General features: G+C 39.9%; 49 protein-coding genes (2 of these 49 only partly in view). 21 read left to right on the top strand and 28 right to left on the bottom strand.

Annotated elements, in window-relative coordinates; genetic code table 11:
* Window positions 1-649, bottom strand: partial view of a catalase HPII gene (katE, locus tag ACXM0J_RS11805; RefSeq protein ID WP_086266172.1) — the beginning only. 1,496 nt of this gene lie to the left of the window's left edge; the window shows 649 of its 2,145 coding nt (coding positions 1-649); the start codon lies at window positions 647-649; its stop codon lies off the left edge, out of view.
* Between the two features lie 41 nt (window positions 650-690).
* Complete coding sequence (locus tag ACXM0J_RS11810; protein ID WP_086266173.1) at window positions 691-2,109, bottom strand: iron-containing redox enzyme family protein; 1,419 nt, start codon at window positions 2,107-2,109, stop codon at window positions 691-693.
* Between the two features lie 317 nt (window positions 2,110-2,426).
* Between ACXM0J_RS11810 and ACXM0J_RS11815 the strand changes: the two genes are divergently transcribed.
* The 3 genes from ACXM0J_RS11815 (at window position 2,427) to surA1 (ending at window position 3,828) form a co-directional block, all read left to right on the top strand.
* Window positions 2,427-2,903: a CinA family protein gene (locus ACXM0J_RS11815; RefSeq protein ID WP_086266174.1), complete on the top strand. Its 477-nt coding sequence runs from the start codon at window positions 2,427-2,429 to the stop codon at window positions 2,901-2,903.
* A 279-nt stretch (window positions 2,904-3,182) separates the two neighbouring features.
* Entirely contained in the window at window positions 3,183-3,395 is a 213-nt protein-coding gene (locus ACXM0J_RS11820) for a hypothetical protein (protein ID WP_033850235.1), read from the top strand.
* Window positions 3,396-3,510: 115 nt separating this feature from the next.
* Complete coding sequence (gene surA1, locus ACXM0J_RS11825) at window positions 3,511-3,828, top strand: surface antigen protein 1 (protein WP_033850237.1); 318 nt, start codon at window positions 3,511-3,513, stop codon at window positions 3,826-3,828.
* Window positions 3,829-4,021: 193 nt separating this feature from the next.
* Here surA1 and ACXM0J_RS11830 read toward each other — a convergent pair whose 3' ends face one another.
* The gene (locus ACXM0J_RS11830) at window positions 4,022-4,168 is read right to left on the bottom strand and encodes a hypothetical protein (protein WP_171265353.1); all 147 of its coding nucleotides are present in this window, start codon (window positions 4,166-4,168) and stop codon (window positions 4,022-4,024) included.
* Window positions 4,169-5,073: 905 nt separating this feature from the next.
* Here ACXM0J_RS11830 and ACXM0J_RS11835 point away from each other — a divergent pair.
* Window positions 5,074-5,376, top strand: coding sequence for a hypothetical protein (locus ACXM0J_RS11835; RefSeq protein ID WP_068565411.1), 303 nt, complete (start codon window positions 5,074-5,076; stop codon window positions 5,374-5,376).
* On the opposite strand, the gene ACXM0J_RS11840 is transcribed toward ACXM0J_RS11835, so the two are convergent.
* Window positions 5,369-6,274 (bottom strand): LysR family transcriptional regulator, encoded by a 906-nt coding sequence (locus ACXM0J_RS11840; RefSeq protein WP_086266175.1) that lies wholly within the window; start codon window positions 6,272-6,274, stop codon window positions 5,369-5,371. The two genes, ACXM0J_RS11835 and ACXM0J_RS11840, sit on opposite strands and share 8 nt — an antisense overlap.
* A 111-nt stretch (window positions 6,275-6,385) precedes the next feature.
* On the opposite strand from ACXM0J_RS11840, the gene ACXM0J_RS11845 reads away from it, so the two are divergent.
* Window positions 6,386-7,624 (top strand): SGNH/GDSL hydrolase family protein, encoded by a 1,239-nt coding sequence (locus ACXM0J_RS11845; RefSeq protein ID WP_086266177.1) that lies wholly within the window; start codon window positions 6,386-6,388, stop codon window positions 7,622-7,624.
* A 49-nt stretch (window positions 7,625-7,673) separates the two neighbouring features.
* Here the strand turns inward: ACXM0J_RS11845 and ACXM0J_RS11850 are convergent, their stop codons facing one another.
* The 5 genes from ACXM0J_RS11850 to ACXM0J_RS11870 all read right to left on the bottom strand — a co-directional run bounded on the left by ACXM0J_RS11850 (window position 7,674) and on the right by ACXM0J_RS11870 (window position 13,864).
* A complete protein-coding gene (locus ACXM0J_RS11850; protein ID WP_086266178.1) occupies window positions 7,674-9,029 on the bottom strand; it encodes an MFS transporter in 1,356 nt (451 codons plus the stop codon).
* A gap of 100 nt (window positions 9,030-9,129) precedes the next feature.
* On the bottom strand, window positions 9,130-10,419 hold the full coding sequence (locus tag ACXM0J_RS11855) for a DcaP family trimeric outer membrane transporter (RefSeq protein ID WP_086266213.1): 1,290 nt from the start codon (window positions 10,417-10,419) through the stop codon (window positions 9,130-9,132).
* A gap of 279 nt (window positions 10,420-10,698) precedes the next feature.
* Entirely contained in the window at window positions 10,699-11,370 is a 672-nt protein-coding gene (locus tag ACXM0J_RS11860; RefSeq protein ID WP_086266179.1) for a class I SAM-dependent methyltransferase, read from the bottom strand.
* A 71-nt stretch (window positions 11,371-11,441) separates the two neighbouring features.
* Window positions 11,442-13,136, bottom strand: coding sequence for an AMP-binding protein (locus ACXM0J_RS11865; RefSeq protein WP_086266180.1), 1,695 nt, complete (start codon window positions 13,134-13,136; stop codon window positions 11,442-11,444).
* Between the two features lie 110 nt (window positions 13,137-13,246).
* Window positions 13,247-13,864, bottom strand: a complete 618-nt coding sequence (locus tag ACXM0J_RS11870; RefSeq protein ID WP_213034474.1) for a TetR/AcrR family transcriptional regulator — start codon at window positions 13,862-13,864, stop codon at window positions 13,247-13,249.
* A 144-nt stretch (window positions 13,865-14,008) separates the two neighbouring features.
* On the opposite strand from ACXM0J_RS11870, the gene ACXM0J_RS11875 reads away from it, so the two are divergent.
* The 5 genes from ACXM0J_RS11875 to ACXM0J_RS11895 are packed head-to-tail and all read left to right on the top strand — an operon-like array spanning window position 14,009 to window position 20,522.
* Window positions 14,009-15,181, top strand: coding sequence for an isovaleryl-CoA dehydrogenase (locus tag ACXM0J_RS11875; protein WP_002114559.1), 1,173 nt, complete (start codon window positions 14,009-14,011; stop codon window positions 15,179-15,181).
* A gap of 24 nt (window positions 15,182-15,205) precedes the next feature.
* Window positions 15,206-16,807, top strand: coding sequence for a carboxyl transferase domain-containing protein (locus tag ACXM0J_RS11880; RefSeq protein ID WP_086266181.1), 1,602 nt, complete (start codon window positions 15,206-15,208; stop codon window positions 16,805-16,807).
* A gap of 9 nt (window positions 16,808-16,816) precedes the next feature.
* Window positions 16,817-17,620 (top strand): enoyl-CoA hydratase/isomerase family protein, encoded by an 804-nt coding sequence (locus ACXM0J_RS11885; RefSeq protein WP_086266182.1) that lies wholly within the window; start codon window positions 16,817-16,819, stop codon window positions 17,618-17,620.
* Between the two features lie 11 nt (window positions 17,621-17,631).
* Complete coding sequence (locus ACXM0J_RS11890; protein ID WP_086266183.1) at window positions 17,632-19,623, top strand: acetyl/propionyl/methylcrotonyl-CoA carboxylase subunit alpha; 1,992 nt, start codon at window positions 17,632-17,634, stop codon at window positions 19,621-19,623.
* Window positions 19,620-20,522, top strand: a complete 903-nt coding sequence (locus tag ACXM0J_RS11895) for a hydroxymethylglutaryl-CoA lyase (protein WP_086266184.1) — start codon at window positions 19,620-19,622, stop codon at window positions 20,520-20,522. The genes ACXM0J_RS11890 and ACXM0J_RS11895 overlap by 4 nt, the downstream gene beginning before the upstream one ends.
* Window positions 20,523-20,762: 240 nt before the next feature.
* Here ACXM0J_RS11895 and ACXM0J_RS11900 read toward each other — a convergent pair whose 3' ends face one another.
* Window positions 20,763-21,704, bottom strand: coding sequence for a LysR family transcriptional regulator (locus tag ACXM0J_RS11900; RefSeq protein WP_086266185.1), 942 nt, complete (start codon window positions 21,702-21,704; stop codon window positions 20,763-20,765).
* Between the two features lie 204 nt (window positions 21,705-21,908).
* Between ACXM0J_RS11900 and ACXM0J_RS11905 the strand changes: the two genes are divergently transcribed.
* Window positions 21,909-25,391 carry an indolepyruvate ferredoxin oxidoreductase family protein gene (locus ACXM0J_RS11905; RefSeq protein WP_086266186.1) on the top strand — a complete coding sequence of 1,161 codons (3,483 nt, stop codon included), beginning with the start codon at window positions 21,909-21,911 and terminating at the stop codon, window positions 25,389-25,391.
* A gap of 61 nt (window positions 25,392-25,452) precedes the next feature.
* Here the strand turns inward: ACXM0J_RS11905 and ACXM0J_RS11910 are convergent, their stop codons facing one another.
* Both ACXM0J_RS11910 and ACXM0J_RS11915 read right to left on the bottom strand, forming a co-directional pair.
* On the bottom strand, window positions 25,453-26,256 hold the full coding sequence (locus ACXM0J_RS11910) for a thioesterase family protein (RefSeq protein ID WP_086266187.1): 804 nt from the start codon (window positions 26,254-26,256) through the stop codon (window positions 25,453-25,455).
* A 188-nt stretch (window positions 26,257-26,444) separates the two neighbouring features.
* Window positions 26,445-28,247 carry an acyl-CoA dehydrogenase C-terminal domain-containing protein gene (locus ACXM0J_RS11915; RefSeq protein ID WP_086266188.1) on the bottom strand — a complete coding sequence of 601 codons (1,803 nt, stop codon included), beginning with the start codon at window positions 28,245-28,247 and terminating at the stop codon, window positions 26,445-26,447.
* Between the two features lie 303 nt (window positions 28,248-28,550).
* On the opposite strand from ACXM0J_RS11915, the gene ACXM0J_RS11920 reads away from it, so the two are divergent.
* Complete coding sequence (locus ACXM0J_RS11920) at window positions 28,551-29,000, top strand: PaaI family thioesterase (protein WP_079284144.1); 450 nt, start codon at window positions 28,551-28,553, stop codon at window positions 28,998-29,000.
* 20 nt (window positions 29,001-29,020) lie between these two features.
* On the opposite strand, the gene ACXM0J_RS11925 is transcribed toward ACXM0J_RS11920, so the two are convergent.
* Genes ACXM0J_RS11925 through ACXM0J_RS11950 form a run of 6 tightly spaced genes read right to left on the bottom strand, consistent with a single transcriptional unit; the run spans window position 29,021 to window position 35,477 of the window.
* Entirely contained in the window at window positions 29,021-30,238 is a 1,218-nt protein-coding gene (locus ACXM0J_RS11925) for an MFS transporter (RefSeq protein ID WP_086266189.1), read from the bottom strand.
* Window positions 30,239-30,256: 18 nt separating this feature from the next.
* On the bottom strand, window positions 30,257-31,573 hold the full coding sequence (gene dcaP / locus ACXM0J_RS11930) for an outer membrane trimeric porin-like protein DcaP (protein WP_086266190.1): 1,317 nt from the start codon (window positions 31,571-31,573) through the stop codon (window positions 30,257-30,259).
* Window positions 31,574-31,611: 38 nt separating this feature from the next.
* Window positions 31,612-32,265, bottom strand: coding sequence for a 3-oxoacid CoA-transferase subunit B (locus ACXM0J_RS11935; protein ID WP_086266191.1), 654 nt, complete (start codon window positions 32,263-32,265; stop codon window positions 31,612-31,614).
* Window positions 32,265-32,933 (bottom strand): 3-oxoacid CoA-transferase subunit A, encoded by a 669-nt coding sequence (locus ACXM0J_RS11940; protein ID WP_000608704.1) that lies wholly within the window; start codon window positions 32,931-32,933, stop codon window positions 32,265-32,267. Before ACXM0J_RS11940 ends, ACXM0J_RS11935 begins: the two co-directional genes overlap by 1 nt.
* Before the next feature lie 47 nt (window positions 32,934-32,980).
* Window positions 32,981-34,264: an MFS transporter gene (locus ACXM0J_RS11945; protein WP_197970761.1), complete on the bottom strand. Its 1,284-nt coding sequence runs from the start codon at window positions 34,262-34,264 to the stop codon at window positions 32,981-32,983.
* Between the two features lie 58 nt (window positions 34,265-34,322).
* On the bottom strand, window positions 34,323-35,477 hold the full coding sequence (locus ACXM0J_RS11950; protein ID WP_000617391.1) for an acyl-CoA dehydrogenase family protein: 1,155 nt from the start codon (window positions 35,475-35,477) through the stop codon (window positions 34,323-34,325).
* Window positions 35,478-35,788: 311 nt separating this feature from the next.
* On the opposite strand from ACXM0J_RS11950, the gene ACXM0J_RS11955 reads away from it, so the two are divergent.
* The 6 genes from ACXM0J_RS11955 to ACXM0J_RS11980 all read left to right on the top strand — a co-directional run bounded on the left by ACXM0J_RS11955 (window position 35,789) and on the right by ACXM0J_RS11980 (window position 42,361).
* On the top strand, window positions 35,789-36,577 hold the full coding sequence (locus tag ACXM0J_RS11955; RefSeq protein WP_086266192.1) for an enoyl-CoA hydratase: 789 nt from the start codon (window positions 35,789-35,791) through the stop codon (window positions 36,575-36,577).
* Between the two features lie 29 nt (window positions 36,578-36,606).
* Window positions 36,607-37,368, top strand: coding sequence for an SDR family oxidoreductase (locus ACXM0J_RS11960; RefSeq protein ID WP_086266193.1), 762 nt, complete (start codon window positions 36,607-36,609; stop codon window positions 37,366-37,368).
* A 61-nt stretch (window positions 37,369-37,429) separates the two neighbouring features.
* Entirely contained in the window at window positions 37,430-38,953 is a 1,524-nt protein-coding gene (locus ACXM0J_RS11965) for a 3-hydroxyacyl-CoA dehydrogenase (RefSeq protein WP_139841492.1), read from the top strand.
* Between the two features lie 14 nt (window positions 38,954-38,967).
* On the top strand, window positions 38,968-40,173 hold the full coding sequence (locus ACXM0J_RS11970; protein ID WP_479750534.1) for a 3-oxoadipyl-CoA thiolase: 1,206 nt from the start codon (window positions 38,968-38,970) through the stop codon (window positions 40,171-40,173).
* Between the two features lie 109 nt (window positions 40,174-40,282).
* Window positions 40,283-41,125, top strand: a complete 843-nt coding sequence (locus tag ACXM0J_RS11975) for an IclR family transcriptional regulator (protein WP_000081482.1) — start codon at window positions 40,283-40,285, stop codon at window positions 41,123-41,125.
* Between the two features lie 63 nt (window positions 41,126-41,188).
* On the top strand, window positions 41,189-42,361 hold the full coding sequence (locus tag ACXM0J_RS11980) for an MFS transporter (RefSeq protein WP_086266195.1): 1,173 nt from the start codon (window positions 41,189-41,191) through the stop codon (window positions 42,359-42,361).
* A gap of 39 nt (window positions 42,362-42,400) precedes the next feature.
* Here ACXM0J_RS11980 and ACXM0J_RS11985 read toward each other — a convergent pair whose 3' ends face one another.
* Window positions 42,401-43,372, bottom strand: a complete 972-nt coding sequence (locus ACXM0J_RS11985) for an NAD(P)H-dependent flavin oxidoreductase (RefSeq protein ID WP_005304164.1) — start codon at window positions 43,370-43,372, stop codon at window positions 42,401-42,403.
* Window positions 43,373-43,592: 220 nt separating this feature from the next.
* On the opposite strand from ACXM0J_RS11985, the gene ACXM0J_RS11990 reads away from it, so the two are divergent.
* A complete protein-coding gene (locus ACXM0J_RS11990) occupies window positions 43,593-44,402 on the top strand; it encodes an enoyl-CoA hydratase (protein ID WP_086266196.1) in 810 nt (269 codons plus the stop codon).
* A 65-nt stretch (window positions 44,403-44,467) separates the two neighbouring features.
* On the opposite strand, the gene ACXM0J_RS11995 is transcribed toward ACXM0J_RS11990, so the two are convergent.
* Window positions 44,468-45,313: an IclR family transcriptional regulator gene (locus ACXM0J_RS11995; protein WP_479750539.1), complete on the bottom strand. Its 846-nt coding sequence runs from the start codon at window positions 45,311-45,313 to the stop codon at window positions 44,468-44,470.
* Between the two features lie 186 nt (window positions 45,314-45,499).
* Window positions 45,500-46,717 carry a CaiB/BaiF CoA transferase family protein gene (locus ACXM0J_RS12000; protein ID WP_086266198.1) on the bottom strand — a complete coding sequence of 406 codons (1,218 nt, stop codon included), beginning with the start codon at window positions 46,715-46,717 and terminating at the stop codon, window positions 45,500-45,502.
* A gap of 331 nt (window positions 46,718-47,048) precedes the next feature.
* On the opposite strand from ACXM0J_RS12000, the gene ACXM0J_RS12005 reads away from it, so the two are divergent.
* Both ACXM0J_RS12005 and ACXM0J_RS12010 read left to right on the top strand, forming a co-directional pair.
* Window positions 47,049-48,200: an acyl-CoA dehydrogenase family protein gene (locus ACXM0J_RS12005; protein ID WP_086266199.1), complete on the top strand. Its 1,152-nt coding sequence runs from the start codon at window positions 47,049-47,051 to the stop codon at window positions 48,198-48,200.
* Window positions 48,201-48,261: 61 nt separating this feature from the next.
* Entirely contained in the window at window positions 48,262-49,512 is a 1,251-nt protein-coding gene (locus ACXM0J_RS12010; RefSeq protein ID WP_032034574.1) for an MFS transporter, read from the top strand.
* A 214-nt stretch (window positions 49,513-49,726) separates the two neighbouring features.
* Here ACXM0J_RS12010 and phnX read toward each other — a convergent pair whose 3' ends face one another.
* The 7 genes from phnX to ACXM0J_RS12045 all read right to left on the bottom strand — a co-directional run.
* Entirely contained in the window at window positions 49,727-50,542 is an 816-nt protein-coding gene (gene phnX / locus ACXM0J_RS12015; RefSeq protein WP_086266200.1) for a phosphonoacetaldehyde hydrolase, read from the bottom strand.
* Window positions 50,543-50,569: 27 nt separating this feature from the next.
* Window positions 50,570-51,757, bottom strand: a complete 1,188-nt coding sequence (gene phnW, locus ACXM0J_RS12020; RefSeq protein ID WP_086266201.1) for a 2-aminoethylphosphonate--pyruvate transaminase — start codon at window positions 51,755-51,757, stop codon at window positions 50,570-50,572.
* 26 nt (window positions 51,758-51,783) lie between these two features.
* Entirely contained in the window at window positions 51,784-52,938 is a 1,155-nt protein-coding gene (locus ACXM0J_RS12025) for a TIGR03364 family FAD-dependent oxidoreductase (RefSeq protein ID WP_086266202.1), read from the bottom strand.
* Window positions 52,939-53,039: 101 nt separating this feature from the next.
* On the bottom strand, window positions 53,040-54,749 hold the full coding sequence (locus ACXM0J_RS12030) for a putative 2-aminoethylphosphonate ABC transporter permease subunit (protein ID WP_086266203.1): 1,710 nt from the start codon (window positions 54,747-54,749) through the stop codon (window positions 53,040-53,042).
* On the bottom strand, window positions 54,743-55,945 hold the full coding sequence (locus ACXM0J_RS12035) for an ABC transporter ATP-binding protein (RefSeq protein ID WP_086266204.1): 1,203 nt from the start codon (window positions 55,943-55,945) through the stop codon (window positions 54,743-54,745). The genes ACXM0J_RS12030 and ACXM0J_RS12035 overlap by 7 nt, the downstream gene beginning before the upstream one ends.
* 22 nt (window positions 55,946-55,967) lie before the next feature.
* Window positions 55,968-57,005 carry a putative 2-aminoethylphosphonate ABC transporter substrate-binding protein gene (locus tag ACXM0J_RS12040; protein ID WP_068931127.1) on the bottom strand — a complete coding sequence of 346 codons (1,038 nt, stop codon included), beginning with the start codon at window positions 57,003-57,005 and terminating at the stop codon, window positions 55,968-55,970.
* Window positions 57,006-57,096: 91 nt separating this feature from the next.
* Window positions 57,097-57,671, bottom strand: partial view of a UTRA domain-containing protein gene (locus ACXM0J_RS12045; RefSeq protein WP_086266205.1) — the 3' portion only. It continues 148 nt past the right edge of the window; 575 of the gene's 723 nt are visible here — the last part of the coding sequence; its start codon lies off the right edge, out of view — the gene reads right to left on this strand; its stop codon occupies window positions 57,097-57,099.

Raw genomic sequence — 57,671 nt, forward strand, 5'->3', positions numbered from 1 at the left:
GTGCTGACTCAGGTACTAAAGACACAAAATCCCAAAAAGTATCGTGTGCAGATGCTCCTGTTGGCATTTCTGTATCTGGTTCAGGTTTTACAGCATGAACGAAGTCTGGAAACTTAATGCCATCTTGCACAAAAAATACTGGGGCATTGTTGCCGACTAAATCAAAATTACCCTCTTGGGTATAAAATTTAATGGCAAAACCACGAATATCACGAACCGTATCAGCAGAACCACGTGGTCCCTGCACTGTTGAGAAGCGTACAAAAATTGGAGTTTGAATGGTTGGGTCAGTCAAAAAACCGGCTTTTGTTAAGCGTTCATTTCCTTCATAAGCCTGAAAGTAACCATGAGCACCCACGCCACGCGCATGCACAATACGCTCAGGAATACGTTCATGGTCAAAATGAGTAATCTTTTCTCGTAAAATAAAATCTTCTAATAATGTCGAGCCGCGAATACCTGCTCTTAAACTATTCTGGTTATCAGCAATTTTAACCCCTTGATTTGTGGTTAATGCTTCATTGGTTGCATCGTCTCTGACTGAGTCTAATTGTTCAGTTTTTTGGGTAGTATTGGCTTTATTTGCAGCGTCAGCACCAGCCATTTCACTTGTTTTATTTGTTGATTTAACATTATCAGTCATGTTCATTACCTATGTTTTAAAGTTAAACGTGGGGTGAATTAAAAACTTCAAGAGTTAGTTTTGTTAAAGGAACTTAAATATGGAAAAAGGAGCTCGACATATTTACGTGTGCTCCAAAGACCAATGCTTTTATGGTGTGAATCTGGGGCCAAAAACGGAGTCAGCTTGCATATTTTTATGGCAAGATCAGGTGTCTGACGTATACGCTCTTGGAGTGCATCAAGTTCGCCATCAGAAATATAGCTAAACAGATAATCTTGAATACGCTGACTATTCTTAAGTTCCCTACTGTAGGCCAAGAAGTTAGAAGAATGATCACTACCAGCAATCCAGTCATGAATAATTTGACGTTCTACAGGGTTAAATACCCCAAACATTTTTCCATTTTCTTCATTAATCATTCGCCAGAACACGCTCTGCTCAGGGTCGGTGTTCAATTTAATCCACTTATGATCAATGAGATGTGTAACCAAGCCTTTAACGTCTTCTGGGTTTGATAACCATTGGTTAATAGTTTTACATCCAAACTGTCTAGTTTCGTTATGAATAAGCTGCCCCACGAGCGCTTTTCTTTTTAAAATTTTAAGGACTAAATCTTCAAGATTTAAATTTTTAATAATTTTTGAAGAAGAAACGCCATGGTTATTAAGAGCAAAACCACGTTTTAATTTATTAAAGAAAGCTTCTTTATCTCTGTATTTATCGTAAATATTTTCTATAACTTTAATTGCTTTATCTGCGTGTCCGTTATCAATATTGTCGATAGTGATGTGCAAATTAAAATATTTAGAATCAATACCCAATTCTGCAAGCTCATAATTACTAATGAGTAAATGCAGTGGCAGTTGCTCATAACCTAAATTGAAGCCGACAATTTCGGGAATAAACTCAGGTGGAGCATAACCAAGCGCCAGCTGAATCACGGCATTATGATAGTATTCATCCTCTAAAAGTAGATCAAAACTATCAAGCCCCAGACTACGTAACAAATCATCATAGATACAGACATGGTTTGCTTTCGGCTCACCGAGTCCCAGCTCTTCTAGATAAGTAATAATAAGGTCATGAAAAACCGGATCGTTCCAGTAGTGAACTGAGCTATATAGCCATGCACCGTCTACTTTTTTAGTTGGAGAAACTTTAATTAAAAATTCAAATGCCTGACCGACATTCTGGAAATACTCTCTCTCACCCCCACTTTGTCTACGGTTTAGATAAGCCTGAAATAACTCACAATTTTGTTTATTGTCGTTTTCACACCATTCTTTAACTGTATTTATAGTTGCAGGAAAATCAATTTCCTTTTGATCTATTTTATCTATTTCTTCATTAAGAAAATCTCTTGCTTTCTTCTCTTTTTCAAAACTAGAAATATCAGGATCAAGGAAAAAAACAAATAATTCGTAATAGTTCTGTTGATTATCTTGTAATAGGTCTAATAATCTTTTTTTCACTACAACAGGCATTTCTATTCTCCTTTAGTGAGATATAAACCACCATACTTTATGAAAACCATAATCCCAGCCCATCTTTGTTATATTACGTTATCAAGAAATAACATATAATTTTTAAATTATTAAAATTCAACAACATAAAACACAACAAAAACTTACATTCTCAACTTTAGAATAATTTAAATATTTGCTTTTATAAAAAAATATATAAATTATAAATTTTAATTACACTTGAGTTACTTTTAAAATTATAAAGACTAAAAACTTAACAAAAACAAATTAAAAATAATCTTATAACTAAATTAAAAACAATTGTAAGGAGAATACAAATGTTTAACTCATGCTGCAAATTACTAGCACAAGAAAAAGTTAAAATCGCATTTTTTGAAAGTGCTTCGGCAGGTTATTTAGCTTACCGCTTTTCTTTGAGTCCCTATTCAGGTGATATTCTTATTGGGAGCTTAGTCAGTTACGACTTACGTGTTAAAGAAAATACACTTCATATTTTACCTGAACTCATTGAAAAATATACACCTGAGTCGATGCAAGTTACTGTAGAGATGATCAAAAAAGGGAAAGAACTGATAAATGCCGACCTTTATATCGCTTGTACTGGATTATTAAAAAAAGGAGGTTCTGAAAATAAAGAAAAACCTGTAGGCACCTTTTTTTATTGTATTTATTATAAAAATAATTTTTATAATTTTAGACGTATATTTAAAGGATTACCCTATCTTAAACTTAGACAACTGCTCTATTACATTACTCAAGATATAGAATATATAATATTAGATAATAAAAAATAGCTTTCCTTCATAAAAGATAACAAATACATATTTAGAAATGATCATAGCTTTTATTTAACCTCTGTGTACCCAAATGTAATTTTAACTATATTCATATTAATTATGTTTAATCATTAAAATTACATTTTATAGAAATCAAGGTTTTATTTAATTTTTAAATTTACATTTAAATATAGGGTAACACCCCAAAGCTACACATTAAAAAAATTCATGTTTAAATGAACCTATCTGAAGCTCTCAGATAAAACACACATCATAAATGATATGAGGTAATTAAAGATGAGCACTACTAATAATCAAAGCAATCAACGCGATAATCAACAGCAACAACAACAGCAAAACGACAACCGCAACAACCAACAGCAGCAAGGCAATCAACAGCAACAGAACAATCAGCAACAACAGCAAAATGACAACCGCCGCCAACAACAAGGCTCTAATCAAAAAGATTCAGGCCAACAAAACTCAAATAACAATAATCAGCAACGTTAATCCGTTGCCGACTTAAATGTCATTTGATGCGGTCATTCATTTTATTTAGGAAGGTGCTCTCACCTTCCTAAATTTAACATAAGCATAAAATTAAATAAGAGAAGAGGAAAAACTGATGACAGATCAAAATACAGACCATACTCGACTAGTAGCTGGCGACCATAATTATTCTGACTCTCGCTGGCGAGAAAGTTATCTTACTCGACCTTATTATCAAGAAGCTCAATTAACTACGCCAGATCTGGATTATGATCGTGACTTTTCTGCAGCTTATGAACTAGGTCACCGTGCCCGTTCAGAATCTAAAGAAGGAACTCAGTTTGAAGATATGGAAGGTAGCTTGCAACAAAAGTGGGAAGAACTCAAAGCTGAATCCCGATTAAAATGGGAACATGCAAAACAAGCCATTAAAGATGCATGGGATGACATGTGACATCCTTAATTGCTCCAAAGCATATAGCTTATTTCCTATTGGCCCTGGGAAATAAGCTTTTTTTTGTGGATGTGTGTATTAAACAATACTAACCAATTGATTAATTTTATATTTTCATTTTTTATTATGTTACATACTTTATAGAAAAAAGTTAAGGAAACCCACATAACTATGAGTTTCCTTAAATAAAAAATTATGAATTTTTATCTATTTGTTGAGAAGTGGTTGGATCATTAGAGCCATGTGTTCCATCATCATCTGTTGAATTTCGATCTTGGCAAGCGCTCATACCCATGGCGATTGCAACAACCATACTCACTGCACAAAAAATTCTTAACATTGAGGCCACCCTTATAAATCTTAAGATGTAGGCTTATGAATAACATTATCTTATGTTGGCCTACCGCTGTGGTTCTCTTAAGTTTTGTAGATTGTGCAAGCTTTTGTAAAAACTTGAATAAAATAAATGATAAAAAATTACTCTTCTTGCAATTGATATTTTATTTAAAATTTGGCAATAGCTATTTATTTAATTACGCCATATTCATAAAATTAAATTTGGTTACTCTTTTTTGCTTTATGTTTAGTCAAGTCATTGAACACGAACACTATATAAATAAACAATTAATAAATATTTGATATATAAACATTAAAAATTATTTTTATAATCATATTGAACCATTATTCAATAATTCCAATTGTAAATAACTCATTATTTTATTAATGAAAATTTAAAAATATTAATATTTGTTTATATAAACCAATCTTTTATTTTTGCAATTGACCCGCTTTAAGGCTCAGCTTATGATGCTCCGGCTGACCTATTTTGTCAGTCGGTTTTAGCAGACCGTCTACCTAAGCGCACTAAAAACGAGTTTTTTGGTGTGTAGCCCCTCGTGCCTTTGACGGAGGAACGGGAGTGGGACACCTTCGGGTGTGCTGGTTTCTTAGGTATCAGTCTGCTAACCCTCTTTCGTTTCACCACCATAATTAATAGCAGTGATTGGGCGCAACTTCTTTTATCAAGGAGTCTCTAATGACTATTATTTTATATCCTGTTATTTCATCTACTCTTCATTACGTTATCGATTTAGCTGAAACTATTTTCAAGAAAAAGCTCTATTTTTTTATGTTTCTGCTTTCTTCTTTTTTCAGAGTAAATATTTCCATATTTAAAGCTGGATAGAGACTAGAAAATTTCTATAAACATGACTTAACGATAACAACAACCAATGAAGAGCAATAATGATGTTTTTTTTATATCGTATTGTTTTAGTGTGCACCCTATTAATAAGTTCTATAAGTTTATTAGGTTGCAGATCTATTAGTAAAAATGAATTTAATACACATTGTGTTTGGGCTGGTCGTGCACTTTCACAATGCAACTGTATTTATAACTCTTTAGAAAAACATTATTCGCCACAATTTGTTGAGAACTTACCTAAAGTAAGCTTGCAAAATATTGATGCGGATATGCACTTTGTGGAAACAATGAATGAAACAATGCACCAATGCCAGTTAAGTGCCAGAAAAAGTTTAATTAACTAATATTCGCATGCTCTACTAAGAAATCTAGAAAGGCCCTTACACGCTTAGGGACATATTTATCATGTCCTATCCAAACAGCATGGAATTCTTCCGAAGCATTGATATTCCAATCTTCAAGGATTCTAACCAACTGTTTTTGTTCTAAAGCTTTTTGGACTTGGAATTCATTAAGCTGTGCAATACCAACTCCTGCAAGCGCTAATTGTAAGATTGCCTCTCCATGATTTACTTTTAAAACTCTGGTTGGTGTAAGTGTGATTTCTTGAACATCTTTTTTAAAGAGCCACGTTTTGTTTTGGCGTTGATAACTCACATCTAAAAGCTGATGTTCGTATAACTCTTCTGGATGCTGCGGACAACCATTCTTTTCAATATATGTAGGTGAACATACATAATGTTTCTGAGTGCTTCCGAGTGAACGAGCAACCAAATTTGAGCTTTTCAAAGGCCCTGTTCGAATTGCGACATCAATTCTTTGCTCAACTAAATTAATGACTTCATCACTCAAATGAGCCTCTAATTCAATTTGTGGATAGCACTCGTTAAATAAAGAAATACAAGGCAATAAAAAGTGTGTCCAATATGAAAAACTGGTATGGATCCTAATTCGCCCTTTTGGCATGTGATTTGCCGTAACTGATTGTTCTAGTTCATCTAAATTGTTGAGTATTTGAATGCCTTGCTCATAAAACTGACAACCTTCACTGGTAAGTTGAAATTGGCGTGTTGAACGGTTCAGTAGCCTAACTCCAAGTCTTTTTTCTAAACGAGAAACTAACTTACTCACAGCAGACGGCGTCATGTCACAAGCTCTTGCGACTGCTGAAAAGCTTCCTAATTCGACTACTCGAATAAAAATTGCCAACTCACCAGAGCGATTAACATCAAAATATGACATAACGAAATCTATTTATGAATCTATTTCACAAATCTTATTCCGCTTATGTCGCTATAACAAGCCAGCAATTTGTTTCAAGATAACTTTAATTCGTTTTAAAGAGTTCAAGAGATGAAACTTTATCAATCTGCACTATTCTCTCTCGTTTTATTTACGAGCTTTGCACACGCAGAAGTACAAAAGAGCCAATGGATTACCACTTGGGCAGCTAGTCCACAAAAAGTCTGGAATAAAGATTTCGTTTTTCCAACCCTAATTCCAGAGCAAATATCTAATCAGACTATCAAACAAATCAGTCAAATTAGTTTAGGTGGTGAAGCGGTTAGGCTTGTTTTTACAAATCAATATGGGGATCAACCGCTTTATATTGATAAAACTACTGTGGGCTTAGTCAAAGGACAAAGTCTTAAATCAAAAAGTGCTTATCCAGTTTATTTTTCTGGAAAGCTTAAAGCACAAATTTTACCTGGCAAACAACTGATCAGTGATCCAATCCAGCTCCCTGTTCCCGATCATGCACAGTTAATGGTAAATACCTTTATTCAGAGGCCAACTACATTTAAAACTTTTCATTGGGATGCGAAACAAACCAGTTGGCTCATTACAGGCAACCAGACTGCGAACTTAAATACGCCTAGCAGTGCCAAAACCACAACTGCACGATTATTATTGTCGGCTGTAGAAGTAAAACCAAAGCATAAAGCCCATGTTGTTGCAGTTGTTGGAGACTCAATTACCGATGGAGCAACTGCAACTTTAGATGCAAATACTCGATGGACCGACTTTTTAGCTAAGCGCTTATCGCCACATCAAGTCGCGGTCATTAATAGTGGAATTTCAGGAAATCGACTACTCACAGACGGTATGGGTGACAGTGCTTTAGATCGTTTGAAAAAAGAAGTATTTCAATATTCAGGTGTAAAAACATTAATTGTTCTGGTGGGTATTAATGATATTTCATGGCCCGGTACTGCTTTTGCACCTAAACAACAAATACCGACTTTTGAAGCACTCACCCAAGGTTATAAACGTGTTGTAGATGAAGCACATCGCCAAGGTATTCAAGTGTTTGGAGCAACCTTATTACCATTTTCGGGAGCTTTACCCAATACTCCTCTTGATAACTACTATCAACCGAATAAAGACCAATTACGCCAGCGCATTAATCATTGGATCAGAACCAGCCATACATTTGACGGTGTACTTGATCTTGAGCAAGGCTTAAAAGACCCTAAACATCCCGATCGATTAAATCCAATTTATGATTCGGGTGATCATTTACATCCGAATGACCGTGGTAATCAACAAATGGCAAATCTGGTTGATATAAAACAGTTACTCCATAAATAAAATGTCCTGATACAGGTAGGAATTTGCTCCCTACCTGTATCAATATGGATTAATTACCCTCTAACTCGACATTAAGTTTTGGTGTAATAGGCTGTTTTTCAGCTGCATATCGTCTTAAAACCATGACGGCGAAAAGCGCTAAAATTGCAGGAATTGCGATCATCACAAAATTCATCTTATGTGGTAACTCTAAACCCAATAACAGGCCCGTTAAGATAGGCCCAACAATAGCCCCAATTCGACCTACACCAGAGGCACAGCCAATTCCAGTAGAACGCACACTTAATGGATAATATTGTGCAACATAACTATAAAGAAGAATTGAAGTACCAATTGTTGCTGCTCCTGCAACAGTCACTAAACCATATAAAACATAGGCTGGTGAGTTAAAACCTAAACCGACTAAAGCGACAACACCTGCCAGTAGCATTCCCATAATTACAGGTTTTAAATGGAATTTATCAGACAAAATACCGCCACCGATTGAACCGATCATTGCCCCCACATTTAAGGCAAGCAAGAATAAAATACTCTTTCCGAGCGAATAGCCTGCTGCCAGCATGAGTTTTGGTAACCAGCTACTTAAGGCATACACCATGAGTAAGCACATAAAGAATACGAGCCAAAACATGAGTGTATTGAAAGCACGGCCTTGCTGAAATAATCCCTTTACAGAACTACCTGTTGGTACATTATCCTCATTAAGTACTAAGTGCGTAGTGATCGTTAGGTTTTGTTCAGGTGAAATCTTTTGAATAATGCGCTGTGCTTGCTCAGTCTTACCCGTCTTAACTAAAAAGGTTAAAGACTCAGGTAAAAACTTCCAAATGACAGGTAATAAAAATAGTGGAATACCGGCAATTAAAAACATAATTTGCCATCCTTGACTTTCAACCAAATAACTCCCTATTAATGCTGAAAGAATTCCCCCAATTGCATAACCACTAAACATACTACCCACCAGCGTACTTCTTATACGTTTTGGTGCATATTCGGATGTAAGTGCAACTAAATTTGGCATGACCCCACCAATACCTAATCCCGCCAAGAACCGAAGTACCCCAAACTCAAGTGGGCTTGATGCAAAAGCACCTAAAAAGGTAAAACCACTAAAAAAAGTCACACAGATTAAAATTACCTTTTTACGGCCTATTTTGTCTGCCAGTGTTCCAAAGAACATTGCCCCAAACATCATTCCGCATAGGGCCGTACTTGCTAACATCCCCGCCTGTACAGCTGTTAACGACCACTCTTGCATTAGCAAAGGCAATACAACGCCATAAATCACCAGATCGTAACCATCAAAAATAATAATTAATAAACACCAAAGTAAAATACTCCAGTGAAAAGGGGTAAATCTGGCCTGATCAATAACTTCATTTACATTTAATTTAGATGTTGTCATTTACTCACCTCCTTTGTGAGATAAATTCATATTCAATTTTTTAAAACGACATACTGCACCCTAAAGAAAAAACAAATTATTCAAGGTTTTATTGAATAAATTAAAAGTCATAACTCGCCATCATATTGAAGCGGTTATCAATCCCGTTACGTCCATCAAAAGTTTCTCGTTCGCCATACACATATTCGACGCCCAAGGTAATTGGTTTGTATGGGTTATAAAGTGCATTCACCCAGCTTTGCCAAAGCTCTTTGTTTTGAGTGGTGCTATTACGTTGTAATTCAGCAAAACGGTTATCATCTTTGGCTTTCATATAGCCGTAGCCTAAAGTCGAGCGAATTTGCGGTGTAAATTGATGAGTAATACCTAAAGAAACGGTATCAAATTCATTGCTATGCATATTGTTTTGATCATCTATTGCATAGCCGCTGTTACTCCATAGCAGGAAACGCCCATCTCCTTTGACATGGTAATAATCGGCTTTGAGTAATGTATCGGGTGTAATTTGATATTTACCGCCAAAGCCTACGCCCCAAGCGACTTCCTCATCATGATTAGTTCTTTTTTCAGCAACAAAACTACGTCCCGACAACATCGAGCCATTGGCAAATTTATGATTTAAGCGTCCTACCAAGGCTGGTAAGCGCATTTTATTATCTGGGTCTGAGGTCGCAGTATATTTCGGATCTTCAACCGATATTGCAAAGCTTGTATTTGCCGTTAAGTTATCGCTATAGCGAACTAGCGGTGATCTTAATAATGCACTGCCTACAAATGTTCCCGCATCAATCGTTTCCGGATAATATTCAGGTGCGATAAATGTTGACCACGTTTGACCGATAAGCCATTTATCAAACGTTAAATAAGCATGGCGTATTCGAAACTGATCACGAGTGGCTGCCCCAAAGAAGTCCATTTCTAACTTTCCGCCCACCTCACCCGCGGCCGTCGGGGTTTTAAAATTCAGCCCGAAACGTGTCACATTAACGGTGCTGTGCAACTGGTCTTTTTGAGCAGATTCTTCTGGCGTATTTTCGAGTGGAACACCGCTAATATTGTTATACATCGTAGATGCCCCTTTCATTTGATAAGAAGCATCTGCCCGTATATAACCATATAAGTTAAATTCTGCACCAGACTTGGTTAAACCTTGCTGTATTGGTGGTACGGTTGCGGCTTGAGGAGTCGCTGAATTTGCTAGTTCCACTTGTCCTTGCGATAAAGATTTTTGCGCCTGCATATTGGCTTGTAACATAGCCCGAAGCTCTTTCACTTCTTGGCGAAGTTGTGCTATTTCAGGATCTGTTTGACCTGCAAAAGCAGAAGACACAAACAGGGTCACAGAAACAGCCAACAGGCTTTTTTGAACCGTTGTATTTAAAGCATTTATCATAAAACTTTCCTTTTTTGATCTTTAATTCGACTTAAAGATCTCGACATCCTTTTTGTTATGTACCTATTTAAAATAGGTGCTTAAAATTTGCTTTTCTTTCACAAGAAAGACCTTCAATCATATTTTTTAGACAAAACCTCCCTAAAGCGGCCTGAAAACCACTTTTAATTTGTTTTTAAGTAAAGCTAAATCTTCTAATTTTTTTCAGTTTTTATATTCTCTTCCTCATTGAGAATATGCAGGTTTTATATCCGTATTAACGCTTTCCGAAATCTATTATTTTTTTGCAATAAACCCTTGATACGTCAAAATTTGTGTATAAGGCTGCACACTTTCAAAACCAGTTTTTTCTAAAAGTTTTATATATCCTTCAGTGGTTAGGCTAAAAAAGTCTTGCGCCATACGCTCTAACATTTTTTGACATTGTTCTTCTGTTAAACCTTGTGCCAAGCATAAATAACGTAAAGCGTGAAGATGCTGTGGATTTACACACGTCATTAAATCGTAGGTCAGCAAAACAGCTTTTTCTTTTAAACGATCATAAATATCTTTAAAGAAAACAGGTTTTATATCATCTGCAATAAAATGAGCCACAAGAATAGAAAGTGCAGCATCAAAGCAATTCTCAAGAGGTAAAGCTGACGTTTCACCGTGAACAAAGGTGACTTGAGAAGATTTATCTAAAAGTTCAACCTGTTCCTGAGCTTTTTGCAGCATAGTCAAAGATGGATCAACTGCTGTAAATTTCCAGTTCGAATAACGTTTAAGTAAATATTCGAGTTCATACCCCGTGCCACAACCCACAATTAAAATATGAGCATTTGGTGGTAACACTGATTGCAAAATGGCATCCACCTGTTGATGGATCACCTCATAACCCGGAATTAATTTACGAATATGTTCGTCATATCCTTCGACTACCTTTGGGCTATTAAAGTCTTTTGCCATTTTGCTTATCCTCTATTTAAGCTGCCTTTCAACTTATAGTTTGCTGCACTTTGACCAAACTTTTAACCTCTTTAGTCAAAGACATTTCCAGTTAAGTTAAGTTCAGCTCGCATAATTTCCTGCAATTTAAACTTCTGCGCTTTGCCTGAAGCTGTCATTGGAAACTCATTAAAGAATCGGACATAGCGCGGCACTTTATTATGAGAAATATGCTCTTTGCAGAATTGGCGAATGCTGTCTTCATCAATTTGATGATGCTCATGCAAAATAATACAAGCACAGAGTTCTTCGCCATATCTGGCATCTGGCAAGCCAATGACTTGGACATCGCTTACATCTGGATGAGTGTATAAGAAATCTTCAATTTCTTTTGGAAAGAGATTTTCCCCACCACGAATCACCACATCTTTAATACGGCCTTTAATTTTAATAAAACCGTCTTGATCCATTTCGGCAATATCACCTGTATGCATCCAGCCAGCAGCATCAATCACTTCACGGGTCTTTTCTTCTTCGCCCCAATAGCCAGCCATCACTGAATAACCGCGAACGCATAGCTCACCCAAAGTTCCTTGCGGAACAATCTGCCCTTCTAAATCGACAATTTTAATTTCAACATGCGGATGGACATGCCCAACTGTGCTTACTCGTTTATCAATCGAATCATTTACCGAACTTTGTACACTCACTGGCGAGGTTTCAGTCATACCATAACAAATCGTGATTTCAGACATGTGCATGCGGTCTATAACCCGCTGCATAATTTCTCTTGGACAAGGACTACCTGCCATAATGCCCGTTCTTAAGCTCGACAGGTCAAACTCATTAAACTGTTCATGTTCTAAGGTTGCAATGAACATGGTGGGCACGCCATAAGCTGCCGTACAACGCTCTTGATGAATCGCTTTTAAAGTTTCTAAAGGATTAAATACCGCCGATGGATAAACCATGGTTGAACCATGCGTAACGCAGGCTAAATTCCCCATCACCATGCCAAAACAATGAAACAACGGTACAGAAATACAGACTTTATCTTGAGGGGTTAAACGAATGCCTTCACCGACAAAATAGCCATTATTTAAAATATTATGGTGGGTCAACATGGTCCCTTTAGGATTACCCGTTGTACCTGAAGTAAATTGAATATTAATGGTTTCATCAAACTGGAGCTGTCTGGCTAATTGTTTTAATTCTTCTAGCTGTTCAGGAGTTGGTGTAGTGACTAAATCACTAAAGCGATGAATACCCATATGATGCTGGTCATCAATTTTAATGACAAATTTTAAATGTGGTAATCGTGCTGAACTGAGCACTTTGTCAGTACAGGTGGTTAACTCAGGGGCAATTTTTGTGAGTAATTCTTGGTAATCAGTCGTTTTGAATTGAGAAGCAATAATCAATCCTTTGCATGAGACTTTATTCAACACATATTCAAGTTCATGGCTCTTATAAGCTGTATTGAGATTGACTAAAATAATCCCTGCTTTAAAAGCTGCAAATTGGGTTACCGTCCATTCCACACAATTAGGTGACCAGATCGCTAATCGATCACCTTTTTTTAATCCCAATTTTAAAAGGCTACAAGCAAAAGCATTTACTTCATCTTGTAAAGCTTTATAGGTTAATCGTCTGTTTTGATGAAAACTAACGATTGCTTCCTTTTCAGCATATTGCCGACAAGCCTGATCAAATTGTTCACCAATGATCATACCCAATAAGGGCTGTGTGCTTGGTCCCGAGGCGTAGCTTAACCGTTCTTGTTGCATTGAATCATTCTCCTTGATTCTTCTAATTCTCTTCTTACCTGATCTAATTGTTGTTACTGCAACTATTTTTCTAAACTGCCTTCTTTGTGTTGTTTTATCCTTTATATGCCCTATTTCCTATGCACAGCATCTACACAAAAGTCAGCAATCTGTTTTGAAAAATAGTCTTTATGCGCATGATCAAACTTTGTATTTTGAGCTGGGTCTAGGGGTTCAACCACCACATAGGTCATGGCACCGACAACACACAGTGCTGCTGTATTTAAATCATCCAAGACAAACTCACCACTTGCATTTCCATCCGCAAGTATTTTTTTAATACTTTGTTTAATCAATTGCTTCACACGAAAACGCTCATGTTCAACCGTTGAATCGACGGGTTCAAACATGAGTGAATATGCAAGCTGAGGACTATTCAGTGCCCGTTTTACAAAGGTTGCCACAGCCTTATGTAATTTCTGCTTTGCCGATAAGTCACTTTCAGTAATCGAATCAATCACCAATAGTTCCGTATTAATGGCTTCGGACAAAACCTCAATCAGCACTTGGCTTTTATTATCAAAGTAGCGATAAACCAGACCACTTGATACGCCCGCTTGCTCTGCAATTGTTTGTATTTGCGCGTCTTTAAACCCTCCCTCTGAAATTAACTTTCTGGCTGAACTCAAAATCGACTTACGATTTTGTTCCATCCGTTCTTGCATTAAAGATGATCGTTTATAGCTCATAATTTATTCTCTAACAAATAAAATGAATTGTAAATCATTTTATGAATCAGTATTCACTTTTTTGAAAAATCATTGTATGGTAATTATCAAATACCCACAAAATATTTTATGGACAACAAATATAACCAATAGGATGAAGATATCATGAACCTACGCAGCTTGAATTTCGGTCTAGATGAAACTTTAATTGCGCTTCAAGATTCAGTGGCAGCATTTTGTGCAAAGGAAATTGCACCAATTGCCCAACAAGTTGATCAAGACAACAAATTCCCTGCACATCTCTGGAAAAAATTCGGAGATATGGGCCTTTTAGGCATGACTGTTTCTGAAGAATATGGCGGTGCCAATATGGGTTATTTAGCTCATATTATTGCTATGCAAGAAATTTCTCGTGCTTCGGCAGCCATTGGTCTTTCTTATGGTGCTCATTCTAATTTATGTGTAAACCAGATTAACCGTAACGGTAACGAGCAGCAAAAACAAAAGTATTTACCAAAATTAATTTCCGGTGAATATGTGGGTGCCCTTGCGATGTCTGAACCAAATGCGGGTTCTGATGTCGTCAGCATGAAATTACGTGCTGAACAAAAAGGTGATCACTTCGTTTTAAATGGTTCAAAAATGTGGATCACTAACGGCGGTGATGCAGATGTATTGGTGGTTTACGCCAAAACTGACCCACAAGCTGGCGCAAAAGGCATGACTGCTTTTTTAATTGAAAAAGGCATGAAAGGTTTTAGTCACGGCAACCACTTAGACAAACTCGGTATGCGTGGCTCTAACACTTACCCGCTGTTCTTTGACAATGTAGAAGTACCTGCTGAAAACGTACTCGGTGGTGTTGGTAACGGCACAAAAGTACTGATGAGTGGTTTGGACTATGAACGTGCAGTTTTAAGTGCCGGACCTTTAGGCATTATGGATGCTTGTTTAGATGTGGTAATTCCATACTTACACCAACGTGAACAGTTTGGACAAGCTTTAGGTGAATTCCAGCTTATGCAAGGCAAACTTGCCGATATGTATTCAACTTGGTTGGCATGTAAAGCTCTTGTTTATGCTGTTGGTGCTGCATGTGATAAAGCTGACCATGACCGCAGCCTACGTAAAGATGCTGCAAGTGCCATTTTATATGCTGCCGAAAAAGCAACATGGATGGCTGGTGAAGCAATCCAAACTTTAGGCGGTAATGGTTATATCAATGAATTCCCTGCTGGCCGTTTATGGCGCGACGCAAAACTTTATGAAATTGGTGCAGGAACTTCTGAAATTCGCCGCATGCTGATTGGCCGCGAACTCTTTAATGAAACCAAATAATAATTATAAATAAGGACGCATCTTATGAACCAATTACAAAGCAAGATTAATGTTCGAAGTGAAGACTTCAAAACAAACCAGCAAGCCATGCAAACATTGGTCACAGATCTAAAACAAGTTGCCCAGCGTATTGCTTTAGGCGGCGGTGAAAATGCCCGTCAAAAACATTTGGCTCGAGGTAAACTTTTACCTCGTGAACGTATTGATCAACTGATTGATGTCGGCACGGCATTTTTAGAAATTGGTCAGTTGGCAGCGTACAACGTTTATGAAGATGATGTTCCTGCTGCGGGTGTGATTGCGGGTATTGGTCAAGTCAACGGCATCACTTGCATGATCGTTGCCAATGATGCAACGGTTAAAGGCGGAACGTATTATCCCCTTACGGTTAAAAAGCATCTACGCGCACAAGAAATTGCTGAACAAAATCACTTGCCTTGTATTTATTTGGTGGATTCAGGCGGTGCCTATTTACCAATGCAAGATGAGGTTTTTCCAGACCGTGATCACTTCGGGCGTATTTTCTATAATCAGGCACGCATGTCGAGCTTAGGGATTGCCCAAATTGCTGTGGTGATGGGTAGCTGTACCGCAGGTGGTGCATATGTACCTGCCATGTCGGATGAAACGATTATTGTCCGTAATCAAGGTACGATTTTCTTAGGCGGCCCTCCTCTGGTAAAAGCTGCAACGGGCGAAGTCGTGAGCAGCGAAGATCTAGGTGGTGGTGATGTGCATACACGTCTTTCAGGCGTGGCTGATCATTTAGCTGAAAATGATGAACATGCAATTGCGATTGCACGAAACATTGTTGCGAACTTAAATAAAAAGCCAAATGACTTAAATAAACAAGTTGATGAGCCTCTATTTGATGCATCGGAACTCTATGGCGTGGTACCAAGTGATGCGCGTAAGCCTTTCGATGTGCGTGAAGTCATTGCCCGTATTGTAGACGGCTCTCGTTTTGATGAGTTTAAAGCACGTTTTGGTTCAACACTGATTACCGGTTTTGCTTCACTCTATGGTATGCCGGTCGGCATTATTGCCAATAACGGGATTTTATTTTCTGAGTCTGCACAAAAAGGTGCGCACTTCATTGAGCTATGCACACAGCGCAATATTCCATTGTTATTCCTACAAAACATTACGGGCTTCATGGTCGGTCGCCAGTATGAAAATGAAGGGATTGCAAAAAACGGTGCCAAATTGGTTATGGCAGTTGCAACCGCAAATGTACCAAAACTCACCTTGATTATTGGTGGTTCGTTTGGTGCAGGTAACTACGGTATGTGTGGCCGTGCTTATTCACCACGTTTTTTATGGACATGGCCAAACTCTCGTATTTCAGTGATGGGCGGTGAACAAGCAGCAAGCGTACTCTCAACTTTAAAACGTGATCAAATTGAGCAAAAAGGTGCCGATTGGTCAGCACAAGAAGAAGACGAATTTAAACAACCCATTCGTGAACAATACGAGCGTCAAGGTCATCCATATTATGCTTCTGCCCGACTTTGGGATGACGGTGTAATCGACCCAGCGCAAACTCGCCAAGTACTCGGTTTAAGTCTTGCTGCTGCTATGAATGCCCCAATCCAGCCAACCAAATTTGGCGTGTTCCGCATGTAAGAGGTGTATATGAGCTTTCAATTTTTACAACTCGAACAACAAGATCAGGTTGCCTATGTTTGGCTGAATCGCCCTGAATTGCACAATGCATTCAACACCACAGTCATTGAAGAACTACATGCCTGCTTTAAGCAAATCCATACACGTGATGATATTCGTGTTGTGGTTCTGGCTGGTCGCGGCAAAAGCTTTTCAGCAGGTGCCGACCTCAACTGGATGAAACAGGCTGGTCAGGCATCTTCAGCAGAAAATGAAGCAGATGCATTAAAACTTGCGCAAATGCTTGATGCACTTGCAACACTTAAACAACCGACTATTGCCCGCGTGCATGGGATTGCCTTTGGTGGCGGCATGGGTTTAGCGTCGGCATGTGATATTTGTATTGCCAGCACGGATGCCAAGTTTGCAACTTCTGAGGTTCGTTTAGGGCTTGCTCCATCTACCATTAGTCCCTATGTGATCCGTGCGATTGGTGCAAGACAAGCTTCCCGTTACTTCTTAACTGCCGAGCGGATTTCAGCACGTGAAGCCAAACAAATTGGCTTGGCACATGAAGTTGCAGATGCGGAAGACTTAGATAAAAAAGTTCAAGAAATTGTTGATGCTCTATTACTTGGTGGCCCGCATGCTCAAGCGGCCTCAAAACAACTCATTCAAATGGTCAGCAACCAGACCATGAGCAATGACTTGCTGCAACAGACAGCACATCATATTGCTCAAGTTCGTCAAGGCAGCGAGGCAAAAGAAGGTCTGAGTGCCTTTTTAAATAAACAGCAGCCTGCTTGGGTTTCTAACTCGCATAACAACAATTAAGGACGATCATCATGTTTGAAAAGATTTTAATTGCGAACCGTGGCGAAATTGCCTGCCGCGTAATTCGCACAGCTAAAAAATTAGGTATTGCAACGGTTGCCGTTTACTCAGATGCAGACGCAAATGCACAACACGTCAAACTTGCAGATGAAGCGATTTATATTGGTCAGTCCCCTGCAACGCAAAGTTATTTACAGGTTGATCGTATTATTCAAGCGGCCATTGATACGGGCAGCCAAGCAGTTCACCCGGGCTACGGTTTCCTTTCGGAAAATGACCAGTTTGCACTCGCTTGCCAACAGCACAATATTTGCTTTATTGGGCCGCCAGTGGATGCCATTTTAGCGATGGGCTTAAAAGCAACCTCGAAAGCGTTAATGGAAAAAGCAGGTGTTCCTTTAACACCGGGTTATCACGGAACCAACCAAGATGCTGACTTTTTAAAACAACAGGCAGACCGAATTGGCTATCCTGTTTTAATTAAAGCCAGTGCTGGCGGTGGTGGTAAAGGCATGAGTCTGGTTGAACGCAGTGAAGATTTTCTGCATGCTTTAGCCTCTTGTAAACGTGAAGCCAAATCGAGCTTTGGTAATGATGATGTCTTGATTGAGCGATATGTGATTCAACCGCGCCATATTGAAGTGCAAGTGTTTGGCGATACACATGGCAACTATGTGCACTTATTTGAACGCGACTGCTCTGTACAACGCCGTCACCAAAAAGTGTTAGAAGAAGCCCCTGCTCCACAAATGCCAAGCGAGAAGCTCGATGCAATGCGCCAAGCTGCAATCGATGCTGCACGTGCCGTAAATTATGTTGGTGCCGGTACGGTTGAGTTTATTGTGGAACAAGACGGTACGGCGTATTTCATGGAAATGAATACCCGTCTACAAGTCGAGCACCCTGTTACCGAAATGATTACAGGTGAAGACTTGGTTGAATGGCAACTTCGTGTGGCTTATGGCGAACCTTTGCCTAAACTACAAAACCAACTCCAAATTCACGGCCATGCACTTGAAGCTCGAATCTATGCAGAAGAACCCGAAAAAGGCTTTTTACCTGCAATCGGAAAAATTGACTATTTGCACTACCCAACGCAAAACCAATATGTGCGTGTGGACAGTGGTATTGTTGAAGGCGATGAAATCACGACCTATTACGACCCAATGATTGCAAAACTCATCGTATGGGGTAAAAACCGTGAAGCTGCACTTATTCAAATGCAACATGCCCTAAGCCAATTTCATGTCGATGGTTTAGGCAACAACATTGCTTTTCTTGAAAAAATTGTTCGTAGCGAATCGTTTAAACAAGCCAAGCTTGATACCAACCTGATTCAACGTGAACAAAACTTCTTGTTTAGCCCTGAAGAGATCAAACCAGAACTTGTGGTGGCAGCGGCATTTATTGAGTTTTTAAGCCAACTTAATAACAACAGCTCAAGCCAAAAACAGCTTTGGCAAGCTCAACCACTTTGGCGTTTAAATATTGCCTATCAGTACAGTATTAAACTGAATTATTTAAACCAAAATATTCAAATCAAATTTGCCTCAAATGAACATGGCTTCACCGCAGAATATAATGGTCAAAGCTACCCGATTTCAGGTCAATTGCTTGATGCGCATATGGCATCTGTTCAGATTGGTGGGTCTAAGCAAAAGCTATCTTTTAACCAAAATAAGCAAGGCATTACCTTGTTCCAAAATGGACAAAGCTATAAATTTGCTTATATTCGCCAAGACTTTAATCAAGCAGATAGCCAAGCCGATGAAGGCCACCTAAAAGCACCAATGCCGGGTGTAGTCACTCAAGTTTTGGTAAGCGCAAATCATAGCGTTAAAAAAGATGATATTTTAATGACGCTTGAAGCCATGAAAATGGAATATACCATCCGTGCCCCTAAAGATGGCGTAATTGTAGATTCCTACTTCCAAGTCGGTGATCAGGTCAAAGCTGGCGATGAGCTTGTGGAATTTCAGCCTGCACAGGAGGAAGTTGCATGAGTGAGTTTGTCAAAATCGTAGAGGTCGGTCCCAGAGACGGCCTCCAAAATGAAAAGCAGACTTTAACTGTCGAACAACGCTTAAACTTTATTAATGACCTAATCAGTGCAGGCCTAAAATCAATTGAAGTCGGTTCATGCGTTTCGGCAAAATGGGTACCGCAAATGGCTCAAAGTCATGAGCTCTTTAAGCAACTACCCCAAACAACCGATGTGCAATTTAGCCTGCTCACCCCAAATATCAAAGGTTTTGAAACTGCTCAAGCAGTAGGATGCAAAGAGGTTGCGGTGTTTACCGCAGCTTCTGAGAGTTTTACTCGTAAAAATATCAACTGCTCTATTGATGAAAGCTTTGAAAAATTTAGCGATGTCATGGCGGCTGCAAAAGCTCATAACATCCGTGTGCGCGGTTATGTCTCTTGTATAGTCGATTGTCCATATGAAGGCGCAATTGCCCCTGAACAAGTGGTGAGAGTTGTTAAACGACTCTATGACATGGGCTGCTATGAGGTGTCTTTAGGTGAAACCATTGGCACAGCAACACCTGATCGTGTTCAAAAGGTTTGGCAAGCCTGCCTTGCTGAACTCGACAGCAAAGTTTTAGCTGGGCATTTCCATAACACCTATGGCATGGCAATTGCCAATATTTATCAGTCTTTACAGCAAGGTATTCGTGTTTTTGATTCTTCCCTTGCAGGACTTGGCGGTTGCCCTTATGCCAAAGGTGCCTCGGGTAATGTATCGACCGAAGATCTATTTTATTTGCTGTCGCACATGGGCTTTGAAACTGGCATTGACTTAGAAAAACTGATGCAAGCCAGCCAAAATATTAGCAATGTACTAAACCGAAAAAGCTTGTCGAATTATGCAAATGCTTATTGGCAAACCAAGTGTGCCTAGTCATAAATTAAAGTAGGTCAGCATCTGGTATAAGGCAAAGTACCAGATCATGCTATCTCATCTTTATCTCATTTCGTTCAGGAATTGGGACTAAATCCCTCATGCAATTTTTTTAAAATTTATCATTTATCTCTGTATTAAATGCCTCTCTCAACAGAAGCATTCTCTACCCTATTTTTGTTCTAAATCCGTATTATTCTTTATCCTTTTTCAATTGTAGTCCTTAAAAAATTTATCTTATTATTTATAAAAATAAGATGCATCCATTTCAATTCTTGGCGAAATATGTTCTTCCACCCAATCTAACCATGCACGCGTTTTAGCATCAATGAAATGACGTGAAGGCAATAAGGTATAAACCCCTATATCGGGTGAACGCCACTCTGGCAAGATATGGCATAATCTTCCATTCTGAACTGCATCTAAAGCCGAAAACATCGGCAATAGCGCCACACCCATATCTTGTTGCACCACATCTAACAATAACTCAGGGTTATCTGCAATGAGTTGCCCGCCAGTATCAATTTGGTAAGACTCACCCTTTGCATTTAACAAGTGCCAATCTGGTGTAATAGATGGGTTTACTAAGCGTAAACAGGCGTGGTTTTTTAAGTCTTCAGGGGACTCAGGCACACCATGTTTTTCTAGATACGCAGGTGAAGCACATAAAACAGAAAAGATAGTGCCAATTCTGCGTGCGACAAAACGAGAATCTGTTAATGATTCAGTCAGATAAAGACTGACATCCACCCCTTTTGCCAACAGGTCTGGAACGTACTGTGAGGTCGTATATTCCACGGTTAGTTCAGGGTAATGCTTACAAAATTCGGCCATTACTGGAAAAACATAATGATGCCCAAAGCTTCCCATGCTTAATACACGTAAACGCCCTTTGGGTTTAGATGCCGTCCCTGTTACTTCTGACTCCGCTTCATCCACCATTGAAATAACTTGGCGACAGCGCTCTGCGTAAGTCGCACCAATATCGGTCAGTGCCTGCTGGCGCGTTGAGCGTTGTATTAATTTTGTACCTAAGCGTGTTTCTAGCTCGCTGATAAGACGTGAAACCTGTGCTGTGGTCAGATCCATCTGCTCAGCTGCTGCTGTGAAACTCCCGCTATCAATCACTTTCAGGAATGCATGCATTGCATGCAATAGTCCACCATCGAGATTTTTGCGCATAACGTAAATATGTTTTCCTAAATTACGGATTGTTGCACCAGTTTAGATCAACCACAATGACTAAATGTACATACATTGGCACTAATTCTTTTTAAGAAGAGGAACCGATCTTTTTTTATTTCGTATGTCACTTGCTCCAAATATTCAACTGGATGTTGAAAAAAGAAAGTAGTCCGAGCTACTAAAAATTCTAAGGAGATATAAATGAATATAGCTACAAAAGTCACTCCAAATATTATTGCAACAAAGGATGTGTCACTTGAAGATAAATATGTAAGTGATAACGGTACAGCATATATGACCGGCATTCAGGCGCTTGTTCGTTTGCCTCTTGCCCAAACTCGCCGTGATGCGATCAATGGTTATCATACTGCTGGTTTTATTTCTGGTTATCGCGGTTCTCCTGTTGGTAACTATGATAGTTTCCTTTGGCAAGTTCAAGGATTACTTAAATCCCATAATGTTGTATTTCAACCTGGTGTAAATGAAGACTTGGCTGCTACCGCAATTTGGGGTACCCAACAAGTTAATCTTTCAGGCCAAGGCAAATATGATGGAGTGTCTTCATGGTGGTATGGTAAAGGCCCGGGTGTTGACCGTTCAGGCGATGTACTCCGCCATGCTAACTTAGCTGGTACCTCTGAACGTGGTGGTGTTGTTGCTTTATTTGGTGATGACCACTCATGTAAATCTTCTACAATCCCTCACCAGTCCGAACATGTCATGATTGGTTGTGGTATTCCAATTTTCTACCCAACATCCGTTCAACAAATTTTAGACTTTGGTGTTCACGCCATTGCTGTTTCACGTTTTTCTGGCCTTTGGTCTTCAATGAAGCTGGTGAGTGAAATTGTAGAGACTTCTGCTTCTGTTCATGTCGACCTAGACCGTGTTACTCCGGTTATACCAGAAGATGTTAATTTCCCAGAGGGCGGCGTCAATATTCGCTGGCCAGATCATGGCATTCAGCAAGAAGAACGTCTTTATAAATATCGCTTACCTGCTGTTTTGGCTTATGCCCGTGCCAACAAAATAAACACCGTTACATGGCCTTGTGAAAATGCCCGTATTGGTATTGCCGCAAGTGGTAAAGGCTATTTAGATACGATTGAAGCCTTACGCATTTTGGGTATTGAAGATGAAAAAGCCCAACAGCTTGGGCTACGTGTTTATCAGGTTGGGATGATTTGGCCTTTAGAACCACAAGGCATTCGTGAATTTGCCGAAGGTTTAGAAGAACTCATCGTTATTGAAGAAAAACGTCCAATTATCGAAACACAAATTAAAGACGAGTTGTACTCACTACCTGATGGCAAACGTCCTCGTGTCATTGGTAAAGCAACTGATGGTAAAGGTGAATGGAGTACCTCTATTGAAGAAGCACCGCTCATTGGTCACTATGAGTATCAGCCTGAACCTATTGCAAAAATGCTGGCTGCTCGCTTCTTAAAACTTGATATTCCAGAAAGCCTAAAAGTACAAATCCAAAGCAGAATCGACTTACTACTAAAAGCAGAGCAAGAATCAAAACGTGTGATTGACCTTGCTGAACGTAAACCATATTTCTGTAGTGGTTGCCCACATAACTCTTCAACCGTAGTTCCTGAAGGTAGTCGCGCGTTAGGTGGTATTGGTTGTCACTATATTGCAGTTTCACTTGACCGCGGTACCGAAACATTCTCTCAAATGGGTGGTGAAGGTGTAAGTTGGGTGGGTGCATCACCATTTACCAATGAAAAACACATTTTTGCCAACCTTGGTGATGGAACTTACTTCCACTCAGGTTACTTGGCAATTCGTCAGTCTATCGCCGCAAAAACCAATATTACCTACAAAATCCTCTACAACGATGCAGTCGCTATGACAGGTGGTCAGCATGTAGATGGTCATTTGAGCGTTGCGCAGTTAACTCGTCAGCTTGCTGCCGAAGGTATTAAAAAACAAGTTATTGTCACTGATGAAGTTAAACTATTAAACGAAGAAGACGGCATTGCACCGGGTGTAGAAATTCGCCACCGTAATGAACTCGATGCAGTTCAACGTGAGCTTCGTGAAATTACAGGTGTCACCGCTTTAATCTATGTACAAACCTGTGCCAGCGAAAAACGCCGTCGTCGTAAACGTGATGCATACCCTGATCCAGCTGAGCGTTTATACATTAATAGTGATATTTGCGAAGGCTGTGGCGACTGTTCGAAAAAATCAAACTGTTTATCTATTGAGCCAGTAGAGACTGCTTTAGGCACTAAGCGTCAAATTAACCAAAGTAGCTGTAATAAAGACTTCACTTGTGCTGAAGGGTTCTGCCCTAGTTTTGTGACTGTTCATACACGCGACATGAAACGTCCGGCTAAATTTGAAGGTATTGGTGCAGGCTGGCCAACATCACCAGTTATTCCTCAGTTATATGACGTTCCAAGTCGTATTATGGTTGGCGGTATTGGTGGTACAGGTGTTGTGACTATTGGTGCACTTCTTGGTATGGCAGCTCACCTCGAAGGTAAAGCAACACGTGTTATGGACATGGCTGGTCTTGCGCAAAAAGGTGGTACGGTTTATTCATACGTTCAACTTGCGGCAACTGATGAGCAAATTTCTTCTACGAAAATTCCGGCGGGCCAATGTGAATTATTGATTGGTGCAGATGCCGTAGTGGCTGGTGGTAGCGCTGCTCTATCTCGCTTAAAAGATGATGCTTTGGTTATTGTGAATGAAGACAGTACCCCTACTTCTGAATTTATCAAATCTCGTGACTGGTATGCACCTATTACTGATTTAATTGATCGTCTTCGTGGTCGTGTTCGTCAAGGTCAACTGGTTTCTTTACCAGCAGCTCGCATTGCAACACTACTCTTAGGTGATTCGATCTATACTAACCAGTTATTACTTGGTATGGCTTGGCAATCTGGTCGCATTCCGCTATTACGCGAAAGCATTGAAAAAGCAATTCGCCTAAATGGTACGGCTGTTGAAAAGAATATCGAAGCTTTCCGCGTGGGTTGTCATCTTGCAAGTGACCCAACTTTAGCTGCTCGTTTACTTGCAGCAATGCCAAAAACTAAAACACCGCAAACTTTAGCTGAACTTGTTGAAGACCGTTCTGCTCGTCTTACAGACTACTGGAATGAAGCTTATGCAGCTAAATACCGTACACTTGTAGAGCTAGCAGCTAAAAAATTACCAGAAGAGTTAACAGGTACAATTGCAACTCAGCTTTATAGAGTCATGGCTTATAAAGATGAATATGAAGTTGCACGTCTTTTAACAGGTAAAAGCTTCAAAGAATCAATTGAAACCCAGTTCGGTAAAGGCTTACGTTTAACGTATCACCTTGCCCCACCAGCGTTACTTGGTGGCCTGAAAAATGTCCGTAAACGTGCGTTTGGTTACTGGATGCGCTTCCCAATGATGATGCTTGCTCGCTTACAATGGCTTCGTGAAACTTTCCTTGATCCATTTGCACGTCAAGAAGAACGTCAACACGAACAAGCGTGGCGTGATCGTTACATTGCATTTGTTGAAGCACTTGTTGAAGCACCAGACAATCATAACTTGGCAGTTGCCGAGCAAATTGCAAAATTACCGGCAGAAGTTCGTGGTTATGGGCATATCAAAATGAAAGCAATGAACGCTGCAAAACAACGTTGGGATGAACTTACCCCAACACTGCTAAAAGTCCGTAACTAAAAATTAAATCTCAAAATAAAAAAGTCATCCTTAGGGATGACTTTTTTATTGGCTCAAAAATTTATTTAGCCATTTTACGTAAAGTCAAAATCTGCTCGCTTCGTCCAAATGGACCATACACATCATGTAAAACCGCACTGGTTAAACCAATACCATCCGAACCATATTGCTGAACGGTTTGCAGACCTAGCCATTTACCTTGCGGATAACGGTGCATGTGAACTTGCAAATCAAGATTTGGGAAGCCCCAAGTAAATTCGCCTTCTTGTCTTGGTACAATGCCGTTTGCTGTATCTACCATGCCAATTAAATGAGCAAAATCTGTCGTCGGCTGTCCTTCAACTATTTCTTTATCATTGTTTAGCCAAACAATTCCTTTGCCCGCACGATGCTGATCATCAGTTTTAGTGATGAGTGTCTGGATAAAACCACCTGGCCATCTTTTCATGCCCGACCATTCTGTAAAAGTATCTGGATGATGAACTGGCTTATCTTCAAGCCCAGCAATCTCGGAACTGTCTTGAGTGCACATTCGCCATGCTCTAGCCACAATACAGGTTTTACCTTGTGCCTGCATTTCAGCTTCAATCAATTCAATCGTTTTACCGGCACGAATCACATGGGTCTTAATCGTAAATTCACCAAATGCAATCAAACCAAAAATATCAAAACTAATTCGACCAATTCGCATATCTTGTCGTGGTGAAAATTGCTCTAGCTCTGCTGCGATGACACCACTTGCAGGCGCCATATGCTGTTCATGAGGGTTCCAAGCTCCTTGTGCGTGAACAGTTGAGCAATAATGAGCAATGACTTCACCTTGAGGACCAATTGTTCTATTCAGTAATTGATAATAAGCATTCATGATTTTCTTTCCTTAGTCCTTATCCAACATCAATATTTGATGAAAATTCACGTTTTAATGCTTATATTAACCCCCTATTTCTTTAGCTCAACTGGTTTTTCCTATCAAAAACTCAAGAGTATAAGATTAATCACTAGGTAAAATTTCGCATGTCAATTTCACCTAGTGATTTTAGATATTACGATTCATTAAAATGCAAAAGCATCTTGATCGAGTTCCATAATCGATTCAGCGCCAGACTCAATAGAAGCAGCATGGCTCTGTGTACGATGTAAAAGTTTTTGATAGAAAAACTTAGCTGTCGTTAACTTTGCTTTATAAAAAGCTTCTTCTTGTGTACCCGATTCTAATTTTTCATGGGCAACTTGTGCCATTCGAGCCCACAAATAAGCGAACACGACGTAACTAGAAAAATAAAGATAATCCACCGAAGCTGCCCCTATTTCTTCTGGGTTGTGCTTGGCTTTCTCTGCAATAGATTTGATCAGTGACAGCCATTGCTGTTTAAGCTCATCTAATTTCTCTAGATAAGGTTTCAGGGTTTCACTAGATTGCTGTTGACTAATAAACTGATCAATTAAATCCGTCATATTCTTTAAAAGTTTGCCTTCCGACTTTAGAACTTTACGTGCCAGCAGATCTAGAGACTGGATTTCAGTTGTTCCTTCATACAATGTTGAGATACGCGCATCACGTACAATTTGCTCCATACCATGCTCAACAATAAAGCCATGACCGCCAAATACTTGAACGCCATGCTTGGCAGACTCATTACCTGACTCGGTTAAAAAAGCCTTAGCAATTGGCGTTAAAAAAGCCAGTAATTCATCGGAGTGTTTTTGCTGTTGCTGATCGTTTGAGCTTTCCACAATATCGACATGCTGAGCCAAAAAATAAGCCAACGCACGGCCACCTTCAGAAAAAGCTTTTTGTGTCATTAACATCGAACGTACAGCAGGATGCACAATAATTGGATCGGCATTTTTCTCAGGATATTGAGGACCAGATAGCGATCGCATAGCAAGACGTTCTTTGGCATAACTTAATGCGCCTTGAAATGAAATTTCAGAAGCAGCAAGCCCTTGTACTGCCGTTCCAATGCGTGCAGTATTCATGAAGGTAAACATACAATTGAGCCCGCGATTTTCAGGACCAATTAAATAACCTTTGGCGCCATCAAAATTCAGTACGCAGGTCGCATTACCATGAATCCCCATTTTATGTTCAATCGCATTACAAACAACTTTATTACGGTCCAACACCTGACCGTCGTCACTCACATTAAATTTAGGCACAATAAATAAAGAAATACCTTTAGTCCCTGCGGGTGCCTGAGGTAAACGGGCTAAAACAATATGAATAATATTTTCAGAAAGATCGTGTTCACCCGCTGAAATAAAAATCTTTTCGCCTGTAATTGAGTAGCTACCGTCAGGATTTGGTTCTGCTTTAGTTCTAATTAACCCAAGGTCCGAGCCCGCATGTGATTCGGTTAAACACATCGTTCCGGTCCAAACACCACTAATGAGTTTAGTCAAAAACTTCTGTTTTTGTTGCTCGGTACCATGATGCTCAATAGTTCTCATTGCGCCATGAGACAAGCCGGGATACATCGCCCAAGCCCAATTAGAGCCACATAACATTTCAGAAATAGCGATCCGCAGCAATGTCGGCAAGCCTTGTCCACCATATTCCGGATCGGCGGTTAATGAAGTAAAACCTAGCTCGGCATATTTTTGGTAGGCTTCTTTAAAACCTTTCGGCGTTGTAACTACACCTTGATTTAAATGACACCCTTCCTGATCACCATTTTGGTTAATCGGTGCCAACTCATTTTCACAAAAATCTGCGGCCGCCTCTAAATATTGATCAATTAATTCTCGATTTACGCTTTCCTGATAGTTGCTTAAACCTTGATAGTTCTGTTCTGTTTGAAGCATTTCATGCAGTACAAATTGCATATCGCGTAATGGAGCTTTGTATAAAGGCATAGTTTTTTCCTTTCACTTCACTGCCTGTCTTATGGCAGATATCGTTTTTCCTTAAAATGGACTTTTATTGTTTCAATCACACCAAAATATCAAAAAATTTCTTATAGCAAAATATATTTTCACTAATTTAATAAAATTATCGTAACTCACAAATAGAGATAAAACACAAATACATGTTTTAAAATAAAAATATATAATAAAAAGTAATTAATTTTGCTTAATCAGAATAAATTTATATTTTGTATTGCAAAATTTTATTCCGTAAAAATTCAATTTATAGTATCGTGATTAGACTGCTTAATCATCCAAGGACGATTTATGGAAAGCCCGAAATACACAGGTCTTGAGTTTTTAACCGCTTTAAAAAATGGTGAAGTTTCTCCATCCCCTATGGCTCACACCATACCAATGGAACTCGTTGAAGTTTCTGAAGGTAAAGCAACTTATAAAGTTACCCCTCGCAAAGAACATAGAAATATACAAGGCGGTGTACACGGCGGCTTTTGCGCCACAGCTTTAGATACTGCGACAGGCAGCGCAGCTCATACCCTACTTGAACATGGCGTTGGTTATGGAACCATTGATTTAAATGTAAAAATGATTCGCCCTATGCAGGTTGATACGTCTTACTATGCGACAGCCGAGTTAATTAATGCGGGTCGCAATATTATTAGTACCGAAGGTAAAATCGTAGATGAAAACGGCAAAGTGTATGCTTTTGCCTCGGCAACCTTAATGATTATTCGCAAATAATAAAATTTTAAAGCTCCTGTTTATGGAGCTTTTTCTGGCTTTGCAATCTTATTCATTTCATAAAAATCTAAACGATCAATCGTAAAACTCACCAATGCCATCACTAAACCTAAGGCAGCACATGCTTCCCATCCCCAGTGTTTCCAAGCATACACCGCAATAAAAGAACCTAAGGCGGCTCCACCAAAATATAAAGTCATATAAATTGAATTAATACGGGAACGCGCCTCAGCCGAAATACGATAGACCAAATTTTGGTTGAGTACATGAAATGCCGACAAACCAAAGTACGCCATAATTACACCAACAGCATAGGCAACCAAAGACTGCTGGGCAAAAAATAGTGGTATCCAGGCACTTATTAATAACCCCATGCAAATCACTGCAATTTTATTTTCAAGACCCGCTGCAATTTTCTTACCTGCCCAAGGAGTCGCAAATACACCTGCCAATCCAACAATCCCAAATAAACCAATCTGGAAATCGTTAAAGTGATAAGGCTCATTCGCCAAAATAAAAGTCATAGTGGTAAAAATCAGAGCTAAAATTCCAAAGCCAATTCCACCAGCAAAACCACGGCGTAATAAATGCGGCTGGTGAACAGCTAATGAAAATAGTGAACCATAAATCTGTAGAATATTGAGTTGGTGAGACTTACGCGCAACTGGCAACTTCACCCACATCACCCAAGCAAACACCAAAATGACAATTCCACTAATTAAATAAACCGCATGCCAAGACCAAACTGTAGAAAGTAAGCCTGCAATGGAACGCGCTAATAATATTCCTAAGAACAAACCACTCATGAGAGTGCCTACGACTTGAGGGCTTTTTTTCGGGCTGGCTAAACCTGCGGCGAAAGGAACCAAAACTTGAGTTGCAATCGAAAAGAATGTAGCTAAAAAGGTAAAGCCATATAAAACTGGCAAGGTTTGACTTAAGGATAACCCTACTTGTGCAAGCCCCGTACAACACATGAGCAAGCAAATATAACTGCGCTTTTCAAAAAAGTCGCCTAAGGGAACCAATATAAAAAGGCCAACTGCATATGACAGTTGGCTAATCACAATAGTTAAGGCGACTTGATCGGCATTGACTTTTAATGCTTCTGCAATGGAATAGATTAAGGGCTGGTTATAATAGTTTGAACCCGCACAAATGCCACATGTCATTGCCATGATAAAAATAAAGCTTTTTGACAGTATATTTTCTGCATTGGGCTCAACTATTTTTTCCATTTTTAACTACGTCCCATTTTAGAATTTATACATCGATACAAAGTTTAAGCGTGACACATCAGCGGTTCTGCCATCAAATACTTCTCGTTTGCCTTGATGATATTCCATACCAATATCCATTTGCTCAATTGGTGAATAAAAGACGTTAGCTGCGTAGTCCGTTAAGCGTTTATTAGCATCTGGGTTGAGTTTGGCATAAACCGTATCATCATCATAATCAAACATTGAAGCCGATAAGTTTGCACGCCATTGCTCATTAAATTTATATGAATAACCAATATTGATGCTATTCAACTTATTCATAACCAAATCTGTTTTGTCTTCGTTTAAAGAAAAATCACCCGCGGCATTTAAACTTGCTGAATTTGCCAACCCGCTTTGGGTGGTATACGGCATAAATTTTTGATCACCGACAATATATTGATAATTTGCTTGTACCGATTGTTGTGGCGTGAGTTGATATTTTAAGCCGCCTCCTGCCCCCCAGCTTACTTTCTTCACCGTGGCAGTTGCCACATCTGTAGACTTTTCATTAATAAAGCCTTGAGCAAGTGCCGTTAAAGGACCTTGTTTAAAAGTATAGCGCCCCGTTAAAGTCGGAAATGCCGAGACTCTCGAACCTGTATATTCCAAGGCTACTTTTAAATCATTATTGGCATCGATTTTCCAGTCATAACGGATTTGAGGAGTACGCGTATAGGAAGTTCCCACAAATTGCGTGTAATCCACAGATTCTGTACGTGTCTCCATGTTGGACATGAGTGACCATGTTTGACCAAAGGTCCAATCCTTATAAGTGAAAAATGCATGACGAATACGGAATTTACCATCTCCTGTGCCCATGTTAGAGCTATCAAAGAAATCAGCTTCAATATTTCCCGTCACAGCTTTATTTGGGCTATTAAAATAAACGCCCAATCGGCTTGCATTAATCATGGCATCGGAACGTGCATGGTTTGAACGTTTTTCACTTTCAAAAGGTGTTCGGTACAGGCTGCTGGTCGTTCTACCGCCCGAGTCTGGTGATGATTTAAAATCAACCGCTGCATCAATACGAGCGATACCGTAAACCTTAACATTATCCGTCCAAGTGACCCACGAAGGAGCAACAGGCTTTTCTGTTACCGTTGCTTTAGTTTTTTCGATGTTCTCTTCAATCTTTACCTGTTTGACCTGTAAATTATTTTGAGTTTGTTTCTGAGCAGCAAGTTCTGCTTTTAATTTTTGCAGCTCGGTTTCTAGCAAATTAATTCTTTGTTCTGTGGTATCTGAAGAATTTGCAAAAATAGTCCCTGAGGCCGCAGCGCAAGCTGCAGCTAAAATTAATTTTTTCATCTTTTAATCCTTAAAGAAGCGTTTTTTCCGTGTGTAATTTAGGCTACACGTGCATCTATCAATTCACAGTCTGTGACAGCCTGTAATTCATCAAAAGTTAAGCCTTCGACTATTTCCGTGACATAAGCTTTTTGGTCTTTGAGTTCAATAATGCATAAATCTGTATAAATACGATCTACACACTGCTCACCCGTCATTGGATATGTAATTTCCTTTACAATTTTGGGCTCACCTTTTTTAGTGACATGCTCCATATAGACATAAATCGTTTTTGCGCCGACTGCCAAATCCATAGCACCGCCAACTGCGGGTACATCATCTACTTTACCGGTATGCCAGTTTGCTAAGTCTCCATTTACCGCAACTTGGAATGCCCCAATTACGCAAATGTCCAGATGGCCGCCACGCATTATGTCAAACGAGTCACCATGATGCATAAAACATCCACCATCTAATAAAGTGACAAGTTCTTTTCCGGCATTTACTAAGTCTTCATCTTCCTCACCCAGTTGTGGTGGTGGGCCAAAAGCCAAAACCCCATTTTCCGAATGTAAAAAGATTTCTTTGTCTTTTGGCAAAAATTTAGCAACGTTGGTCGGCAAGCCAATTCCTAAATTGACATAGGAACCTTCCAGAATGTCATTGGCAATGAGCTTGGCAATATCTTCACGAGAACGTTTTTGAACTGACATTAGATATCTCCTACTTTTACAACGTGCTGAACAAAAATTCCCGGTGTAATAATGCACTCTGGGTCAAGCGTTCCTAGCTCTACGGTATCATTCACTTGAACAATCGTGGTCTTGGCGGCTTTTGCCATGATCGGCCCAAAATTGCGGGCTGCTTTACGGTAAGTTAAATTGCCCCAGCGGTCGGCTTTATCGGCATAAATCAGTGCAAAATCAGCTTCAAGTGGATATTCAAGCACATAATTTTTACCGTTAATGGTTCGGGTCTCTTTACCCTCGGCAACTTTGGTACCATAACCAGTCGGCGTAAAAATAGCCCCTAAACCAGCCCCTGCGGCCTGAATCCGACAAGCCAAATTACCTTGTGGAACTAGTTCTAACTCAATTTTTCCCGCTCTATATAAGTCTTGAAAAACGGTTGACCCAGCAGATTTCGGAAATGAACAAATCATTTTTTTAACACAGCCAGCAATAATGAGCTTGGTTAGACCACGATCACCAGAAGCCGCATTGTTATTTACAACGGTGAGTTCTTTTTTTCCTAAATCGATTAAGGCTTCAATTAATTCAGCAGGTTGCCCCGTCACACCAAACCCGCCTGTCATGATGGTTGCACCATCAGGAATAGCTTTTAAAATTGGTTCAATGTCACTGGTGATTTTATTTATCATCTCACTTGTCCCTTTTCATCCTTAATTTAAGGTGACAGATTGATCTGTCACTCTGCCTTTTGCGGGTTAAATAGTCGGTCTTTAATAAATAACAATGGAATTACACCGCAGATAAAATAAGCTGCAGCCATCACCAAAAGCCCTAAGCCAATAGAACCATTTTGCGATAGATAACCAATTGTTAATGGAGAGAAAATAGAAAGTACTTTACCAATGTTATAAGCACCACCCACTGCCGAGCCTCGAATCGAAGTCGGGAAGCTTTCTGTCATATAGGTGGCATTAATTGCGTAAGGAATACCGTAAAGGAAACCGAAGAACAGCATCATCCATAAAATATTGGTTGGTGTATTTAAATAGACAATCACTGGAATAAATAAAGCTGTACCAATAGTTCCGAAAGCAAATACAGCGCGGCGTCCTAATTTATCGGCAACGATCCCTGCGATCACTTTGGCAAACATCATAATCAGGAAGGTACCGACCATATACATGGCCATTTCTTTAAACTTGATGCCAAGATCAGACTCTAAATAAGCAGGTAACCAGTTACTCACACCGTAATAGCCAAACTGCAATGCACCCGTACTAATAATCCAGAGAACAAACATGGTGCCATGTTTTTTATCTCTTAAAATCTCAAAATATGGATTTTGGCGTTTTTTAGGTTGGTTACTTTGAGCGACTTCTAGTGCTTTTAATTGACGCGCTTTTTTCCAAGACTCAGGTTCAGGTACGCAAAAGTGCATTAAAACTGACAACACCACAGGCGCAATTGCAATCCAGTAAAGGAAACGCCAACCATGTTCAGGAATAATATGTCCAGCTAATAAGGTCGCAAGTAAAGAACCCAGTGTATAACCAGTCATGAGAGTAGCCAAAACGGTCGAGCGATGTTTGGTTGGCACCATTTCAGACATTAAAATATTACAGGCAATATAAAGTGCGCCTAAGCCCATCGCTCCAAATGTTCTTAAAACTGCAAATTGCATATAAGAATCAGTAAAACCCAGCGCACTGGTTAAAACTGAAGAATAAGCAATAAAGAACACAATAATGCGAACTCGCCCAAAACGGTCACACGCCCAGCCACCAATCAGACCACCCACAGCGGAACCGAAAAGCGTTAAGCTGCCTAGCGTTCCAGCTTGTACACCCGTCAAATGAAATTCTGTTTTAAGACTGGTCAGGCTCAATGCCAAAAAACCTAAGTCTGCCCCATCACACAACAATGTTAAAAAAGCGAATATAAATGCGGTAATCCAAATCTTTTTTGGTGTTTGGATAGCTTCACTGCTAGCCGTATTTTGGGTAACTGTTTCTGTTGTCATGTCCATATCCTCAGAAGGAACATGAGGCATCCAATGCCTCATGGCATTTGATTTTTTATTAGGCTGTAGCTTCCCTAATCATGTTTTTGGCAATAATAATTTGTTGAACTTGCGTGGTTCCTTCATAGAGACGGAACAAACGCACATCACGATAAAAACGCTCAATGGCATATTCACTGATATAGCCTGCACCACCGTGAATCTGTACACAGCGGTCAGCAACACGTCCGCACATTTCAGTCGCAAACATTTTTGCGCAAGATGCTTCTGTACTAATGTTTTCGCCATTGTCACGGCGGCGAGCTGCATCTAAAACCATACATTTAGCTGCATAAATCTCGGCTTTTGAGTCGGCAAGCATGGCTTGAATCAACTGGAAGTTCGCAATAGGTTGACCAAACTGTTTACGCTCAATCGCATAGTGCAATGCGTCGTTTAACATGCGTTCGGCAACACCCACGCTATAGGCACCAATGTGCAAACGACCTTTATCAAGCACTTTCATGGCCGTTTTAAAACCAACACCTTCTACCCCACCAATCAATGCAGAAGCAGGCACACGGCAATTTTCAAAAATTACATCACAAGTGTGCGAGCCCTTTTGCCCCATTTTTTGGTCAATTTTGCCTAACGTAATGCCTGGTGTATTTGCCTCGACTAAAAAAGCTGAAATGCCACCAGAGCCTTTAATTTCAGGATTGGTTCGAGCCATTACGGTAAAAGTTGCAGCATGAGGTGCATTGGTAATAAAACGTTTGGTGCCGTTTAACACATAAAAATCACCGTCTTTAACTGCGCTGGTTTTTAAAGAGGCAGCGTCAGAGCCAGATTCAGGCTCGGTTAAACAAAATGAACCAATAATTTCGCCACTTGCGTAACGAGGTAAATATTTTTGCTTTTGCTCTTCTGTGCCATCAATCAAAATTGCACTTGAACCAATACCGTTATTAGTACCAATTAAAGAACGAAAAGCTGGTGAAGTTTGTCCAAGTTCAAATGCAACTCTGACTTCTTCTTCCATGGTGATACCTAAGCCACCATATTCTTCGGGAATTGTGAGGCCGAACAAACCAAGCTCACGCATTTGCTGCACAATGTCATCCGGAATTTTGTCTTTCTCTACCACTTCGTTTTCACGAGGGATCAATTCATTTTTTACAAAATCTCGAATTGTTGAAAGTAACTGCTCCAACATCCCTTCATCACGGATCATCTATGATCTCCCTTTTTATGTATTTCCATCGTACCCATCAGCCATCTCCAGCTTGTCTGGATACCATGTTTTAAATCTTGTTTACTGCGAATGTGTTTCATAGTACGAGAACGAAAATACAAATTTCAAGCTTTTTTGAAAATTAATTTCGTTTAACGAAATTTAAAAAATCACCATTACGCAATATCAATAACTTAGCTTATTTAATAAATCATAATTGCTCTAATGGGCTAAATAAGACTTGAAATAAATTCCAAAATAAGCATCATAAAAGGAATATAGTTTTGATGTGCGAAACAAGGAATTCAAAAATGAGTGTATCAATAGGGAATAATTTCGTAGAAGTCGACTTTTCTATTCAAAAAATAGCGATTGTAAAAATAAACCGACCTGAAGCAAAAAATGCACTGAATACAGAGGTTCGCAAACAACTAGCACAAGCTTTTACCGAATTAAGTTTTAACGATGAGATCAATGCGGTTGTGCTCACAGGTGGTGAAGAAGTCTTTGCCGCAGGCGCAGATCTAAAAGAAATGACAACCGCAACTTCCACAGAAATGTTATTGCGTCATACCGAACGTTACTGGAATGCGATTGCTCAGTGCCCTAAACCTGTGATTGCTGCTGTAAATGGCTATGCATTAGGTGGTGGCTGTGAACTTGCAATGCATGCTGACATTATTATTGCTGGTAAAGGCGCGACTTTTGGTCAACCAGAAATTAAAGTCGGTTTAATGCCGGGTGCTGGTGGTACACAACGTTTATTCCGTGCTGTCGGTAAATTCCATGCCATGCGCATGATTATGACGGGTTCCATGGTGAAAGCCGAAGAAGCTTATACCATCGGTCTTGTTTCGCAAGTCACCGAAGATGACCAAACTATTCCAACTGCGATTCAAATGGCGCAAAGCCTCGCAAAAATGCCTCCTATTGCCCTGCAACAAATTAAAGAAGTTGCACTAATGAGCGAAGATGTTCCATTAAATGCAGGCTTAACGCTAGAACGAAAAGCATTCCAGTTGTTGTTTTCTACCGAAGATAAAAATGAAGGCGTTCAAGCTTTTATCGAAAAGCGTAAACCATCTTATCAAGGTAAATAACTTAAAACCATAATAACAAAGGAATGAAAATGGCCAGAAAAGTATTGATTAGTGCAGGTGGTTCAGGGATTGGACGATGCATTGCTGAAGTCTTTTTAAACAATCAGGATGAAGTTTTCGTTTGTGATATTAATGCTAAAAGCCTAGAACAATTTCAAAAAGATTATCCAAAGCTGCACATATATACCTGTGATTTAGCTGATCATGAGCAAATTAAACTCATGTTTAGTCATGCAGTTCAGATACTTGGCGGTATTGATATTTTAGTTAATAACACAGGTATTTCAGGCCCGACTGTTGCCGCAGATGAGCTAAGTTTTGAAGATTGGAATACAGTTATAAATTTAAACCTGAATAGCACTTTTTTAATTACCCAATTAACAATTCCCTATTTAAAGAAAGCAGAAGCAGGCGTGATTATTAATATGTCATCTATTGCCGGACGCTTAGGCTATCCATACCGATTAGCTTACTCCACCTCAAAATGGGGGCTGATCGGTTTTACCAAAACCCTTTCTATGGAACTCGGTGCAGACAATATTCGAGTTAACGCTATTCTTCCGGGTGCAGTCGATGGTGATCGGGTTCAACGTGTATTACAGGCCCGCGCCGATGTAGCGCATACCTCACTTGAAGAAGTGACTCAAAATGCACTGAAAAATCAGTCACTCAAATATTTTGTCAATCCAAAACATATTGCAGATTTATGCCTATTTTTAGCGTCAGAAAGTGGTCGCTCAATTTCAGGTCAAATCTTACCCATTGATGGTGATAAACAATGCTTAAGCTAAATCACCCAACCCTATTTTTCCATTTAATTTCAAATATAGATCAATAATTAGGATGATCGACATGACTTATGATATTAAAAGCATGGCTGTGATTGGTGTAGGTGTCATGGGCAGTGGTATTGCTCAAATTGCTGCGCAGTCAGGTCATACCACTTATTTATATGATGCCAAAGCCGGTGCAGCTGAACAGGCAAAAGAAAAACTGGCTGCTACATTTCAAAAGTTAGTCGACAAAAATAAAATTACATCTGAGCAAGCAGCAGCAGCAAATAACCATTTAATTGTCGCCCATCAAATTGAAGATTTAAAAAATTGCGACCTGATTGTAGAAGCAATTGTTGAACGCCTCGATATCAAACAAAGCTTGATGCAGCAACTTGAAGATATTGTTTCGGATAATACTATTTTAGCCTCAAACACCTCTTCTCTTTCTATTACAGCGATTGCGGCAAACTGTAAAAAGCCTGAGCGTGTTGTGGGTTATCACTTTTTTAACCCAGTTCCACTCATGAAAGTAGTTGAAGTCATTCGCGGTTTAAAAACAGATCCACTTATTATTGATGTTTTAAACGATTTATCTCGTGCATTTGGTCACCGCCCTGTTGTAGCGAAGGACACCCCTGGATTTATTATTAATCACGCGGGCAGAGCTTATGGCACCGAAGCACTCAAAATTTTAAACGAGAATGTCTGTGACATTAGTGAAATTGATCGAATTTTACGTGACGGCGTAGGATTTAGAATGGGTCCTTTTGAATTACTCGATTTAACAGGCCTTGATGTTTCGCATCCAGTTATGGAGTCGATTTATCACCAATACTATGAAGAAGCCCGCTACAAACCAAACCCGCTCACCAAACAAATGCTTGATGCCAAGCAACTTGGACGTAAGGTTAATCAAGGTTTTTATAATTATGAAACTGGCTCAAAAACAGGTGAACAACCTGCTCAGTTTGTAGAGCGTTTAGCGCAATATCCAAAAGTTTGGATTGCGGCAGATTTTTTAGACGATAAAAAACAGCTCGAAGATTATTTAACTCAGCAAAATATCGCCCTAGACACCAACTCTGAACCACAAACAGATAGTTTATGTTTACTGGCTTGTTATGGTGAAGACACAACCCAAGCGGCGACCCGCCTAGGAGTTAACCCCGAACAAGCTGTTGCTATAGATATGCTTTATGGCATTGCAAAGCACCGTACCTTAATGCCATCACTTATTACCAAACCTGAATACCGTCAGGCGGCTCACTCTATTTTCAATCTAGATGGAAATCTGGTCAGCATAATTAGTGAAAGTATCGGCTTTGTTGCGCAGCGCGTTTTAGCGATGGTCATTAATTTAGGCTGCGATATTGCACAGCAAAATGTTGCCACTGTAGATGACATTAATGCCGCGGTACGTCTTGGCTTAGGCTATCCATTTGGTCCAATTGAATGGGGCGATCAAGTCGGCAGTGAAAAAATCTTACTCATTCTGAACCGTATAACAGCACTTACGCATGACCCGCGTTACCGCCCTAGCCCGTGGTTACAGCGTCGTGTCGCACTTCATTTACCTCTTACTTTTACTCACAAGTCTTGAAAAGGAATTTCTCAATGTTAAATGCATATATCTATGATGGTTTGCGTAGCCCATTTGGCCGCCATGCAGGTGAACTTGCCTCAATTCGCCCTGATGATTTAGCCGCAACTGTCATTCAAAAACTATCAGAAAAAACTGGTGTTCCGAGTGCTGATATTGAAGATGTGATTTTAGGCGACACCAACCAAGCGGGTGAAGATAGCCGTAATGTGGCACGAAATGCATTATTACTTGCTGGTTTACCTGTTACTGTACCGGGCCAGACAGTAAACCGCCTATGTGCTAGTGGTTTAGGCGCTGTGATTGACTCAGCACGTGCCATTACTTGTGGTGAAGGCGAACTGTATATTGCAGGTGGTGTAGAAAGTATGTCACGTGCACCCTTTGTGATGGGTAAAGCAGAAAGTGCTTATAGCCGTGATGCAAAAATTTATGACACCACCATTGGCTCTCGCTTTCCAAATAAAAAAATTATTGCTCAGTACGGCGGTCATTCAATGCCTGAAACAGGCGATAACGTTGCAGCCGACTTTGGTATTAGCCGTGAGCAAGCTGATTTATTTGCAGCTCAATCACAAGCCAAATATCAAAAAGCAAAAGAAGAAGGTTTCTTTGCCGATGAAATTACCCCAATTGAGGTTTTCCAAGGCAAAAAATTGCCACCTAAACTCGTTTCTGAAGATGAACACCCTCGCCCAAGTTCAACTGTTGAAGCACTTACAAAGTTAAAACCGCTCTTTGAAGGTGGCGTGGTCACTGCGGGTAATGCCTCAGGTATTAATGATGGTGCAGCAGCACTCTTGATTGGTTCAGAAGCAGCGGGTCAAAAATATGGCCTAAAACCAATGGCAAAAATCTTGTCTGCTGCGGCGGCTGGTATTGAGCCACGCATTATGGGTGCAGGTCCGATCGAAGCCATTAAAAAAGCGGTTGCACGTGCTGGCCTTACTTTAGATGACATGGACATTATCGAAATTAATGAAGCCTTTGCTTCACAAGTTTTATCTTGTTTAAAAGGTTTAAATGTTGATTTTAATGATCCACGTGTGAACCCGAACGGTGGTGCGATTGCTGTTGGTCATCCACTTGGTGCTTCAGGCGCTCGTCTTGCGTTAACAGTAGCGCGCGAGTTAATTCGCCGTAAGAAAAAATATGCCGTGGTGAGCCTATGTATTGGTGTAGGTCAAGGTCTTGCGATGGTGATTGAAAACGTTTCATAACCATTGAACCCGATATCCATTCATCACAACAGCGCAGTGATGAATGGATTTATTTTGCAGAGCGAAATATAATGGCAAAACTATTGCTTTAATTATATTTGAGGATCGAATGTCTCAAAACACGGAAACTGAAAAACCAATAAATTTTGATGAGATACGTTTAGATCCTATTTCGCATATACATCGGGAAAACAACCCGCAATTTATTGCTTCTTTAGCACGCGGTTTAGAACTTTTAAGATGCTTTTCTGCAAATAATCAGGTGCTTGGCAACCAAGAATTAGCAAAAATGACAGGTTTACCTAAACCGACCATTGCACGTATTACCAATACCCTTGTGTCATTAGGTTATTTAAAACAATTGCCTAACTCGACCAAATACACATTAGATATTGGTGTCTTATCTTTAGGATACGCAGCGTTATCTAACATCTCGATACGCAATATTGCTCATCAATATATGGAAGAGATGAGTCAGTATGTTCAAGCGCCTGTGGCGATGGCAACACGTGACCGCTTAAATATGGTGTATATCGACGTTGTGCAAATTGAAACAGCTTTAAATATGCGCCGTCCAATTGGTTCGACTTTGCCACTGCATAGCAGTTCTATGGGACGAGCATGCTTGGCTGCGACTCCTGAACGTGAGCGCAACTTTCTACTTGATGCGTTGAAACAAAAAAATCCCGAAAACTGGCCAGCCATAAAACGCTCATTAGAACGAGCTTTCCGTGATTACCAAGATTATGGATATTGTTTGTCTTTAGGCGAGTGGCATAAAGAAGTGAACTCGGTGGCTGTACCTTTAGTCAGCTCCAAACATGGTCTTTATGTTTTTAACTGTGGTGCGCCAAGTTTTCATTTAAATCCCGAAAAACTTGAAGGTGAAATTGGACCACGTTTAATCCACATGGTGCACAACATTCAAGATGCTTTGAATGAAACGCACTAACAGTCGTGCTTAAAACAGTCATGGTTGTGTTGATTAAGGTACCACTTTCATTATGACTAAGGCATGATGAAAAACGCACTCTATACCCCAACCATTATTTTAATGGCAATTGCCGCAGGCATTTGTACAGGTGGAAATTATTTTAGTCAGCCACTTATTCATTCAATTAGTGTAAGCCTAGATTTAACTGAAACCACTACAGCGTGGGTGCCGACTCTAGCCCAAATCACCTACGCATGTGGCTTACTCTTTTTAATGCCGTTGGGCGACATATTAGAAAAGCGCAAGCTGCTATTTGTCTTTATGTTATTGGCTTCAAGCGGATTAATTATTAGCGGGTTTTCGCACAATATTTATCTTTTACTGCTTGGTACTGTCATTACTGGCCTATTTTCTAGTGCAGCCCAACTGTTGTTACCGCTTGCTGCAAGTCTGGTTCCAATTCAACAAAGCGGCCGTGTCGTTGGCTTTCTACTGAGTGGACTGATGATGGGGGTTTTACTCGCCCGCTCCCTTTCTGGGCTGATGTCTACACTTTTCGCTTGGAATATTATTTATCTGGTCAGTGGTTTTCTGTTACTCATCATTGCCATTATTTTGCATCGTAATATTGGGTTATTTCCACCGACTAAATCTGAAAACTATGTAAAAACTATTCGCTCTCTTCCACAGATTTTTATTCAAAATCGACGGTTAAGAACCAGAACTTATATTGGTGGTTTTACATTTGCTTGTGTAAGTTTAACCTTTACCACCATGTCTTTGCTTCTGGCTCCAGCGCCCTATTTTTTTAGTGACTTTACCATTGGCCTTTTCGGTTTTGTTGGCGTGTTAGGAACTTTCGTTGCCAATTTTTCAGGCAAATTTATTGACCAAGGCTATATTCATAAAATTTCAATTTATTGCGGCGTTGGCCTTATTTTAAGTTGGGTTCTGTTTTCACTTTTACCCTACCATTTCGCCTTTTATATTATTGCCTTACTCATTCTCTACGCTTCTCTTTCTGCGGTACATGTCACCAACCAAAGTATTGTATTTAAACTTAATCAAGAACTACGCTCACGTTTTAACGCGATTTATATGACGGGTTACTTTGCTGGCGGCGCTTTAGGCACAACGGCAGGAAGTTATGCTTGGAAACACTTCGGATGGACAGGTGTCTGTATTTTAGGTTTAATTTTTGCCGTGCTATGTCTTTATTATTGTGTGCGTGATGCAAAAAATCAGCACAATTAAAGCTTGTGCTGATCTTATATAAAGTAGGCTAATGGTTCGTTATAAAAGCCCTAATAACCGACCACGAATAATATCTTCTGCATCTTTGACAATCCGGCTAACCAGTTCATCGCATGTTGGAATATCATGAATCAAGCTTGCCACCAACCCACATGACCATGCGCCCGCATTGACATCACCATCAATCATGACTTTGGGATAGACGCCCGCAACTTCTTCGATAATATCTTCAAATTTAATGTTATCGCCGAGTGCTTTTTCTTTTGCTACGATTTTTTCTACGGCCGCATTATTCATGACACGTTCTGTATTTCGCAAAGCACGCATAATTAAACGCGTGTCTCGTTCGGTTGCATTCAAAATCGCCTGTTTCACATTTGCATGTACGGGAGCTTCCTGAGTCGCAATAAAACGCGTTCCCATGTTAATTCCATCGGCTCCCATCGCTAATGCAGCAGCGAGTGAGCGTCCATCTGCCATTCCACCTGAAGCAACAAACGGAATTTCTAATGCATCGGCTGCTAAAGGCAATAAAATCATATTTGGCACGTCATCCTCACCAGGATGCCCACCACACTCGAAACCATCTACAGAAACCGCATCACATCCAATTTGCTGAGCTTTTAAGCTATGTCGAACCGAAGTACATTTGTGAATTACTTTAATACCAGCAGCCTTTAAATATGGCATCACCTGTTCAGGATTACGCCCTGCTGTTTCTACAACCTTGACTCCCCCTTTTATAATTGCCTCTACAAAACCCGGATAATCAGGGGTATTCACCGTAGGCAAAAAGGTTAAATTTACCCCAAAAGGCTTGTCGGTCATTTCTCGGCAACGTGCAATTTCTTTTGCCAGATTTTCAGGAGTGCGTTGAGTCAGGCCAGTAATAATACCTAACCCGCCTGCGTTAGAAACCGCAGCCGCAAGCTCTGCAAAACCAACATAATGCATACCGCCTTGAATAATTGGATGCTCGATTTCAAATAGTTCTGTAATTTTGGTCTTCATATTCTTTCCACTCACTGTTCTATAGCCAGCCTCTTATTTCCTTAGCAGGGCTAGATGCTTATTTACGCATAAATCCTAGCAGTATTTAAAGTAATTTAAGTTAAAATTTCACAATACAAAATTTCATACCACAATATAAAACAAAATAATTGATAACGGAATTATTTTTCGATAGCATCAGTTTAAATTTTAGACGGAAAATTATTTAAAGGAATGAATGATGCAGCAGAACAACAAAACCCAAAGCGAGCTTAAAACAGGCACAATTCATAAGTATTTTGATAGAAATATACTAACGCTCACCATGAGTAATCCAACTAAAAAGAATGCAATTAATTATGAAATGTATGCGGCCCTAAGTCAGGCATTAGATGAGGCTGCAACTAATCAAGATATTCATGTGGTTGTGCTTACTGGTGAAGACTCCTCATTTACCAGTGGCAATGATGTAAACGCATTTGAAAAACGCGATACCACCACTTCAGAACCACCTTCTTCTATTGTTTTCTTAAAAAGCTTGGCAACTTTTCCAAAACCGATTATTGCTAAAGTAAATGGTGTGGCAATTGGTATTGGCAGTACTATGCTTCTACATTGCGACCTTGTGTATGCAAGCCAAAACTCTATTTTTCAGTTTCCCTTTGTGAATTTGGGACTTGTACCCGAAGCGGGTTCAAGTTACATCCTGCCAAGACTATTGGGCTTTGCTCGAGCTTCTGAGATTATTTTATTGGGTGAAAAGTTTTCGGCAGACCAAGCAAAGAATTATGGCCTAGTAAACGAAATATTTGATGCAACTGGGCTGAATCAGGCAGTTGAAGAAGTAGCAGTTAAACTCGCTCACAAACCTAGCCAAGCCTTACAACTGAGTAAAAAGTTACTAAGAGATATGCCAATTGATGATCTACTCAATCGTATTGATCATGAGTCGACTATTTTCTCGGATTGTTTACAAGGTTCCGAGTTTAAAGAAGCATTAAATGCTTTCAAAGAAAAAAGAAAACCGAAATTTCACAGCCAAACAACCTAAAACTCGTCCATTAAAAAGCCAGCCTTGAGAAACAAAGCTGGCTCTTATAAATAAATTAAATACGTTTAACTAATCTCAGTACGAATATTATTCACCATGTGTAAAAGACGCGGTGCAATATCTTCTTCGAGTTTTTCACGGTTCATAATAAAGCTTGGACCACCACAGTTAAATACCAACAAACCATGTTGTTCATGAATGAGTGGAACCGCAACCGAATTGACATCTTTATGCCATTCGCCGATTGAGAAACAATATCCAAAATCTTGGTAGTCTTTAAAAGCTTTGTCTAAATCACGGTTAATTTTGATCCAATCTTCTTTGTGCTTACTACGAATAGCATCAAGTAAAAACTCTCTTTCATCTTCAGGCATTGCGGCTAAACATGCACGTCCCATCGAACTTAAATGAATCGGTAAATAGGTTCCGACTTGACGGCGCATGGTCATATTGCCTTTGCCTTGTACCACATCAAGATAAATCATGTTCAGTCGATCGCGTGTTGCCATAGCTACAGCAGCGCCAGCATAGTCTGCCAAATTTTTCATATATGGATGAGCAATAGAGCGAATCGACACGTTAGACAGCATGGAATAACCAAACGCAAGAACACCAACCGAAAGCTGGAATTTGCTTGAGTTAGGTACTTGTTTGATATAACCCAAACGCGACAAGGTATGTGTGAGGCGAGTAATGGTTGGTTTTGGTAAACCTGTCATCTGCGCAAGCTCTTGGTTGCCCAAATGCTGATGCTTCGGTGTAAAATAACGTAATAGCTCTAAACCACGTGCTAATGCAGTAATAAATTGGCGATCATTTTCATCCTGCATATCTTCAATCGGATGTAATAATTCATGCCGTAAAGGCGCTAATAATTTTTCTGTCTGTTCTGCATCAACTGCATCGTTCATTGTCATACCAATCCATATCTTGTTTCGCACTGCGAAAATTATAATCTATTTTTTCTATAAATAGCAAAAGAGCAAACATCCGAGCCTGCATCTAAAAGATAACTTCATTTAACTCATTAAAGCGAAAGATTAAATATTTTATTTTCTGATTTTAAATATAATTTTAACCTTCCGCTTTTAAGCCACCTACCCAATTACACCTTTTTCTTTGAGCTCAGCCAGTTTTTCTGAAGAAACCACTCTTCCCAAAACGGCCCGCGTATGTTCTCCCAGCAGCGGCGGTGCTGTTTTGTATTCAACAGGTGTTCTAGAAAGTTTGATTGGTGAGCCAATTACCTTCAATTTCTCACGTTGAGGATGGTTCATCTCGACTAACATTTCTCGGGCAATGACTTGCGGTTCTTGAAAAGCTTGTTCCAAGTTATTAATCACACCGACGGGAACTTTAGCGGCATAAATTGCATCGCCCCATTCATCTGCTGTTTTTGTTAAAAAGTGAGTTTGTAAAATTCCGATAATTTCATCACGATGTTTGATTCGGTCCGCATTTCGAGCAAAACGTGCATCATTTGGTAAATCGGGTAAACCAATACTACGACAGAGTTGAATAAACTGAGTGTCATTTCCACATGCAATAATAAAATCACGGTCAGAAGCTTTGAACACTTGATAAGGCACAATATTGGCGTGTGCGTTGCCATAACGCTTAGGGATATTACCCGATGAAAGATAGTTCATTCCCTGATTTGCCATTGTGGCAATTTGAACATCAAGCAAAGCCATATCAATGTATTGGCCTAAACCCGTCACATGGCGGTTGAGTAAAGCAGCCTGTATGGCAATCGTAGAATAAAGTCCTGTGGCTAAATCGGAAAATGCGACCCCTACTTTTTGTGGACCACCGCCCGGCAAATCATCACGCTCACCTGTAACTGACATGAGTCCCCCCATGCCCTGAATAATAAAGTCATAACCGGGCTCTTCTGCTCTTGGGCCATTTTGACCAAAACCTGTTATCGAGCAATACACCAGTTTAGGGTTAATCGCAGATAAAGACTCATAGTCCAAACCGTACTTTTTTAAAGACCCCGCTTTGTAGTTTTCAATCACGACATCGGTGTCTTGAATGAGGGCTTTAATCAATTCTTGACCATCAGAGCTAGCAATGTCGATGGCAACCGATAGTTTATTGCGGTTGGTAGACTGATAATACGCAGCTTCTTGAGTGTCTTGGCCTGAGTCATCTTTCATCCAAGGCGGCCCCCAAGAACGGGTATCGTCACCGACTTTCGGTCGTTCAATCTTGATGACTTCTGCGCCTAAATCGGCAAGAATCTGCCCACACCAAGGTCCAGCCAATACCCGACTTAAGTCAAGCACCCGAATTCCATTTAAAGCACCCATCTTCATCCCACTATATTTTGTGACTCATTTCCTATAGGAAAACTTATCCATTTAAAATTTCGCATAGCGATATATATTTTTAATATACACAGCTCTTTTTAAAAATCAAACTTTAATTTTCCACTAAAAATAATGATTTTTTATAAGGAAATATAGCTCAAATAAATCAATAAATTAGCCAAACACAAATCAACAACAAAGTATCGCATTGCGAAATTAATTTTCAAAATATATTGTTTTGTATTCATCCTTTGATTACTATCGCTTCAAATATTGGTGATTTTACGAACATCATATTGATGTTTTTAGTATGTAGTAAAAGGACGAGACTATGATTCGAGATCAGGAAACCCTAGATCAACTTGTTGATATGATTCGACAATTTGTTGAAGGTGTATTAATTCCTCATGAGAATGAAGTCGCTGAAACGGATGAAATTCCTCAAGATATTGTTGAGCAAATGAAAGCTCTCGGCTTATTCGGTTTAACCATTCCTGAAGAGTACGAAGGTCTTGGATTAACAATGGAAGAAGAGGTCTACGTGGCTTTTGAATTGGGTCGTACCTCTCCTGCTTTTCGCTCTCTGATTGGAACCAATAATGGCATTGGCTCAAGTGGCCTGATTATTGATGGGACCGAAGCACAAAAATCATTTTTCTTGCCACGTTTAGCACGTGGTGAAGTGATTAGTTCTTTTTGCTTAACCGAACCAGATGCGGGTTCTGATGCCGCCTCTTTAAAAACCAGCGCAGTAAAAGACGGTGACTTTTATATTTTAAATGGCACCAAACGCTTTATTACCAATGCTCCTCATGCTGGTGTATTTACAGTCATGGCACGTACAAACCCTGATATTAAAGGCGCTGGTGGCATTTCTGCTTTTATTGTCGATAGCCAAACTCCGGGCATTTTTCTTGGCAAACGCGATAAAAAAATGGGACAAAAAGGTGCCCATACCTGTGACGTTATTTTTGAAAATTGTCGCATCCCTGCTTCAGCACTCATTGGTGGTATTGAAGGTGTCGGTTTTAAAACGGCCATGAAAGTGCTGGATAAAGGCCGTTTGCATATTGCGGCCTTGAGTGTCGGCGCAGCAACACGAATGCTAGATGATTCTTTAATTTACGCCATCGAACGCAAGCAATTTGGACAACCGATTGCTGAATTCCAGCTCATTCAAGCCATGCTTGCCGACTCAAAAGCTGAAATTTATGCCGCTAAATGTATGGTCTTAGACGCTGCACGCCTACGCGATGCAGGACAAAACGTTAGCACTGAAGCCTCATGCGCAAAAATGTTTGCAACCGAAATGTGTGGCCGCGTTGCTGATCGCTGCGTACAAATTCACGGCGGTGCGGGTTACATCAGTGAATATGCCATTGAACGTTTTTATCGAGATGTTCGTTTGTTCCGTCTCTATGAAGGGACCACTCAAATTCAACAAGTGATTATTGCCCGAAACATGATTCGCGCTGCGTCTTAATCAAATTTTAAGCGCTTCAAAACGACTTGAAGTGCTTTTTATCAAATGTAGGTAATGGATTATGGCTACAAATTACAAAGAAGGTCTTTCTCGTATACAGCCTCATACGTGGAAAATAGCTTTTACTTTTGCTTTTCTAGCATTGTTGGTAGATGGTGCAGATTTGATGATGCTGTCTTATAGCTTAAATAGTATTAAGGCAGATTTTGGATTAAGTTCAGTACAAGCAGGTATGCTTGGCAGTTTCACATTGGCAGGCATGGCTGTTGGTGGCATTTTTGGGGGATGGGCGTGCGATAAATTTGGTCGTGTGCGCATTGTGGTTATTTCTATTTTAACTTTCTCACTCCTCACCTGTGGCTTAGGTTTCACTCAAAGCTTTCTTCAGTTTGGTATTTTAAGATTTTTTGCATCACTGGGTTTAGGTTCACTTTATATCGCCTGTAATACCCTCATGGCCGAATATGTCCCAACCCGTTATCGCACCACAGTACTGGGCACTTTACAAGCAGGTTGGACGGTTGGCTATATTGTTGCGACTTTGCTTGCAGGTTGGATTATTCCTGATTATGGCTGGCGCATGCTGTTTTATGTTGCGATTATTCCGGTCATTATTGCTGTCCTTATGCATATTCTTGTACCAGAACCAGAAGCATGGCAAAAGTCTCGACTACAACAACCTGTTTTGGCTCAAAATGCATCGAAAACTTCAGCATTTAAGCTTATTTTCCAAGATAAACGAAACCGCAATATGTTTATCTTATGGGCATTAACAGCGGGCTTTTTACAGTTTGGCTACTATGGTGTAAACAACTGGATGCCGTCATACCTTGAAAGTGAACTGGGTATGAAATTTAAGGAAATGACTGCCTATATGGTAGGTACATATACCGCCATGATTTTGGGTAAAGTTCTTGCGGGCATGATGGCCGATAAATTAGGACGTCGTTTTACCTATGCCTTTGGTGCAATCGGCACTGCTATTTTCCTACCTCTGATTGTTTTTTATAACTCGCCAAGCAACATTCTATATTTACTGGTGACCTTTGGTTTCCTCTACGGCATCCCGTATGGCGTAAATGCAACCTACATGACCGAAAGCTTTGCAACAGCAATCCGCGGTACAGCCATTGGCGGTGCTTATAACGTTGGACGTTTAGGTGCTGCTTTAGCCCCTGCAACTATTGGTTTCTTAGCCTCTGGCGGCTCAATTGGTTTAGGTTTTGTCGTGATGGGTGCTGCCTACCTGATTTGTGGCGTGATACCAGCCCTATTTATTAAAGAAAAATTATATGACCCTCAAAAGTCATAAAAAGATCTATCAGATAGGGCATATGCCTATCTGGTTGATAGTGCTAACGAACTAAACACATGGTTTAGATCGTTAGCAAGAAATAAGGAATTTACTCCTCAAAGTTATTCCTTATTTCCACATATGTAGAGTTTATTGCTCTTCATTTTAATTTTTTAGGTAAGCTTAGCTCCCAAGGGAGCTAAGCTTAAAAAGATATAGACCTAAACTTTGTTTAAGGTCGTTCACCCTGCCCCAAACGGCGTTCAATATCATCTAGTACATTTGGCAAATCAGCGACACTATCAATCACATAATGAGCGCCCGACGCATTCATTTTTTGGTATGCCTTATCTTTTAGAACAATCTGTTCATCAGCCGATAATGCACTCCACTCTTCATAGCTTAAACCGACTTCATTACCACTAATCGCAAGTCCTACTGTCCAGCACCCTGCATTTAAACCTTCGTCAATCCCCACCACGGTATCATCTACTTTTACAACAGTTTTGATATCAGAAACATCGAGTTGAATTAAGTTCTTCCATAACATTTCAGGATATGGCCGGCCAAATTTCACATCACTGGCAGTGACGATACAGTCCGGTCGATAACCCTGATCGGCAGCATCTTTGACCAAACGACCAATCATCATGGATGCATAACCCGTGTTACTGCCAATTTTTGCACCACGCTTTTTAATATTTTCAAACGTTTCTAATGCTCCCGGAATTAAAGCAGAACATTTCGGAATAGAGTTTAACTGATAAGGAATAAAGTCTTTATATAAACGATCAATATCTGCTTCAGTTGCCGCCTGACCATATACTTTCTGCCATGCAGTCGCTACACGCGGCATTTTTAAAACTGCTGCAATATGGTCACGTTTTTCTAAACCCATTGGCGCTCGAGCTTCTTCAACCGTAATTTCAATTTTATTGTCTTTAAATAAAGCCATAAAAGCCAAAATTGGTGCGCGTGAGCCAAAATCTACAGTTGTACCAGCCCAGTCAAAAACCACAGCCTGAATTTGTGTATTGTTGGTTGTCATAATGTATTTCCTTTAATTTAATAAAAATTATGCTGTTACAGCTTGGTTTAGGTGGTTTTCACAGTAGCTGGTAATCGCCGCAAGAAGTCCTTCAATGTCCTGTACATAAACTTCGCCAATATTGCCAATACGGAAGCAGTTAAGGTCAGTGACTTTGCCCGGATAAATCACATAGCCTGATTTTTTTAGCGTTTCATAAAATGACTGAAACCGAAATGTTTCAACTGTTGGGTAAAGGAATGTAGTGATAATTGGTGATTGGGACGCTTGATTGCCTAATACCAATTCAAAACCAAGCTGTTGCATACCTTGAGATAAGGTTTGTTGGTTTTGTAAATAACGTTGATAACGTGCAGCAACACCGCCTTCTGCCTCAAGCTCAAGTAATGCTTGATAAAAAGCACGTACCACATGGGTTGGCGAGGTAAAGCGCCATTTGCCGTTATGCTGTTCCATCGTGTTCCACTGATCATACAAATCGAGACTAACCGAACGAGCTAAACCTTTACATGCTTCTAGGCAATCATGCTTTGCCAAAATAAAACCAAAGCCCGGAACACCTTGAATACATTTATTTGCACTTGAAATTAGAAAATCAATTTCAAGCTCAGCGATATCCATGGGCACACCACCAAATGAACTCATGGCATCTACAATCCAGATTTTTCCTGCTGCTTTTACTAAACGGCCAATGTCTTGAATCGGGTTTAAAATTCCTGTGGTGGTTTCACAGTGCACACAAGCAACATGGCTAATGGCTTTATCTTCTAAAAAGCGCTCAATCTCTTGTAAATCTGGTGTCTGGGTTTCTAAATAGTTCAGTTCTACAACTTCAATATTTAAGCAACGCGCCATTTGCACCATACGTGCACCGTATGCACCGTTATTAATAATCAAGATTTTTCCATCACGCGGAATAGCTGAACCAAGCACAGACTCCACTGCAAAACTACCACTGCCTTGCATTAACACAGCCGTATATTTTTCAGGTTGACTGGTTGCCAAGTTGACTAGACGAGAGCGGATATCTTGTACCAGCGAGTTGTATTCTTGGTCCCAAGTACACCAGTCTTTTTGCATAGCACGGCGTACTGTTGCCGATGTTGATAATGGTCCTGGAGTGAGAAGCAAGTACTTGTTCTCTAAATCCATATCGAGTTGGGGTTGCATGTTCATAATGGTACTCATTTCTTTCACGTTCATTTCAATATACATCAATCTGGTTTAAACCAGATGACAAACTAGTAAATATTTTCTTCTAATATTTCTTTCATAAATCCGGCCCCTGTGGTCATACCTTTGCCAGCAATTGCACTCACCAGAAAGATATTTTTTTCAGCTTCAGTGACACAGGCCAACTCATCTTCATGAGTCAGGTAATAACCATTCCAACGTTTTTGAATTGGAGGTAAAGTCAGCCCTAATTTTTCATGGCAGTAAGCTTGGATAAATTCATTAATCTCTTCACGCTGCTCGAACTGAGGCGCTTCATCAATTGAATGATATTCGTGGCTATCACCTACGATGAGTTCGCCAAATTCGTTTTGTTTAATCAGAATATGAATACCGTATTCTTTAATGAAACCTTGTGGTGACGCTTTAACCAACTCCGCATGACTTGGGCAAATTTCAAAAGCCGGATAACGTGAAATAGATAAGCCTGAATAAAGAGAAGCATTTAATTTTTGGTGAAACCGTTGAGTCATGGCCATTTGTAAGCCACAACGTTTCAGATTCAAGCTTCGTAAGAGATCTGGGTATAAAATATCGATAATTTCACCGTGACAGATCAAAACTTTATTTGCCCGATATGCCTCACCACTTGCCAAACGAACCAGACAACTTTCATGCTGATATTGGGTTTGAACAACACAGGCATTGGTATAAATCTCTACACCTTTTCTTTGTACATATGCCAATAGTCGCTGCCCAATCACATGTGGTTCGACCGAATAGTCTTCTTCAAAAACCAAACCGCCTTGAAACTGCTGCTCGGGGTTCAAATAGGAAAATTGGGTGACCAGTTCATCATGACTTCGTAAATGCACAGGAATTTGATAGTTATTTGCACGCTCGACAAACTCATTTAAAACCTGCCATTCAAGTGCCGTGTTTGCCAGATACACACCTTGTCTTTGCTCAAATGAAATATCGACTTCAGCCTGAATGCGTTGATAAAAAGAACGCGTTTCAAGCGCGTATTTTCGCCACTGTTGCTCTGGATGGGTTAAAGTCGATGTTCCGACCATGCCAAAATTACGGCGAGTTGCCCCCACAGGTTTAGCATTTTTCTCAAAGATACAGACTTTTAAGCCTTGCTCTTGCGCCTGTATGGCAGCGGACAAACCTAAAATACCGGCGCCGACAACAATTAAATCAAACTTTGCGTTATTCATAAGACTTCCAATTTTCGAAATTTAGGATGAATAAACCCTTGCCTTGTTGAACAAAGCGTTTCGTTTCAGTCGGTTAAATAAAAATTGTGTTTAGCTAAAACTTAATGAGAGCTTTCGCGCCATTGCTGACTTCTTGCCATAATTTTTCTGGTAAATAACCAGTGAATGAGTTTTACAACACATGAGGTGGTTAAAATCAAAATGCTCATCGCAACAGCAGCAACCGTATCGCCTGCATCATCCATATTTAAAACAGCTACCGCAGCTAAACTAGTGTCTGGTGAATAGAGGAAAATCGCAGCCGACACAGTCGTCATGGCATTCACAAAAACATAGACCGATACATCGCATAGCGCAGGAAAACACATTGGCAAATACACTTTCCAAAAGGTTTTCCACTTCGATGTTCCTAAAGTTTCTGCTGCCTGATCGAGCTGTAGCGGAATCTGTTTAATGGCATTGGTTAAAGTCAGGTGTGGGACGGTGTAATAATGCACGATGCTTGAAATCACCAAAATGGTCATGGTTCCATACAGCACATTTAAAGGGTTGCTTTGCTGGTTAAAAAACAAAATATAAGCAATACCTAGCACCAACCCTGGTACAGCAAGGGGTAATAAAACCAAAGCTTGCACATAGTTTTTAATGAGTGGGTGTGCCTTAAAACGTTCGGTTAATAGGGCCACCATAAAAATCAGTGCTGTTCCAAAAACCGTACTAAAGAGTGCCATACGAACCGAGTTAAAGTACGCTGCCCAACCGCCGCCATCGACATATTCAAAACTGTAATGTGCTAAGGTTAAAGACAAATCATAAGGCCAAGACTGAATGAATGAAGCCAGCACTGCCGTAAAGATAATGAGTAAAATCGCACCTGAAACCAACCCACAAAATAAGCTCAGAACGACTTCAAGTTTTTTATTCGATGTCGCAATGTAAGGTTTAGCCTGAAAAGCTTGAAACCGTGCATGGCGTTTGCTTTGAATACGATCGAAAATGAATACAAAAACTGCTGGTAACAACAATAAGATGGAAATTACCGCACCCATGCTCATATTTTGCTGACCAATAATCTGTTTATAGACATCAAGCGCCATCATATTAAATGAACCGCCAATGACTTTCGGAATCCCAAAATCGGTCAGCACATAAATAAAAGCCACCAGACTTGCACTGATGAGTCCATACCGAATTGCAGGTAATGTGACGTGGTAATGTGTCTTCCAGATATTTTTACCTAGCGACAAAGATGCCTCAATTAAACGCTGATCGACACTGCGAAAAGACACCATCATCAACATTAAAATTGCTGGAAATAGCCAAAAGCAATAACTGATTAAAATACCGATTGGACCATAAATTTGTATATCGCCCAGTAAAGGTTTAAACACACCTTGCTTACCAAACAAATAAACCAATGCCAAAGATGGTAAAAGTGACGGCGCTAAAATGGGTAAAAAAGCGACCACTTTAAAGAAGCCTTTGCCTTTTATATTCACATTGGTGAGTGCAAAAGCATAAATACTGGCAAGAAATACTGTAATGACAGTAGCAGCACAAGCAACCCACACCGAGTTAAATACAGAGCCGAGTAAAGCTGGGCTTGCAAAATAATTATAAAAATTTTCTAGGCCAACAAAATTTTGATTTTCATCAAAAAATGCCGTTTCAAACAGCATCATTAAAGGAGCAATAATTGCTAAAGTCAAAGCGATTGCGACGGCAGCTAAAGCAATATTTGATCTTAATGAATATTCAGTTTTTCGACGCGGCTGTGTTTTTAAAACCGCTGAAGCAGCTTCATTTAACATAGTGCGTACCCTTGTTCGTCAAAGACATGAATGAGCTGATTAGGCACTTTTATAAACATGAGTTCTTGCAAAGATTTGAACATGGTATTTTCAATTTCAATTTGCAAAAGGTGCTTTGCCTGCTCAATTCCATCAATATGAATAGTGCAAAACAAACGGCGTTTTGCGCCTAAAAACTCAGTGCTTAATACTTTAACTGGTAAATACAACGATTCTTTATCACTACCAAAATCATCAACCAACTCGACAGCTTCCGGTCTAAAACCAATGTTGTAGTTTTGCCCTGCTTTAAGTTTTTGCTGTTCCAAATTTAGAAGAATAAAACCTAAAACCTCGAGCTGATTGGCGACTGAACAAGTGGCAGTTAAAAAGTTCATGGTGCCAATAAACTTTGCAACGAATTGGGTTTGTGGCTTGTAATAAATATTGTGCGGCGTATCAATTTGCTCAATGACCCCATGATTCATCACCACAACACGGTCAGAAATGCTTAATGCTTCTTCTTGATCGTGTGTGACCATAATCGTTGGCAAATTGAGCTGCGATTGGATCGAACGGATCTTTTGTCTTAGCTTTAGACGTACCTGAACATCGAGTGCAGACAATGGTTCATCCAACAGTAAAATATCAGGATTCGGTGCAATTGCCCGAGCAAGCGCAATACGTTGCTGCTGCCCACCCGACAATTGATTTGGATATTTTTTAGCAATATCGGGTAATTCAATCAGTTCTAATAATTGCTGAACTCGTTGACTACGCTGTGCCTTATCCCATTTCTTTTTGTCTAAGCCAAACGCAATATTTTCTTCAACGTTTAAGTTTGGAAATAACGCATAGTTCTGAAACACAATGCCACAGTGACGCTTTTCAGCACTCAACAATGTAATGTCTGCGCCCCTTTTTATAACCTTTCCATAATCAGGTTTTTCTAGACCCGCAATTATGCGTAGCAATGTGGTTTTACCGCATCCAGAAGGTCCCAAAAAGCTCACGAACTCGCCAGCTTTCAGGTCTAAATTAATATGCGTTAGGGCCTGAAAGTGTTGGAACTTTTTTTGAATATCCACTACTTCTAAAACTGAGGGGCCATGTTCAGGATATTTATAGGTCGTTAATGTCGACAATAAATGCCCTGCTAACGCGGCCTTTTGGTTTTGACCTAGCAGCGATGATTGCAATGACGAAGGAATTTGCATAATAAGGCCCTTATCCAAAAGATCACTTTTCAAAACGCTTTGACCATTCAGCCAAAATACGTTCACGCTGCTCTGCCGCCCAATAAAAATCATTTTTTACGAGCATTTGGGGAAGGTTTTTCGGGAAGTCCATAGTGGTATTTTCAATGCCTTTGTAGGCCACCATTGAAAAGTTATGGGCATAGGCTTCATTTGCCGCTTTGCTTACCGACCAATTTATAAATTTTTGTGCGCTACTTAATTTCTTGGTTCCTTTCACAATTGCTGAGGCTTCCATTTCCCAACCTAAACCTTCAGTTGGATAAACCACTTCTAAAGGTGCACCCTCTGCTTTTAATTTAAAGGCTGGATAACCGAAGGAAATTCCAATTGGGATTTCTCCCTGTGCAGCCATCTTGCAAGGTTTTGAGCCAGAGTGAGGATATTGTGAAATGTTTTTATCTAAAGCCTGCATATAGTCCCATGCCTGCTTTTCGCCCCAAATTTGCATCCAAGCCGTGACATCTAAATAGCCTGTGCCACTCGAAGCTGGATTTGGCATCACAATCAGGTTTTTATAAATGGGGTTGGTTAAATCTTTCCAAGTTTTTGGAATTGGTAACTTACGTTTTTCTAATTCGACTTTATTTACACAAATTGCAGATTCCCATGCATCCATACCCGTCCAAGTCGGTACAGGTTTTTGACTTACAAATTCTGGTTTTAAATTTTGAACACCTTCAGGTTTGAAAGGCTCAAGCATGTCTTTCTTTTCCATGACCAGTAAACTGGTTAAAGCCACACCAAAAACCACATCCGCTTGTGGGTTTTTCTGCTCTGCCAAAAGTTTAGCGGTGATCACACCTGTTGAATCACGTACCCATTTTACTTTTAGCTCTGGATAGGCTTTGTGTAATTCTTCTTGATACTGTTTGAGCTGGTCGGCTTCCACTGCCGTATAGACTGTAATTTCTTCTGAGTTTTTTGATGTTGCTGATGAACATCCCATTTGAATAGCAACCACCACACCTAAAACTGATGCAGTACCAAGTTTAATTGTCTGTTGAACATACTGTTTCATCTGCAAACCATCGAATGCAATTATTTGATGCTCGTATTTCAACAGCTTTATATGACAGTTTAATTAATCTGGTTTAAACCAGATTATATTTTTATGCTCGCGCTTCGAAATGTAAATCTAAAACATCATGTAGCCAATATTCTTGGTCAACATCAGTAATTACGCCTTCTTTATTTCTATTACTACGACGAATATATAAACCGAGCGCGCCTACATTGACATGCAATGCTTTGGCCTGCTGTTCCGATAAGGCCGTTGGATAGAGGTTAATATCAGCTCTGGTGATATGGCAGTTATATTGATTTGCCATCAGTAAAGTAATCGATTGCTTAAGATCATGAGTTAAAAACTCAGGGAAAAACTCGGCGTTAACACGTAAATGCTCAACCAAAACAGGTCGTCCATTAATACAACGACGTCGCCAAACTGAATAAATCGGATGCCCTTTTTCAACTTTTAAATGCTTAGCATCCCAAGAAGTAGCCTGAGTCAGTTCACTCGAAATCACTTCTGTCGAAGGTTCATAGCCTTGTTCAATCACAAACTGATTAAAGTTTTTGGTAGATTGCGGGTGATAAATAATACGAGGAGAACGAACATACCAACCACGGCGATCTAATCGATAAATCAGGCCATCAGTTTCCAAAGCCAACAAAGCTTCACGTG

It is taken from the genome of Acinetobacter sp. GRABPA_MV_2, from assembly GCF_056725885.1.

Bases quoted from the DNA above. Each gene is read 5' to 3' on its own strand.
- ACXM0J_RS11810 (WP_086266173.1), bottom strand. From the start codon at position 2,109: ATGCCTGTTGTAGTGAAAAAAAGATTATTAGACCTATTACAAGATAAT.
- ACXM0J_RS11815 (WP_086266174.1), top strand. From the start codon at position 2,427: ATGTTTAACTCATGCTGCAAATTACTAGCACAAGAAAAAGTTAAAATC.
- ACXM0J_RS11820 (WP_033850235.1), top strand. From the start codon at position 3,183: ATGAGCACTACTAATAATCAAAGCAATCAACGCGATAATCAACAGCAA.
- surA1 (WP_033850237.1), top strand. From the start codon at position 3,511: ATGACAGATCAAAATACAGACCATACTCGACTAGTAGCTGGCGACCAT.
- ACXM0J_RS11830 (WP_171265353.1), bottom strand. From the start codon at position 4,168: ATGTTAAGAATTTTTTGTGCAGTGAGTATGGTTGTTGCAATCGCCATG.
- ACXM0J_RS11835 (WP_068565411.1), top strand. From the start codon at position 5,074: ATGATGTTTTTTTTATATCGTATTGTTTTAGTGTGCACCCTATTAATA.
- ACXM0J_RS11840 (WP_086266175.1), bottom strand. From the start codon at position 6,274: ATGTCATATTTTGATGTTAATCGCTCTGGTGAGTTGGCAATTTTTATT.
- ACXM0J_RS11845 (WP_086266177.1), top strand. From the start codon at position 6,386: ATGAAACTTTATCAATCTGCACTATTCTCTCTCGTTTTATTTACGAGC.
- ACXM0J_RS11850 (WP_086266178.1), bottom strand. From the start codon at position 9,029: ATGACAACATCTAAATTAAATGTAAATGAAGTTATTGATCAGGCCAGA.
- ACXM0J_RS11860 (WP_086266179.1), bottom strand. From the start codon at position 11,370: ATGGCAAAAGACTTTAATAGCCCAAAGGTAGTCGAAGGATATGACGAA.
- ACXM0J_RS11865 (WP_086266180.1), bottom strand. From the start codon at position 13,136: ATGCAACAAGAACGGTTAAGCTACGCCTCGGGACCAAGCACACAGCCC.
- ACXM0J_RS11870 (WP_213034474.1), bottom strand. From the start codon at position 13,864: ATGAGCTATAAACGATCATCTTTAATGCAAGAACGGATGGAACAAAAT.
- ACXM0J_RS11875 (WP_002114559.1), top strand. From the start codon at position 14,009: ATGAACCTACGCAGCTTGAATTTCGGTCTAGATGAAACTTTAATTGCG.
- ACXM0J_RS11880 (WP_086266181.1), top strand. From the start codon at position 15,206: ATGAACCAATTACAAAGCAAGATTAATGTTCGAAGTGAAGACTTCAAA.
- ACXM0J_RS11885 (WP_086266182.1), top strand. From the start codon at position 16,817: ATGAGCTTTCAATTTTTACAACTCGAACAACAAGATCAGGTTGCCTAT.
- ACXM0J_RS11890 (WP_086266183.1), top strand. From the start codon at position 17,632: ATGTTTGAAAAGATTTTAATTGCGAACCGTGGCGAAATTGCCTGCCGC.
- ACXM0J_RS11895 (WP_086266184.1), top strand. From the start codon at position 19,620: ATGAGTGAGTTTGTCAAAATCGTAGAGGTCGGTCCCAGAGACGGCCTC.
- ACXM0J_RS11900 (WP_086266185.1), bottom strand. From the start codon at position 21,704: ATGCGCAAAAATCTCGATGGTGGACTATTGCATGCAATGCATGCATTC.
- ACXM0J_RS11905 (WP_086266186.1), top strand. From the start codon at position 21,909: ATGAATATAGCTACAAAAGTCACTCCAAATATTATTGCAACAAAGGAT.
- ACXM0J_RS11910 (WP_086266187.1), bottom strand. From the start codon at position 26,256: ATGAATGCTTATTATCAATTACTGAATAGAACAATTGGTCCTCAAGGT.
- ACXM0J_RS11915 (WP_086266188.1), bottom strand. From the start codon at position 28,247: ATGCCTTTATACAAAGCTCCATTACGCGATATGCAATTTGTACTGCAT.
- ACXM0J_RS11925 (WP_086266189.1), bottom strand. From the start codon at position 30,238: ATGGAAAAAATAGTTGAGCCCAATGCAGAAAATATACTGTCAAAAAGC.
- dcaP (WP_086266190.1), bottom strand. From the start codon at position 31,573: ATGAAAAAATTAATTTTAGCTGCAGCTTGCGCTGCGGCCTCAGGGACT.
- ACXM0J_RS11935 (WP_086266191.1), bottom strand. From the start codon at position 32,265: ATGTCAGTTCAAAAACGTTCTCGTGAAGATATTGCCAAGCTCATTGCC.
- ACXM0J_RS11940 (WP_000608704.1), bottom strand. From the start codon at position 32,933: ATGATAAATAAAATCACCAGTGACATTGAACCAATTTTAAAAGCTATT.
- ACXM0J_RS11945 (WP_197970761.1), bottom strand. From the start codon at position 34,264: ATGACAACAGAAACAGTTACCCAAAATACGGCTAGCAGTGAAGCTATC.
- ACXM0J_RS11950 (WP_000617391.1), bottom strand. From the start codon at position 35,477: ATGATCCGTGATGAAGGGATGTTGGAGCAGTTACTTTCAACAATTCGA.
- ACXM0J_RS11955 (WP_086266192.1), top strand. From the start codon at position 35,789: ATGAGTGTATCAATAGGGAATAATTTCGTAGAAGTCGACTTTTCTATT.
- ACXM0J_RS11960 (WP_086266193.1), top strand. From the start codon at position 36,607: ATGGCCAGAAAAGTATTGATTAGTGCAGGTGGTTCAGGGATTGGACGA.
- ACXM0J_RS11965 (WP_139841492.1), top strand. From the start codon at position 37,430: ATGACTTATGATATTAAAAGCATGGCTGTGATTGGTGTAGGTGTCATG.
- ACXM0J_RS11970 (WP_479750534.1), top strand. From the start codon at position 38,968: ATGTTAAATGCATATATCTATGATGGTTTGCGTAGCCCATTTGGCCGC.
- ACXM0J_RS11975 (WP_000081482.1), top strand. From the start codon at position 40,283: ATGTCTCAAAACACGGAAACTGAAAAACCAATAAATTTTGATGAGATA.
- ACXM0J_RS11980 (WP_086266195.1), top strand. From the start codon at position 41,189: ATGATGAAAAACGCACTCTATACCCCAACCATTATTTTAATGGCAATT.
- ACXM0J_RS11985 (WP_005304164.1), bottom strand. From the start codon at position 43,372: ATGAAGACCAAAATTACAGAACTATTTGAAATCGAGCATCCAATTATT.
- ACXM0J_RS11990 (WP_086266196.1), top strand. From the start codon at position 43,593: ATGCAGCAGAACAACAAAACCCAAAGCGAGCTTAAAACAGGCACAATT.
- ACXM0J_RS11995 (WP_479750539.1), bottom strand. From the start codon at position 45,313: ATGAACGATGCAGTTGATGCAGAACAGACAGAAAAATTATTAGCGCCT.
- ACXM0J_RS12000 (WP_086266198.1), bottom strand. From the start codon at position 46,717: ATGGGTGCTTTAAATGGAATTCGGGTGCTTGACTTAAGTCGGGTATTG.
- ACXM0J_RS12005 (WP_086266199.1), top strand. From the start codon at position 47,049: ATGATTCGAGATCAGGAAACCCTAGATCAACTTGTTGATATGATTCGA.
- ACXM0J_RS12010 (WP_032034574.1), top strand. From the start codon at position 48,262: ATGGCTACAAATTACAAAGAAGGTCTTTCTCGTATACAGCCTCATACG.
- phnX (WP_086266200.1), bottom strand. From the start codon at position 50,542: ATGACAACCAACAATACACAAATTCAGGCTGTGGTTTTTGACTGGGCT.
- phnW (WP_086266201.1), bottom strand. From the start codon at position 51,757: ATGTATATTGAAATGAACGTGAAAGAAATGAGTACCATTATGAACATG.
- ACXM0J_RS12025 (WP_086266202.1), bottom strand. From the start codon at position 52,938: ATGAATAACGCAAAGTTTGATTTAATTGTTGTCGGCGCCGGTATTTTA.
- ACXM0J_RS12030 (WP_086266203.1), bottom strand. From the start codon at position 54,749: ATGTTAAATGAAGCTGCTTCAGCGGTTTTAAAAACACAGCCGCGTCGA.
- ACXM0J_RS12035 (WP_086266204.1), bottom strand. From the start codon at position 55,945: ATGCAAATTCCTTCGTCATTGCAATCATCGCTGCTAGGTCAAAACCAA.
- ACXM0J_RS12040 (WP_068931127.1), bottom strand. From the start codon at position 57,005: ATGAAACAGTATGTTCAACAGACAATTAAACTTGGTACTGCATCAGTT.